Raw genomic sequence first — 57671 nt, forward strand, 5'->3', positions numbered from 1 at the left:
CAAAGAGATAGAAGAAGCGGAAGCGTTAGATTATGTGTTTGGTTATACGATTATTAATGATATAACAGCAAGAGATATACAATCTAAACATAAGCAATACTTTTTAGGGAAAAGCTTGGATCAATCATGTCCGATAGGTCCGTGGATTGTAGGGAAAGAAGAGTTAACAAATCCTAATGATTTGCGTATTACGACTAAGGTCAATGGAGAAGTAAGACAAGATTCTCATACTTCAAAATTTATCTTTCCTATCGAGAAGATTATTCACATCCTTTCAAAAGGGATGACGCTAGAACCAGGAGATATTATTGCCACAGGTACACCTGCTGGCGTTGGTAATGGCTTTAAACCACCACGTTTTCTAAAGCCAGGTGATCATATTGAAATCACAGTTGAAGGTGTAGGGCAGTTATCTAATACAATAATGAGTATTAATTAATCATTATTGTAAAGATTGATAGTAATCTTTAGGCTTTATCTATTTGATTATGGTATGATGTAAACGAATTATTCTCTAAGGATAAGAGAATAAGAAATTTAAGGGGGTTCTAATGTGACACATGCACATTTAACAACATGGATCGTTGCCTTTATTCTATTCTTTGTTGCCTTATCATTGCAGAAAAATGGCAAAGATAAAGTGGTACATATGATTCTAAGATTATTTTACTTATTAATCATTGCCACAGGTGTAGGTATGCTTTTCTCAATTAGTAATATTGATATTTTGTATGTATTGAAAGCGCTTGTTGGCTTATGGATTATCTCTATGTGGGAAATGATCTTAATTCGTAATAAAAAGGGCGAAAAGTCAACCATTTTATGGGTTCAACTAGTTGTCGCTTTTTTACTTGTCCTTTATTTAGGCTTAAGTTTGCCATTAGGATTTACACCATTTATGTAGGTGAAAAGACTCTATTGAAAGCTGCTAAAATTAGCAGCTTTTTTCTTTTTTTCGTGTCATTATATCACCTTTTATGGTATTTTTAATCTGATAGTACTATATTAGTTTTCCTTTTTTAGGTATTTAATACTATATGAAACGAAGTTGCGCTACCTGACACAGTCCCTATTATTAGAGGGTATGGTCAACATTGTACGGATGAGAACCTCCATGATTGATCATGAAGTAAAAGATGAGGGTGGTTATTCAATTAAATGAGAATAAACCGATAAAAGAATTGTGAGTGTTAGAGGAAAGAGCTTTTTATTATCATCAAAGATAAAGTCCTTATAATTTAAATCGAGGTTGGATTATAAAGTATCAAACGTTGACGAATGAAAGGTGGACATACACTCGCAGGAGGATACGAAATGGCAGCTATACTATCAGGAATTGACAAAATGGACAAATGCAGCTTGAAAATCAGGTGCCATCGTTTATTTCAGTAACAAAGGAGGAGCCGATGATGGTCGATTCGTTTATTCAATTACCTGTCAATGATCGTAAACGAACAAAACAATTAATGATAGAGTGCCAAAATTTAAAGCAGTGCTATCATGTTTTGTTCCAAAATAACACAGAATCTATCTTTACTATTGATGCTGAGGATCGTTTTACAAGTGTCAATTCAGCTTTAGAGGAAAATTCGGGCTATACAGCAAAGGAACTAATTGGTCTGCCATTTACTCGTTTATTTGATCATCGCCAACTTCCGATTATCAAAGCTTTTTTTGACCGTGCAAGAATGGGGGAAACACAGCAGTTCCAAACAGATATCATTGGGAAACTTGGTAAGAAAGACTTTTATGATATTAAACTCATCCCAGTTATTCGAGATGAAAAGGTAAGTTGTATATATGGAATTGCTAAAAATGTTACAGAACTAAAGAAGATCGAAAATAAATTAACCGAATTATCGTACTATGATCATTTAACTGGACTCCCAAATAAACATAGATTTACTGAACAATTAATCTCGTCAATGAAAAGGGCGAAAAAAAATCAGCAATCTTTTGCTTTACTATCTATTGATATCGATCGTTTTAAAATGATTAACGAAAGTGTTGGATATTTAATAGGCGATCAGATCATTCAGCAACTGGCTTATCGTGTCAATCAGACCTTACCAACCGATAGCTTTTTAGGGAGCTTTGGTGGGGACCGCTTCTTATGCTTATTACCTGAGAATTTACAGACAGAAGAAATAATGAGGCTCACACAGACTTTACTTGAGACCATCGACCGTCCCATTATTATTCAACAGCAAGAGATTCATGTCACAGCAAGTTTCGGCATTAGTTTATATCCAAATGATGGGATAGATTCCGAGCAACTGATGAAAAATGCTGATATCGCGATGCATCTTTCCAAACAGAAAGGTGGTAATCAATTAACCTTTTTTTCTGAAGAAATGAATGAAGAAGTGTTAAAACGATTCGAGATGGAAGGCTATTTAAGAAAAGCATTAAAAAATAAACAGTTCACACTTCATTACCAGCCCCTCGTTTGTTTAGAAAGTGGAGAGCTCTTTGGTAGTGAAGCTTTGATTAGATGGTACCATCCGAAAATTGGAAATATCTCTCCGGCACAATTTATACCTTTAGCAGAGGAAACAGGACTCATTAACGATATTGGTCGATGGGTATTAAATGAGGCATGTAAGCAGAATAAATTATGGCATGATCAAGGTTTTACACATTTACAAATATCGGTTAATGTAGCTGCACGTCAATTTCAACAAAAGCATTTTTTAAAGGTTGTTAAAGATGCCCTGCAACAATCGGGCCTTCCACCAAAGTATTTAATTTTAGAATTAACAGAAAGTACGATGCTGAAAAATAAAAAACATAGTATTGCAGTTATGAAAGAGTTGCAAAGAATGGGCATTCAAGTATCGATTGATGATTTTGGTACAGGATATTCCTCATTAAGTTATTTGAAGGATTTGCCAATTGATACATTGAAGATTGATCGTTCTTTTATACATAATTTACGTATGAATACATCTGATGCTGCGATTGTGAAAGCAATCATTACGATGGGGAAAGGGTTGCAGTTAAAAGTGTTAGCAGAGGGTGTAGAAACAGAAGAGCAAATGAAAGTGCTGAAGAAACTGGATTGCCACTTTGCTCAAGGGTATTTTTTTCAAAAGCCATTAGTAAACCAAGAATTTGAAAAAGGGTTGCAGCAGCAATGATCATAACATTGGAAATGAGACTGTAGACGAGCTTGTAGTGAGTGTCTACAGTCTTTTTTTCTTTTTTTTGTATGCTCATTTTATCCGGAAGAAGAGATTTTTTCAATGACCATTCTTTTTCCACTATTTAAAGTAAATTCGAAACGGTCTGTCTCTTTTTCATAATAAAAGAAATGATGCTGTACGCTACAAATATGCTCTTGATTATCAAAAATCATAAAATTAACACCGCTTTTTCTTGTTTCATCACCGAAAAATGTCAACTGATTATAGCAGTAAATACAATCAAAAATGGAGAAATCAATGCTGTTTAAACTAGTGATGAATTGTACAAAGGCATCGTCATTTACTTCTTCTAATAATGATTCTAATGAGAAAACGAGATGCTTTTTAATTCTTATCTGATCTTGATCTTTTAAATGGAGCAGATCACTGCCGCAATGGATTTGGCCATTGAGTGATAATACACCTTTTCGCCACCGTTTCAGTCTAAATACCTCAATTTCTTGTTGGCGATACTCTTCTAATGAAGATGCTTCATCCGTTTCCTGGTCAAAAAATACCCACTGATTATTAATAAATTCAACATTCCCCTCCATATAGGCTCTTGATTGTTGTTCTATTAAATTGAGTCGTTGTTGTCTGTTCATCATAAACCTCCAGGTAAAAGTCTTTCACTCTATTTTTTGGCAATTTCCTAATGTTTTATAACCTTTATCTAGGACAATTAACCATTTATTTTAGCTCGCATAGAATAAATCCATGCATGATGTTCCGGGCAATTCCACTCGTTTGACATCATTAATTATCCGCTTAAATATTTGCTGCATCTATGATGCTCGTAGAAAGGGTGAAGAAGCCATGTGTGGAATCACGGGCTGGGTTGACTTCAATACAAATATGCAAAATGAACGTCCGACACTAGAAAAAATGACGAATACTTTATCTAAAAGGGGTCCTGATGATACGAATATTTTTGCTTCTGGGCCAGCCGGGTTTGGTCATAAGCGATTAGTCGTTGTTGATCCAGTTGGCGGAAAGCAACCAATGACTATTGATAAGAATCAAAATCGCTATACAATTTGTTACAATGGCGAACTTTATAATACAGAAGATTTAAGAAAAGATCTCCTTATAAAAGGATATTCGTTTAAGGGTCATTCTGATACAGAGGTGCTACTAACTTCTTACATTGAATGGGGAAAAAATTGCCTTCAATATTTAAATGGGATATTCGCCTTTGCGATTTGGGATGAAAACGGTCAAGAACTTTTTATTGGTAGAGATCGATTAGGGGTTAAGCCGCTTTTTTATAGAGAGACAGTAAAGGGGTTACTGTTCGGTTCAGAAATAAAGGCGATTTTAGCACATCCAGAAGTAAAAACAGAAGTAGATAGAGAGGGATTAGCAGAAGTATTCGGTCTTGGACCTTCAAGATCCCCAGGATCAGGTGTTTTTCGCGGGGTGAAAGAGCTACGACCAGCTCATGCATTAACACTATCACAACAAGGGTTAAAGATTTGGCGATATTGGAATGTGGAAAGCAAAAAACATGAAGACTCTTTAGATGAGACAGCTGAAAAAGTACGTAATCTTGTTACAGATGCAGTAACAAGACAACTCGTATCGGATGTTCCTTTATGTACGCTCTTATCTGGTGGATTGGATTCAAGTGCGATCACAGCCATTGCAGCCACAGCATATCAAAAAGAGGGAAAACCACCATTAAAAACCTATAGTATTGATTACGAAGGCAATGATCAATTCTTTAAGGCAAACGATTTTCAACCAAATGCGGATGGTTTTTATATTAAGAAAATGTCAGACACTTTCCATACCATTCACCAGAATTGCATTATTTCACAGGAGGAGCTTGCCGCTCATTTAGTTGAAGCAGTTCATGTAAGAGATTTACCAGGTATGGCAGATATCGATTCTTCTCTACTTTGGTTCTGTCGTGAAATTAAAAAAGAGCATGTGGTTAGTTTGTCGGGAGAATGTGCGGATGAGATTTTTGGAGGCTATCCATGGTTTCATCGTTCGGATGATCTCAGTCGAACTGGATACCCTTGGATGCGATCAATCGATGAAAGACAGCGCCTCCTGAAAGAAGATTGGAGAAAGAAATTAAACTTAAAAGATTACAGTATGGATAAATTTAATCAAGTGATTGCTGAAACCCCACTTTTAGAAGGAGAAACACCGGAAGAAGCAAGAAGACGGCAATTATTCTATATAAACATGCTTAGCTTTATGACAACGTTATTAGATCGTAAAGATAGAATGAGTATGGGAGCTAGTTTAGAAGTTCGTGTTCCTTTCGCGGATCATCGCCTAGTAGAATATGTATGGAATATTCCATGGGATATGAAAATGCATGGTAATCGAGAAAAAGGAATACTAAGGAAGGCGTTGGAAGGGGTATTACCAAACGAGGTATTATATCGTAAAAAAAGTCCTTATCCGAAAACACATAACCCTGCTTATATTAGCATTGTGACAAAAATGTTGAACGACGTATTAGAAGAATCATCCTCCGTTCTTTTTGAATTATTCGATGAAAAGAATTTACGAGAAATCGTAGCAACTGAAGGCTCTGCTTTTCAAGTTCCATGGTTTGGACAATTAATGACTGGACCGCAGCTTCTCGCTCACTTAGCACAAATCCATTATTGGTTTAAAGATTATAATATTAATATTGTTGATTAAAAAAAGAGGTGTTCCCTTTTTAATTATTATGGGAGCACCTCTTTTTTTCTACGATAAAAATAGAAATCTCACTCCAATTAATTAGTACGATATAAAAGAAATGTTACGATTTTAAATATTTTGTTCACTTCTGTTTGACGAAGTAACAACAAACCGCTAATCTATAATGGTTAACGTTTTTGTAAAATAGAGACAAACTATCATTAAGGAGGAGAAAGATGAAAAAGGTCATCACCCTCATCTTAATTCCGCTATTACTAGTGTCATTAGTGCCAAGTGTATTAGCAGAAGAAAAACGAAGCTTACAGGATGAACTTATTTATTATGTTATGATTGATCGTTTTAGCAATGTAGATAGTAAGAATGATTACCATGTGGATGTGAAGGACCTTGAAGCGTTCCATGGTGGTGATTTTGTTGGTATTATTGAAAGACTTGATCATATTGAAGATTTAGGTATGACGACGATTACCTTGAACCCAATATTTGCAAACGCCGATAAAGGTTATCATGGATATTGGGTGGAAGACTTCTATGAAACAGAAGAACATTTCGGAACGTTGGAAGAATTTAAACGACTAGTGGAAGAAGCACACAAAAGAGATATCAATGTCATGATTGATTTCCCACTAAATTATGTTGCAGCTACACACCCATGGGTAAACGACCCTACTAAATCAGATTGGTTGAAGGAATCTGAGGAGATCTCAACACCAGATATGTTCACTAAAGATTGGTTAGCTGGGTTGCCGCAAATCAATTATGAGAATGAAGAAGTAGCACAATATATCATCGAAGCGGCTAAATGGTGGATAACAGAAACAGGTGTAGATGGTTATCGTTTAGAAGGCATCCAGTTAACAGATAAAGATTTTCTTCAAAGCTTTGTAGACAGTGTAAAAGAAACCGATAATGAGTTTTTTGTTTTAGGTGAAGTATGGTCCACAGACCCACAAGAAATTGCTAAATATGAAATGACCGGTATAGATAGCTTAACAGACTATGCTTCAACATCTAATATAAGGGAAGCATTTGTAAAACCGGATGTGTCAATGACTGATACTATTGGTGACATCGAAAATAACATTGATACATATGAAGAACCAAATATGGTTACAAGACTAATTGATAGTAAAGATATGATTCGTTTTACAAATCAGCCAGTCGCATTAAATGAACATCCAGGACCAAGGTGGAGAACAGCGGTAACGTATTTGTTTACAACCCCTGGGATTCCAATGTTATATTATGGTAGTGAAATTGCGTTAATTGGGAATGAAACCCCCGATAACCGCAGACAAATGGATTTTCGTACGGATCCTGAGTTAATTGAGTACATCGGACAGCTAACAAAAGCAAGAGAAAAATTACCTTCTATTGCAAAAGGAGATTTTACTCTTTTACATGAAAGTGAAGGTTTTACGGTTTTTAAGAGACAATTTAAAGAAGAAACATCAATAGTAGCCATCAATAATACAAGTGGTACGAAAGATTTAGTATTAACAGGAGAAGAGATAGAGAATGATAAAGAGTTGCGAGGATTATTAGCTGGTGGGTTAGTAAGAAGCAATGATCAAAATGAATATCATCTCGTACTAGACCGAGAAGAAGCTGAAATTTATGTTCTTACCGAAAAGCAAGGGTTTAACTTTGTTTATGGAGCAACATTGTTATCAGTGTTACTTGCCTTCTTTGCCTTTTTATTCTTGGCTAGAAGAAGAGGTAGAAATCGGACAGGAGAATAGAGAACAAAAGATGCCGAAACAGTCTCGGCATCTTTTTTTGATAGTAAATGTAATTTGATTGCTTAGGTGCATTTCAAGGTTATATTACGCTACATAATAGTGGGGCAGAGAGAAAAAGATATGTAGCATTCTTTTTTAGTCTTGTCCCCCTCCTACTTTCCCTATCCATTAACAATTTTCCCGCCGTTAATATGCAACATTTGTCCACTCATATAACTAGAATCGTCGCTTGCTAAGAAGACATAAGCCGGAGCGAGTTCAAAGGGCTGTCCCGCTCTTTTCATTGGAACATTTTTTCCAAATGATGCAACTTCTTCAGCAGAGAAAGTGGACGGAATCAATGGTGTCCATATAGGACCAGGGGCAACACCATTCACTCTAATCTCTTTGGACGCTAACTGCAAGGAAAGTGACCTAGTAAAAGAGACAATGGCCCCTTTAGTTGAGGAATAGTCAACTAATAGTTCATTACCTGCATAAGCGGTGACCGAAGCGGTATTAATGATCGAGCTGCCAGCTCCTAGATGTGGTAGTGTGGCTTTTGTTAAATAAAACATAGCATAAATATTTGTTTGGAAAGTTTTTTCAAGTTGTTGACCACTAATGTCCTCGATATTTTTTTGTGGATGCTGTTCACCAGCGTTATTAACAAGAATATCTATTTTCCCAAATTTATTTAACGCTTGCTTTACGACTTCCTGACAAAAAGGTTCTGATGAAAGGTCTCCGCTAATTAAAAGGCATGTCTTCCCAGCTTGTTCGACTAATGTTTTGGTTTCTTTTGCATCTTCATGCTCATTTAAATAAGGAACAATAACGTCTGCACCTTCCTTAGCGAAGTAAATAGCTGTAGATTTACCTATACCGCTATCTCCGCCAGTAATAATAGCTACTTTACCTTCTAGTTTTCCAGCAGGTTTATAATCTTCATTCACATAGATCGGCTTAGGAATCATTTCCTCTTCCGTTCCTGGTTGATGATTTTGATGTTGTGCCATAAAGCTTTTTGGCAATTGTTTATTATCCATCCTAATCCCTCCTTGCTGTTGTTTTCCCTTTTTATTATGTTGAAAACCTTACATTGTTATGAGGACAAACTTAAGTACAAAAAAGAGGCAGTGGAATCACTGCCTCTGTGCTGGTATGTAATTATCGATAATTAGAAAATTGAACATCGATTGTTAAATCAGCTTCTCTTACTAGTGAGATGATTTGTTGAAGATCATCTCTATTTTTCCCTGTGACGCGGATTTGATCATCTTGCATTTGACTCTTAACTTTAACACCACTATTTTTAATTAATGTATTGATTTTCTTCGCGTTATCTTTGTCAATCCCTTGAACTAAGCTTGCTCTTTGTCTAACTGTGCCACTTGAAGCAGGCTCAATTTTGCCATAATCTAAATTCTTAATCGGGATCCCTCGTTTAATCATCTTACTAATAAGCACATCTTTCAGTTGCTCTAGTTTGTATTCGTCATCAGAAATAAGGACGAGCTCTTCTTTTTCTAAAGTAACCTTACTTTTGCTTCCTTTAAAATCATAGCGTGTCTGTATTTCTTTCATTGCAATTTGAATTGCGTTAGTGACTTCAGCAAAATCTACTTTTGATACGATATCAAATGAACTTTCTTTAGCCATAAAATAATTGTCCTCCTCATGAAAAGAGTTTCACTTTATGTTCTTATTATAGTAGAATATAGCAATGCGAACAACTTTAGGAGGATTTAAATGGCTTTAATAGATGAGATCGGCAAAATTACAGAGTTATTAGTTTCCAGAGAAGCGGCTTTTGGTTATTTCTTAACAGATGGAGAAGAGGACGTTCTGCTTCATAAGAATGAGGTCAAAGAAGAAATTACAGAAGGACAAAAAATTTCTGTCTTTATTTATGTAGATTCTGAAGGTAGAAAAACAGCAACAATGACATTACCTGAGATTACCGTTGGAGTATATGGCTGGGCGAAAGTAGTAGATGTTAATCCTGAGCTCGGGGTATTTATAGATATTGGTATTAGTAAAGATATGTTACTGGGAAAAGAGGATTTACCTGTACACGAACGAGTATGGCCTACTGTTGATGATACGGTATATGTTACATTAAGGGTTAATCGAAACGGTAGAATATATGTGAAGCTTGCGACAGATCAAGTGATAGCTAGTATTTCACATAAGGCTGGAAGGGAAGAACTTAATAAAGATATCCACGGATTTATTTATCGTACAGCCAAAGTTGGAAGCTGGATTTACACAGCAGATGGCCTAAAAGGCTTCATCCATGAAACGGAAAGACGTCAAGAGCCAAGACTTGGGGAAAAAGTGAACGGTAGAATCATTGATGTCAAACAAGATGGTTCGATTAATGTCTCCCTCAATCCAAGAAAACAAGAAGCGTTACTTGATGATAGTGAAATCATTCTTAATTACTTGCAATCACGTAATGGAGCTATGCCATACAGTGACAAAAGCGCACCAGAGGATATAAAGGATAGATTTCAACTAAGCAAAGCTTCTTTTAAACGTGCACTTGGTCGATTGATGAAGGATGGTAAGGTGTATCAAAAAGAAGGTTGGACTTATATAAAAGAGAATGAGTCAAAATAAATGAAAGCGGGAAGGTGTGAGAGCCATCCCGCTTTTTTTGTATGATTTCATAATAATCTTATGAAATCGGGCAAAGACTGAAGTTGTATTAGTTGATAGTAAAGGTAGAACTAAGATTTGGTCTTGGTAGAAGTCGTTGCTAAAAAAGAGCGAGAAGGAAATATATGCGATGTAAAAGAGAGAAACAAAGAAATGAGTAAATAGAAAAATCGAGAACTAATAGTTTGGGGGAGAAAGAATGAGTAGGACAAATAGGAGAAACGCGACTAATAGTTGAAAGAAGAAAGAAATAAGTAGGGGAAATAGAGAGATCGCGACTAAAAATTGAAGGAAGAAAGAAATAAGTAGGGGAAATAGAGAAATCGCGACTAAAAATTGAAGGAAGAAAGAGATGAGTAGGGCAAATGGAGAAATCACGACTAAAAGTTGAAGGAAGAAAGAAATAAGTCGGGCAAAAAGGGAAATTGCGACTAATAGTTGAGGGAAGAAAGAAATAAGTCGGGCAAATAAAGAAATTGCGACTAAAAGTTGAAGGAAGAAAGAAATAAGTCGGGCAAATAGAGAAAATGCGACTAATAGTTGAGGGGAGAAAGAAATGAGTCGGGCAAAAAGGGAAATCGCGACTAATAGTTGAGGGGAGAAAGAAATGAGTCGGGCAAATGGAGAAATCGCGACTAAAAGTTGAAGGAAGAAAGAGATGAGTAGGGGAAATGGAGAAATCGCGACTAAAGGTTGAAGGAAGAAAGAGATGAGTAGGGGAAATAGAGAAATCACGACTAAAAGTTGAAGGAAGAAAGAAATAAGTCGGGCAAAAAGGGAAATCGCGACTAAAAGTTGAGGGGAGAAAGAAATGAGTAGGGGAAATGGAGAAATCGCGACTAAAAGTTAAAGGAAGAAAAAAATGAGTCGGGCAAATGAAGAAATCGCGACTAATAGTTCAAGGAAGAAAGAAATGAGTAGGGCAAAAAGAGAAATCGCGACTAAAAGTTGAAGGTAGAAAGAAATGAGTCGGGCAAATGAAGAAATCGCGACTAAAAGTTGAAGGAAGAAAAAAATGAGTCGGGCAAATGAAGAAATCGCGACTATAAGTTGAAGGAAGAAAAAAATGAGTAGGGCAACGTGAGAAATCGCGACTAATAGTTGAAGAAACAAAGAAATGAGTAGCGTAAATAGGAAAACCGCGACTAAAAAATACGCCCATCGCTGTACCCACGAAAATAGTATATCCTAACAACATGGTTAAGGATATGCACAAAAAATAATCTTTGAAAAATGTCCATTGAGCCCAATCTCAAGACAAAGTTTTGTAAACTGTATAAGTCCTAAAATACTTGAGGTATCTTAGGACTTCACTTTTATCATTTGAAAACTTTTTTTCAATCAAAGATGGTCTGTTTTCTTTGAAAAGCTTTTTCGACCTTCTTGCTTATTTTTTGTTTCTTCCATGTTTTTTTCATGGTTAAATGCGTTGTTATCTTTTGCTTTTTTGTCATTATCAGTTGTATGAGACATAAAATAAACTCCCTTCCATTCTTCATCTGTACACATTTAGTGTTTGAAAGAATGGAAGGAAGTATGTATAAGTGCGTTAACCTTTAAGTTTATTTAAAAAGAAAATTGCAATTGTGCCGGCACCAGCATGGGATCCGACTGCTGACCCAATTGGAGAAATATAAAAGTGTTCAACACCAAATTCTTTTTGAATCATCTCTTTCACTTCTAGGGCAGTGGCTTCATCATCACCATGACTAATAGCCACCATTTGTCTATCCAAGGCAACGCCTCTTTCCCTCATGATATCAATGATCCGTTTAAAGAGCTTTTTACGACCGCGATGTTTTTCAATTGGTACAAGTTTTCCATCTTCAACATTCAATAGTGGTTTAATATTGAGTAGCCCACCTAAAAAGGCAGATGCTTTAGAAACTCTACCGCCCTTTGCTAAATACTCTAAGTCATTAACCGTAAATAAATGTTCCATATGTTCGCAATTGAATGTTGCATTGCTAACAATTTCATCTTTGGTAAGTTGCTCTTTTGCATCTTTTGCAGCATTCAGTACAACTAATCCATAACCTAAGGAAGCACATTTACTATCTATGATGGTTAAGTTAAAGTCTGGGTAGGTTTCTTTTACTTGATCTAACACCATAACTGCAGTGGAATATGTTCCAGAAAGTGCGGAAGAAAAGGCTATATAGATACCATCTTCCTTGTTTTTCGCCATATTCGTAAAGATCTCTTCAAATAAAAGGGGAGAAGCTTGGGAGGTCTTAGGTACCTTACCTTCTCTTATGGCTTCATAAATATTCTTGGAATCGATCGTCAACAGGTCATCGTATTCCTTTCCATTTAAATGAACCTTCAATGGAATAAGTGTGACATCGTTTTCTTCAAAAAAACTTAACGGTAAGTCACATGCGCTGTCAGCGAGAATTTTAACTGACATTATTTCACCTGCTTTCAACTTATAGATGATACTAGTTTATAGAAACTTAGGAAAAAAAACAATGGAATGCATTGAAAAACCTAAACTTGGGTAAAGAAAAGATAGAGAGATGATTAAGGAGGTCAATATGAATTGGATTGAAACAAGAAAAATCATCATTATTGTTGTGGGGGCTATATTAAATGCGATAGCGATGAACTTTTTCCTCATACCCGCAAATGTATATGCGAGCGGCTTTACTGGAGTAGCTCAACTTCTTTCGAGTATATTAAATGGTGCAGTTTCTACTGGCATACTTTTATTTATTTTAAATGTACCAATAGCTATCTTTGCATGGAAACGTGTGGGTAAACTTTTTACCTTATATAGCCTTTTAAGTGTTGTGATTACAACTGTTTCTATGGAGGTTATCCCTGTCATCAGTGTATCAAAAGATATTTTGTTAAATGCTGTGTTTGGGGGAGTCATTGCAGCCGTCGGTGTCGGTATCACATTGAAATGGGGCGCTTCAACAGGCGGTATGGATATTATAGCTATGTATCTCTCGAAGGCTAAGGATCGACCAGTTGGTACATACTTTTTTTCATTAAATGCTGTTATTATTATTACAGCTGGCTTCCTTTTTGGATGGGAAAAAGCACTTTATACATTAGTGACATTATATGCATCCACACGGGTTATTGATGCAATTCATACAAGACATGAAAAGCTTACAGCGATGATTATTACTAATAAGCAAGATGAAATGAAGAAGGCCATTCATAATAAATTGGTTAGAGGAATTACAATGATTCCTGCAAGAGGAGCATTTTCCAATGAACATCGGGAAATGCTAATGATTGTAGTATCAAGATATGAATTATTTGACTTACAAAGAACCATTCAAGAAGTAGATCCTAACGCATTCACTAATATTGTAAATACTGCCGATGTCTATGGTGTTTTTAGAAGAGATTAATGAAAGGGGGCAGTTATGCTACATTTACTGCTTAGTGCCATACTTGCGACGAATTTTCTTCCACAGCAGTCTGAAATGGAAACAAACAACCATATGGATATTCAATTTGAAGTTCAAGCGGTTTCGGAAGAAAAATTGGTCCTTACTTTTACTGTTCATAATCAAACAAATGAATTGGTCGAATTGCAATTTAATTCTTCCCAAAAGTATGATTATGAGGTGGTGGATGAACATGGAAAAGTAATATATAGGTATTCGGATGGAAAAGCCTTTTTACAAATGATTCAAACAGAGAACCTTTCTGCGGGAGAAAAAAAGGAATGGAAGTCTACTTGGGATTATCAAACCGCAAATGAAAATACCTTAAACCCAGGCAGTTATAAGGTTGAGGCGAAATTTTTAGGACAGGTAATAAAGCCAGAAGGAATGGAAATAAACCAAACTTCACAAACCACATTTATGTATGGTAAAGATCAACTCTTTAACAATATTACAGTTGAGGGCAAAGATGGTATCTATCATATTAAGGGGCATTATAAGGGGCAGTTGCCGGTTATGTATTCTGTAGAAGATGGCCATTTTTTGCTTATAAAAGAACAGCCTGTTCAAGTGAATAAAGATGGTGATTTTAATATTGCTGTGAAAGTGAAGGAAGAAGATTTACCAAAAAACGGTTCTTTAATCGCTTACCTTTCTGAAAAGGGAAGTAAAGGAACTCCGATTATACTGCAAAGTTTTTAAGATGGAAAAAGAGCTAACTCGAGAAAAGTTAGCTCTTTTTCCTTCGAAATTTTATATTCCACCGAGGGAAGAGTCATTTACATTCTTTAACTTTTCAGCTTCTGCCTCCGAGTATGTTGAATGGTAGGGTATACGTGCATCATGCTGAGTGACACTATCGGCACCTTGCTTAATAAAGCGCTTCGATTTATTACGTTTGCCCATTTAAATCTCCCCTTAATGAAGAATATTGAAGTAGCTAATTGCTACGACATCCTTTATTTTGTACCATTTTTACTTTTTTTAAAAAGGGTAGATTTTGGTTAGTGTGTTTTTAAATTCAAATAATCATTTAAGAAGATACCAATCCCATCTTCTTCATTTGTTAAGGTCACTTCATTAGCCGCTGTTTTAACAGCGTCAATACCATTACCCATAGCCACACCAATACCAGCAAAATCAAGCATTTCTAAATCATTATCTTCATCACCGAAAGCAATCACTCGATCTTTAGGAATATTTAAATAATCACAAGCTTGTTGAATGCCAATTGCCTTGTTTAAACCAGCCTTAACGATTTCGATAATATGGAAAGGTTCGCCCCAGCTACGTTGATGAATAACTTCAGCATGCACATCATTCAAATGGCGCTGAATTTGTGTTATTTGCTCTTGATCTGTATGAATGAGCATACTTGTTGGGGAAGCAGGCAGGAAGTTTCTTAAATCCCCTGTAGTGACTTTAGGGTTACCGAGATTAAACATATTCATCAGTTTTTCATCATGATAATGATAATATACATCATCAAGCACTTCCGCAATAATATTATTGAACTTAAAATCTTGACTAGCATCAATAATGTCTCTTGTCACTTTCATATCAAGAGGCGTATGGCGTATTCCCCATTTTGGATTTGTTGGATGATGAATAAAGGCACCGTTGAAATTAACGATAGGTGTGGTCATTTGCATTTCCTTATAATACATTTCACTTGAACGATAAGGCCTTCCTGTAGCAATCATCACCTCATGTCCGGCTTCACGGGCTTTAAATAGGACTTCTTTTGTTTTTTGTGAGATGGTTTTATTATCTTTTAATAAAGTGCCATCTAAATCAAGAACGATTAAATGTTTTTGTGTCATAATATCTCCTTCAGTTTTTTATAGGAAAAAATCATTCATCTAATAAGCATTAAAGTATGGTAAGGCGCAAATAAATGTTAAACTTGAAAGGCAGTTAATATTTTCAAGTAGTACTTATAATCTAAGTTTACACTATATTACCAATGTATACGGTCATTTGTAAAAGAAATAACCTCTTTTATAAGATGTTTACATTTTCTTATAGTTTTTAACATAGGAGGAGACATAGTGGTTATTATTGATCATCAAGAATTAAAAGGTATTCCCGCTTTGCATATCGTGAAAGATGAGTTTAAATCTGAATCGTTGCCCCTCATTTTCTTCATTCATGGTTTTACTAGTGCGAAAGAGCATAACCTACATTATGCCTACCTTCTTGCTGAAAAAGGATTTCGTGTTATATTACCAGAAGTGAATGAACATGGTGAAAGAGGTCATGGATTGCCAGAGCCTGAATTGCAATTGAAATTTTGGGATATGATTATTCAAACAATTAAAGAATTACCTGAGATAAAAGAAGAGTTAGTAGCTAAAGGGTTAGTTGATGAGAATCGTATTGGTGTGGCAGGTACTTCGATGGGCGGAATTATTACACTCGGTGCCTTAACACAATATAAATGGTTGAAGGTGGCAGTTAGTTTAATGGGCATGCCATATTATGAGAAGTTTGCTGGTATGCAAATTGAAACAATGCGGAAAAAAGTAAAGGATTTCCCATTATCAGACACTCAAGTAGAGGCTGTTCTAGATGAAATTACAAAGTATGATTTAAGTAAACAACAGGAAGTTTTATCAGGGCGTCCGTTGCTATTTTGGCACGGTAAAAAAGATACGACTGTTCCATTTGCGCCAACTTATGACTTTTTTCAAACGATACAAAATTTATACAAGGGACATCCAGACAGGTTGAATTTCATTGTTGATGAAAATGCAGGACATAAGGTAAGCAGAGAAGGATTATTAGCAACAGTTGAATGGTTTCAACGATATTTATAAGAAAAAGTGATAGTTAAAACAGCTATTCCTTTTTCATTGATGACTTTTTTGTTATGATAGCTATAACATATGATATGAGGAGTTGTGTTCGATGGACAAAGATTTAAAAGAAAGCATTATGGGCGCACTAGAACTTGTTGTTGACCCTGAATTAGGAGTAGATATCGTTAATTTAGGACTCGTCTATGATGTTACTATGGATGATGAAGGAAATACGGAAGTTGAAATGACTTTAACTTCCATGGGTTGTCCTTTAGCTGGCACAATTGTTGATCAAGTGAAAACAGCGCTTGCTGATATCCCTGAAGTAAAAAGCACGGAAGTCAATATTGTATGGAGTCCGCCATGGACAAAAGATAAAATGTCTAGATATGCAAAGATTGCATTAGGCGTTCGTGATTAATTAAGGTGTAAGAAAAAACAGCAAAGCATTGCTTGCTGTTTTTTTGTATGAAAAAATATAGAAATAAAATAGCGCTCCTTTGCCTTAGGTACAGGGATAAAGCTTAAAGTAGAGAAGCGAACGATATTTAGTACTCTAATTGGCATATGCCAATAGAAGATTTCATGTTATATTGGAATAAAATCATTTTACATTTTATTTATAGAAAAAGTTATCGACGTGATCGATAAGACGGAGTTGATTTACATGAAACAAACTCATATTAAGGATTCACTCAATCGGCCATTACGAGATTTACGTATATCAGTAATTGACCGTTGCAATTTTAGATGCCAATATTGTATGCCAGCAGAAATTTTCGGACCAGATTTTGTTTTTCTACCTAAGAATGAATTGTTATCTTACGAAGAAATTGAAAGATTAGCACGGATTTTTGTTGGTTTAGGTGTAGAAAAAATTAGGTTAACGGGTGGAGAACCCTTACTACGGAGAGAATTGCCTTTATTAGTGAAGAAACTATCTCAAATTGAAGGCTTAGAGGATATCGGCTTAACAACTAATGGCGTATTATTACCTAAATTTGCTACTCAATTAAAAGCCGCTGGGTTAAAACGGGTGAATATTAGCTTAGATAGTCTGAAAGATGAATTGTTCGGTGAAATTAATGGACGCAATGTTGGGACAGGTCCGGTGATAAAGGGAATACACGCAGCAAAAGAAGCGGGACTCGGTGTCAAAATTAATATGGTTGTGAAAAAAGGCTTAAATGATGAAGAAGTCCTACCAATGGCGAAGTTTTGTAAAGAAAATTCACTACAGTTAAGATATATTGAGTATATGGATGTTGGTGATACAAACGGTTGGAAAATGGATGATGTGGTGACAAAGAAAGAAATTTTCCAGCAATTAAATGAACATTATGATCTTGAGCCTGTTGATCCTGACTACTTTGGCGAAGTTGCTAAAAGGTATCGATACACTGGTACTGATATAGATGTAGGATTTATTACCTCAGTATCTGAATCTTTTTGTTCTAGTTGTACCCGCTCGAGATTATCTGCTAATGGGCAGTTATATACATGTTTATTTAATGGTGAAGGACATGATATTAAATCATTTATTCGTTCAAATGTCTCTGATGATGATATTGTCGGATATGTTACTGACATATGGAACCATCGGAATGATCGTTACTCTGATGTCAGAACAGACGAAACGAGAAAAAATCGCAAAAAACTTGAAATGTCTTATATTGGCGGATAAAGATTATTTAGGGGATGGAAACAGATGCTAGAAAAGAGGAAGCCGATTCAGGTTGCTGAAGCAGTTGAAAAAGTAATGAGATATAAACAAAGCGGCGCCGTTGAATTTGTCTCAATTAAGGAAAGTCATGGTAGATATTTAGGAAAAGATTTAACGGCAACAAGTGATGTACCACATTTTAATCGCTCCCCATATGATGGCTTTGCAGTTAGGTCTATAGATACGAAAGAAGCTTCTTTACAAAATGAGGTCGTTTTTGAAGTAGTTGATCATATTGGAGCAGGCTACGTATCATCAAAGAAAATAGGACCAATGCAAGCAGTACGTATTATGACGGGGGCAAAAATCCCTGATTCATGTGATTGCGTCGTTATGCTTGAGGTAGCGAGATCGTTTGAAGATGGCGACCAATCGTATATGTCTATTAAGCGTAGCTTCAACGCTGGTGACAATGTTTCTTTTCAAGGGGAAGATGCAAAGAAAGGTGAGGTACTCGTTGAAAAGGGGACGAAAATCAATCCTGGTATCCAAGCCATTCTAGCGACATTTGGCTATGCTGAAGTACCTGTAGCTAAAGGTCCGGTTATTGGGTTATTTGCAACTGGAACGGAATTATTAGAAGTGGAAGAAGAACTAGAGGATGGAAAAATAAGAAATAGTAATAGTACGATGCTCATAGCGCAAATCGAGCGCGTTGGTGCTGATGTGAAATATTATGGTAAACTACCAGATGAATTTGATACATGTTACGAAGCAATTTCAACTGCAATTGATGATGTAGACATTCTTATCACAACAGGTGGTGTATCTGTAGGAGACTTTGATTATCTCCCTGCGATATACGAGAAGCTACAGGCGGAAGTTCTGTTTAATAAAGTCGCAATGAGACCTGGTAGTGTTACGACAGTAGCACAGATAAATGGAAAATTATTATTTGGCCTCTCTGGGAATCCTTCTGCTTGTTATGTTGGCTTCGAATTATTTGCAAGACCAATCATTCGTTATATGTTAGGTTGCCGCTCCCCTCATTTAAGAAAAGAAACAGCAATCTTACAGCAGGATTTTCCAAAAGCAAATCCATTTACAAGATTCGTTAGAGCCGATGTGTATGTCACAAATGGATCATTGATGGTGCGACCTAGCGGTGTTGATAAATCAAATATTGTCATGAGTTTAGCAAGAGCAAATGCATTTATGGCATTGCCAGGTGGTACGAGAGGCTATGGTGTTGGAGATATTGTTGAAGTTTTCATGCTTGAAGATTTTGTGGGTAGCAATTGGCCGTGGTAACACCTAAAATTATGCAAGTGGTTGGTTATCAAAATAGTGGTAAGACGACATTCGTCACTCAACTTGTACAAGCACTAGCAGAAAAAGACTTGAATGTTGCAACGATTAAACATCATGGCCACGGTGAACCTGATGTAGTATCAAATAAAGATAGTAGTAGACATATCGTATCAGGAGCAACTGCCACCATTGTCGAAGGTGAAGGCATGCTATTAATGCAAGCAAAAAAGCTTAATTGGACACTTGAAGAGCAGATTCAAGTACTAACTTATATGAATCCAGATGTTATTATTATTGAAGGACATAAAAAAGCAAACTATCCTAAAGTACTATTACTGAGGGATGAAAACGATCAAAACCTTATTGAGCAACTGTCAAACATCAAATATATAGTTACAAAAGATGATAGCAATGAAGTGGTTATAAAGGAAATAGTGAATAAACTTATACGGTAGTTAATAACATGATATTAGTACATAAGATACTCCCCTAAAGGTAGACAGGTTTTAAATAAACCTGCTTTACTGCTAGGGGAGTATTTTATTATGCATTCAATTGTATAGAAAAATGGGGATGAACGAAAGAAGGTTAAGGTTAAAAAGAACAGTAAAAAGATTTTTTTAATAAATTAATCATTTTTGGTTTAATTGGCTTATCTTCGGGTAGGGGTTTAAATAAAAGTCCGAAAAATGTGTTAAATCTAAATTTTTATTTAATTTGTTAAAAAAACTTACAAAAACCTGTTGCATTTCTTTTCAGAAATTTCTATAATAGTAGTTAAATATTTAATAAATATGAATAAAAATTTATAAATATACAAAATTAAAGGGTGACATGATGAAAGCTTCAATTATTGGTACTACAGGATATGGTGGGGCAGAACTATTGAGAATATTAAAAAACCACCCCGAATTTGAAATCTCTTCTATACATTCCACTAGAGATAATTTAGCCATTTCTGATGAATATCCACATTTAATCGGAATCATGAACAATCAATTACAAAAGATAGAGCCAGAGAAAATTAGTGAAAGTGCAGATATTGTGTTTTTAGCAACCCCCTCTGGTGTATCGGGTGAATTAGCGGCACAATTTGTGAATAAAAATATTAAAATAGTAGATTTATCAGGAGATTTAAGATTACCAGCATCAGAATATAAACAATGGTATAAGAAAGACCCTACTTCTGATGAGGTGATTAATCAGGCGGTATATGGATTAACTGAGTGGAATCGAGACCAAGTGAAAACTTCTGACCTGATTTCGAACCCTGGTTGTTATCCGACTGCTACATTATTAGGTTTAGCTCCTGTAGTTATTGAGCAATTAATAGAAAAAGATCAAATTATCGTAGATGCAAAATCAGGCATCTCAGGTGCGGGTCGTTCTCTATCAAGGACGTCGAGTTTCGCCGAGGCGAATGAGAACTTCTCGGCATATAAAGTGAATCAACATCAACATACACCTGAAATTGAACAACAATTAAAGGTTTGGAATAAGGAAATGGAAGCAATCACATTTACTACACAGTTACTACCAATCACCAGAGGTATAATGGCTACAAGTTATGTGAAACTGAAAGAAAGTTACTCGACTAAACAGTTAGTGGAATTATACGAGCATACTTACCAGCAAAGTCCGTTTGTACGTGTTCGTCCAGTCGGTAATTATCCATCAGTAAAAGAGGTAGCCGGTTCTAATTATTGTGATATTGGTTTACATGTTGATGAGCGCACAGGCCGAATGACAATTATCTCTGTAATTGATAATTTAATGAAAGGGGCAGCTGGTCAGGCTGTGCAAAATGCAAATTTAATGTTTGGAATGGAAGAAACGACAGGGCTGGAAATGTCCCCGTTATACCCATAAGGAGGAACGACAAACAATGGAAGCAACTAAAAACAGCCTTATTACATATATACAAGATGGCTCTATTACAACACCAAAAGGTTTTAAGGCTGATGGTATTTATGCAGGGCTTAGTAAAGGGAAAAAGGATCTTGGAATGATTGTTAGTGAACAACCAGCGAGTAGTGCAGGTGTTTATACAACAAGTTCCTTTAAAGCAGCTCCTTTATTAGTAACCCAAGAAAGTATTGCCGCTAAAGGTAAGCTTCAAGCGATTGTCGTAAATAGTGCTTGTGCAAATGCTTGTACAGGAAAGCAAGGGCTTGAAGACGCTTATAAGATGAGAAAGCTGACTGCAGAGCAATTAAATTTGACTGAGCACTTAGTCGGAGTTGCATCTACTGGAGTCATTGGCGAATTTTTAGATATGGAAAAAATCGACCAAGGGATAAAATCCATCCAACCACAAGCAACAAAAGAACATGCTAATAGTTTTGCTACAGCAATTTTAACAACTGATTTAATTGATAAGCAGACTTGCTACTCAGCTGAAATAGCAGGTGGGACGATTCATATGGCAGGTGCAGCAAAAGGGTCAGGAATGATCCACCCTAATATGGCAACAATGCTTGGTTTTGTGACAACGGATGCGCAGGTAAGTCCCAGTGATCTACAGATGGCACTTAAAGAAATCACAAACGAGACATTTAACCAGATTACAGTAGATGGAGATACATCTACAAATGATATGGTCCTTGTTATGGCAAATGGGATGAGCGAAACGGGAATATTGAGTCCAGCTCATAAAGATTGGCCCATTTTCATAGCGTTGTTAAAACAAACATGTGAAGAGTTGGCAAAATCAATTGCTAGAGACGGCGAAGGTGCTACCAAACTTGTTGAAGTAATAGTCAAGGGTGCCATTACAAACGAAGAGGCACAAAAAGCGGCTAAACAAATTGTTGGTTCTAATTTAGTGAAGACAGCTATTCACGGAGCAGACGCTAATTGGGGACGAATAATTGGTGCGCTAGGGCAAAGTCAAGTACAGGTTGATCCGAATAATGTAGATATTTCTATAGGCCCCATTCAAATGTTAAAAGAGAGTACTCCCGTTTCCTTTTCTGAAGAAGAAGCGAAGGCATATTTACTTGGTGAAATGGTGGAAATTCACGTTGATCTACATATTGGCGAATGCTTAGCAAAAGCTTGGGGATGCGATTTGTCGTATGATTACGTGAAAATAAATGCAAGTTATCGTTCCTAAGGAGGAATAGACAATGAAGCGTATTGTAATAAAATGTGGGGGAAGCGTGATGGATCAGCTATCACCTGCGTTCTTTGAAAGTTTACATCATTTACAGAAGAATGGTTACCAACTTATTTTTGTTCACGGTGGTGGTCCTGAAATAAACAAAATGCTGCAAATACACAAGGTAGAATCACAATTTATCAATGGTTTAAGAAAAACAACGCCAGAGACTATGAAGATTGTTGAAATGGTGTTATCAGGTGTAGCCAATAGGAAGTTAGCAACATTGCTTGATAGTAATGGTTTTAAAGCAGTTGGTTTGAATGGAAGTGACCACGGTTTCCTACAAGCTGATTTTATTAATGAAACAGAGCTTGGGTTAGTAGGAGAAATTACCAAAGTGAAAGCGGAGTTATTAGAAGTAATTCTTAATAAAGGCTATATACCTGTTGTAACACCTATTGCTACAACAGAAAGTGGCAAGAAGTTAAACATCAATGCAGATTTTGCTGCTGCATCTGTAGCAAAAGCAATTGAAGCGGAAATGTGTATATTCGTCACCGATGTTGAAGGTGTATTAATTGATAAACAACTCGTAGAGCATTTAGATACAGAAGAAATAAAACAGCATATTGACAGTGGTGAGATATCGGGCGGGATGATACCAAAGGTAAACTCTGCAGTGGCGGTGTTAGAACAAGGCCTTGCTAGTGTAATGATTGCTTCTGGGAAGCACAACTTTTTTAATGGAGAAGCTTGGATAGGGACAAAAATGACAAAAAAACAAGTAGAGGTGGTACAATAATGAATCATTTATTCCCCACATATGCTCGCTGGGAAGTAGAACCAGCAGATGCAAAAGGCACAAAACTAATAGATAAAAACGGGAAAGAATATTTAGATTTCACCTCCGGAATTGGTGTCACTAACTTAGGTCATCGTCCCGATTCAGTCCAAGCAGCGATCACAAAGCAATTAAATAAGTTTTGGCATGTATCCAATCTATTTACACAAGAACAACAAGCAGTGGCAGCAGAAAAGTTAGCTCATGCATCTGGTTTAGCTTATACATTCTTTGCAAATAGCGGAGCAGAGGCAAATGAAGGGGCAATTAAATTAGCCAAAAAAGCTACAGGTAAAGATAAAATCATAACTTTTAATAAATCTTTTCACGGTCGAACAATTGCTACGATGGGTGCAACAGGTCAGGATAAAGTAAAACAAGGGTTTGGGAGTATGCTGCCAACATTTTCGTATGCTACTTTTAATGATATCGAGTCGGTGAAATCATTAATAGATAATGAAACAGCGGCCGTGATGGTGGAAGTGGTTCAAGGTGAGGGTGGTATTCATCTTGCAGATTCAGCCTTTTTAGAAGAATTGCAACAATTATGTCATGAATACCAAGCATTGCTAATTATTGATGAAATTCAAACAGGCATTGGTAGAACAGGTAAACCATTTGCCTTTCAACATTATGACCTACAACCAGACATAATTACCTGTGCAAAAGGGCTTGGAAGTGGGCTACCAATCGGTGCTATCATAGGCAAAGAAAATTTAAAGGAATACTTTGGTCCAGGTAGTCATGGTTCCACATTTGGAGGAAATCCATTAAGTATTGCCTCAGCAATCGCTACAATGGAGATAGTCTTCAATGAGGATTTTTTGTCAGAAGTGAATGAAAAAGCAGAATATTTACTTGAACAGTTGAAGAAATCGCTATACAATATAGAAGAGGTAACTGCTATTCGTTCATTAGGATTAATGATTGGTATAGAGATGAATACAAATACAGCATCTTTATTGCAATTCTTAAGAAATGATGGCTTGCTTACGTTATCGGCGGGTGAAAATGTCTTGAGATTATTACCACCGTTAACAGCAACAGTAGAAGAGATCAATCAAGCAGTCGCTATACTAAAAAAGAATATAGTTCCAGTTCAGACAGCCTGAAATATGGCTGCATTTTTAAAACTAAAAATGCATAAAAATTAATTTTGTTTAATGAATATACAGAAGTTCACGAGGTGTTAAAGATGGAAGGGTATCTACATTTAAAAAGCGGTCATTGTTATAAAGGGGAATGGCTAAATACGCCACCACAAAATGAGGTTGCAGGAGAAATTGTTTTCTTTACAGGAATGACAGGTTATCAAGAAGTGCTAACAGATCCATCCTATAAAGATCAGATTATCGTTTTCACTTATCCTTTAATTGGGAATTATGGCGTGAATGAATCAGACTTTGAGAGTAAGAAGCCACATGTAGCTGGAGTGATTGTTTATGAGGGGACTAATGAACCTTCACATTATCAATCTTCCTATACACTGAAGGAGTATTTGCATAAATGGAATATTCCTGTGCTAGGGCATATGGATACAAGGTCAATTGTGAAAAAAATTCGGGCAGTTGGTTCCATGCCAGCAACTATGTCAACTCATTCTGTAAAAGAAACAACATGGAGTAAACAAGAGGATCATAAGGTTGAATTGGTTTCTAATCCTCAGATGCACACATATGGTGAAGGTGATAAACATGTTGTTCTTTATGATTTTGGCTATAAGAAATCAATACTTAATAGCTTATTACAGCAAAATTGTAAAGTGACCACTGTGCCATTTTCTACAACATTCAATGAAGTTGCTAAGTTAAATCCTGATGGTATCCTACTGTCCAATGGTCCTGGAGATCCGAAAACGCTTCAAAATGTCTTACCTGAACTTAAAAAAGTAATTACCAGCTACCCTACTTTAGGGATTTGTTTAGGACATCAGTTAGCAGCACTTGCACTTGGGGGGAACACAACAAAGTTATCTTTTGGACACAGAGGGGCGAATCACCCTATTAGTGATCTGAAAACAGGACGTGTCATGATGTCTTCACAAAACCATAGCTATGTTGTTGATACAGTAAGTTTAGAAACAACTGGGTTTAAAACAAGGTTCATTAATTTGCATGATCAATCTGTTGAGGGTCTTACTCATGAAATTTATCCGATTGAGACGGTACAATTTCACCCTGAAGCTAATCCTGGACCAACAGATACGCATTATTTATTTTTAGAATTTATTCAAACGATTGAAGAGAAGAAAGGGAGCGTTATCGCATATGTCTAAAGACAACAGTATCCAATCTATCCTGGTCATCGGATCGGGACCAATCGTGATTGGGCAAGCAGCAGAATTTGACTACGCAGGCACGCAAGCATGCGCGGCGCTTAAAGAAGAAGGCTATAAGGTAATATTAGTAAATAATAACCCTGCAACAATTATGTCAGATCACGCATTTGCAGATAAGATTTACTTTGAACCATTAACAGTAAATAGTATTGAAAAAATCATTCAAAAAGAAAAACCAGATGGCTTATTAGGAACTTTAGGTGGTCAAACAGGTCTAAATTTAACCTTTCAACTAAGTGAAGCAGGCGTATTAGATAAATATGAGGTGAAACTTTTAGGTAGCAGTATCGAAGCAATAAAAAAAGGTGAAGACCGGGAAGCATTTCGCCAATTAATGAATGACCTAAATGAACCAGTTCCAGAAAGTGAAATCGTTCATCATGTGGAAGAAGCGGTTGCGTTTGCTGAAAAGATTGGTTTCCCTATCATTATCCGACCTGCTTATACCCTAGGTGGAACAGGTGGCGGTATTGCAACAGATATGAATGAATTAAAGCATTTCGTTAAGAGTGGCCTAAAAGAAAGTACGATTACGCAAGTGCTAGTAGAGAGAAGTATTGCTGGGTTTAAAGAGGTAGAATATGAAGTGATGCGCGACAGCAACAATACTTGTATCACCATTTGTAATATGGAGAACATTGATCCAGTAGGTGTACATACAGGAGATAGTATTGTTGTTGCCCCGAGTCAGACATTAAGCGATGTAGAGTACCAAATGCTTCGTAGTGCTTCTGTCAAAATTATTTCTGAGTTAGGCATCATTGGTGGATGCAATATTCAATTTGCTCTAGACCCAGAAAGTAAAAATTACTACCTGATTGAGGTGAATCCTCGTGTTAGTCGATCTTCTGCTCTTGCTTCTAAAGCAACTGGATATCCGATTGCAAGAATGGCAGCAAAGTTGGCTGTAGGCTATCATCTTTCTGAAATTATTAACCCAGTTACTGGTGATACTTTTGCTAGTTTTGAACCGGCACTAGACTATTGCATTGTCAAATTTCCAAAATGGGCGTTTGATAAGTTCTCTGATGCTGATCGCAAATTAGGCACGCAAATGAAAGCAACAGGAGAAGTAATGGGGATTGATAGAAACTTGGAGAGAGCGCTGATCAAAGCGGTTCATTCCCTTGAAGGAAAAGGACTTGATCTTCACTATCCTCGGATCAAAAAAGATACAAAAGAGACGTTACTGAAGGAGTTAGCTGGCCAAACAGATGAAAGATTCTTCATTATATTAGAGTTAATGAGACGTGGGGTAAGCGCTGAAGAGATAAAAAACATCACTAAAATTGATTATTTTTATCTGTCAGCTTTCCAACGTTTAATCTCATTAGAAAAAGAGATTGCACAAGCTTCACTCGAAAATATTGAGCCAGAAATGATGCAACTGATCAAAGAAAAGGGCTTTGGTGATGCCTACCTTGCTTCAGTGTGGCAGGTCGATGAAAAAGCTGTTCGTCATAAAAGAAAAGAAATGGGGATAATCCCATCTTATAAAATGGTTGATACATGTGCCGCCGAATTCGCTGCGTCTTCCAATTATTTTTACTCTAGCTATTTTGGAGAAAATGAACAAATACCGAGCGATAAAAGAAAAGTTTTAATCATTGGTAGTGGTCCGATACGAATTGGCCAGGGAATTGAATTTGATTATTGTTCTGTACAAAGTGTCTTTGCTTTAAAAGATGAAGGTATTGAAACGATTATGATTAATAATAATCCAGAAACAGTCAGCACAGATTTTACGACAGCAGATCGTCTTTATTTTGAACCATTAATCATTGAAGACGTGATGAATGTAATTGAAGCGGAACAAGTGAATGAAGTCATTGTTCAAGTAGGGGGACAAACAGCGCTTAACTTAGCTAATCAGCTAGAGGATTACGGGGTAAAATTACTCGGTACTGATTCGAAAACTATTGATACCCTTGAAGATAGAGAATTATTTTATCAATTATTAGATGAACTTGAAATCCCACATATTCAAGGATACGTGGCAGAAAATGAAGTTGAACTCGAACAATATGTAAACCAAATCGGCTATCCTGTATTGATTAGACCATCTTATGTAATCGGTGGGATGGGAATGGAAACCATTTATAATGATGAAGCGTTTCAAGTTTATAAAAAGAAGGATATTCCATTCCCTGTACTTGTAGATCAATTTTTACAGGCGAAAGAGGCGGAGCTTGACTTAGCCGCAGACGGAGAGCATGTTCTCATCCCGGCAGTTATGGAGCATATTGAAAGGACCGGGGTTCATTCTGGTGATAGTATGTCAGTCTTACCGCCACAAAGCTTATCGAAAGAAGTACAAAATCTTATGATTAAGTATGGACAATTGATGGTTAAAAAGCTTGGATATAAAGGTTTAATGAACATCCAATATATTATTGATGATAACAAAGTTTACTTACTTGAAGTAAACCCGAGGGCAAGTCGAACGGTGCCAATTGTAAGTAAAGTGACTGCTATTCCATTGGTTCAAGAGGCAACGAAAGTATTATTAGGAAAGCAATTTTTCGAAAAAGACCAACTTCCAAAAGATACGAAGCAAACATTTGTTACTGTCAAATATCCGGTTTTCTCTAACTATGCACTAAAAGGTCTTGATGCTAAAGTAGGACCAGAAATGAAGTCAACTGGGGAAGGAATTGCGTTAGCAGCGACTTTACCACAAGCTTTAAAGAAAGTGTTCCAATTACATGGAGATAAAGAACGGTCCGTTTTGTATAGTGGTGAATTAACAGATGGAATTAGGAAATTGGCAAAAGAGTCAAATACCAAATTGCTAGATGCTCAAGGTGCCGAATTAGATGAAACAACTGTTGCACTTTACAATCCGTTCACTGGTGATGAAAACCAACGTATGCGGGAATGGGCGGTTAAAAACAGACTACACACTTTTAGTGAATTAGAGTCGCTTGAGGCCTATTTACTTGCTTTAACCGAAAAGGATTGGCAAGCAGTAGCAATTGAGGATTGGCAAAAAGACAATGTAAAGGAAGTGACGATATCATGATTACAACATCGACTGTATGTGGTAAAAAGTTAGATATACAAGGACAGGATATGCTAACATTAGCTGATTATTCTTCTGAAGAAATCATTGGTCTTGTCGAAAAGGCATATGAAATGAAGCAAACGGATCATCAAGCCGAAGAGCCATTGAAGGGCAAAATATTGGGAATGATTTTTGAAAAGTCATCTACACGTACAAGGGTTTCCTTTGAAGCGGGTATGTTACAACTTGGCGGTCATGCCCTATATTTAAATAGTAATGATATGCAAATCGGTAGAGGAGAAACGATTGCAGATACAGCAAAAGTATTATCTAATTATGTTGATGGTATTATGATTCGTACATTTTCTCATGATATTATAGAAGAACTTGCAACACATGCTACTATTCCAGTGATTAATGGGTTAACGGACCAATATCATCCTTGTCAAGCACTAGCAGACTTGTTAACGATTAAAGAAGTAAAAGGACAATTAGCAGGTATCAGTTGTGTTTATGTAGGAGATGGCAATAATGTAGCTCACTCATTAATGATTGCAGCAGCAAAAGTTGGCATGCATATGACGATTGCATGTCCGAAAGGCTACGAACCAGATGAAAAAGTGGTTGCTTTAGCACAAGGATTTGCTGAAGTGACAGGTAGTAAAATTCTCGTCGAAAACGATGTGAAAAAGGCGGTTGATGGCGCTGATGTCATCTATACGGACGTCTGGACGAGTATGGGTCAAGAAGAAGAAAATGAAATGCGTTTACAAGTCTTTCATGATTATCAAGTGAACGAGTCACTAGTAGCCTGTGCAAAAGAAGATTATTTATTCCTTCACTGTTTGCCCGCACACCGTGGGGAAGAAGTCTCGGCGTCTGTTATTGACGGTGATCACTCCGCTGTTTTCCAACAAGCAGGCAATCGCCTTCACGCACAAAAAGCCTTATTAACTGAATTACTATAAGTTTCCTGAAGCATGAATTATTCTGTTCCTAGAATGGTTCGTGCTTTTTATCATTAGAAGAGAATTTAGGCAGTTTGAGGTGAGCAAAAAGGTATAGCTCTTCCATTGAGAGGAAAAATGGGCAAAGATAGCTGCGGAGTAAGAGTGATTTAAAAAGTACACCCAACAATAAAAGCGCCAAAGCCAGGCTTGCAATCTGATTTGAGTAAAACACAATACCTACAATTTCCTTTATGATTCCTCCTTCTCGCGGAAATAATAAAAGTGTAAGTTTGAAGGAGGTGCTCATTTTGGGACAAAATCGACAATTTAGAGCAGGGCAGAAAGCGCCGAATAATGGTAAATATATTGAAATTGGAGAAACTGGCAGTAATGTGAATAACCCACAAGTGGTAAGTCTTCGTGCGGGTGATCGATTTCCTGAAAACTCAAACCATAATCGATTATGGACTTATCAAAGAAAACCATAATAATGAAACCGATCAGATGCCATCCCAAAATGTGGATGGCTTTACATATGGTAGGAAATAATTTTATAATAAAACAAAGGTCAAAAAAGGTCAGGAGTGTGACTTGCGATTGGATATTAATCAAATGACAACCTCTTTGCAAGAAGGTTTAATGACTGCCAAAAGGATGGCGACAAATAAAGGTCACCAAGAGGTGGATACGGTGCACTTATTCCTTTCCTTCTTGCAGGAGGATCATCTTTTTACAAATATTTTAAGACGAAGTGATTTTACAATTGGAAATGTGAAACAATCATTGCAACATTTATTAGAAAGAAAACCCAGGGTTAGTGGAAGTGGTGTGGATTTAAATTCTTTTTATCTTACTAATGATTTAAGAAAAACCTTGTCAAAAGCAGAAGAATTAAGATTGCAATGGCAGGACAATTATATATCCATTGAACATGTTTTATGGGCAGTGATTGTGGCAAAGACGAATGTTACAGACCTCTTTTTAATGAAAAAGGAGGATATCAAACAAGCAATTGAAGAGATCAGGGGGAATCAAAAGGTGACATCACAAAACCCAGAAGGTACTTATGAAGTACTTCATAAATATGGTAGAGATTTAGTGGAAGAAGTGAAAACAGGGAAATTAGATCCTGTCATTGGCAGAGATCAAGAAATACGTAATGTAATTCGCATACTTTCAAGGAAAACGAAAAATAATCCTGTCCTCATCGGGGAGCCAGGTGTTGGTAAAACAGCAATTGTTGAGGGATTAGCACAGAGAATTGTTAGAAAAGATGTACCAGAGGGACTGAAAGATAAGACGATTTTCTCATTAGATATGAGTGCGTTAATTGCTGGTGCTAAATTTAGAGGTGAATTTGAGGAACGCTTAAAAGCAGTGTTAGCAGAGATTAAAAAGAGTGATGGTCGTATTCTTCTGTTTATAGATGAGATACATACAATCGTTGGAGCTGGTAAAACAGAAGGTGCGATGGACGCTGGTAATATGTTGAAGCCGATGCTTGCCCGAGGTGAGCTACATTGTATTGGCGCAACAACATTGGATGAACATAGAAAGTATATAGAAAAAGATCCGGCATTAGAGAGAAGGTTTCAACAAGTATTAGTAAAAGAACCTGATGTAGAAGACTCTATCTCTATTTTAAGAGGTTTAAAAGAGAGATTTGAAATTCATCATGGGGTTAATATTCATGACAGGGCTATTGTTGCAGCAGCTACTTTATCTGATCGTTATATTACAGATCGTTTTTTACCAGATAAAGCGATTGATTTAATTGATGAGGCATGTGCAATGATCCGGACAGAGATTGACTCTATGCCTACGGAGCTTGACGAAGTAACAAGAAAGGTAATGCTGCTTGAAATTGAAGAGGCCGCTCTGCTAAAAGAGTCTGATGAAATCAGTCAAGGTAGGTTAGAGAAACTAAGAGAAGAACTTACTAACTTTAAGGAACAAGCGAAAGAAATGAGAGCGAAATGGTTAACAGAAAAGGCTGCGATACAATCGATACAATCAAAACGAGAGCAGTTAGAAATTTTGAAAAGAGAGCTAGAGGAAGCTGAGAATAAGTATGACCTTAATAAGGCAGCAGAGTTAAGACATGGGAAAATCCCTGCATGTGAAAAAGAGTTACAACAATTAGAAGAAGAGGCGAATAATAAAGAAAATGATAACCGTTTATTACGTGAAGAGGTAACCGAAGAAGAAATTTCTGATATTGTATCGAGATGGACTGGTATACCTGTCTCTAAATTAGTTGAAAGTGAACGGGAGAAGTTATTGCGATTAGAGTCGATTCTACAAAAAAGGGTCATCGGTCAAAATGATGCCGTCACACTTGTCTCAGATGCGGTCTTAAGAGCAAGAGCAGGTATAAAAGACCCGAAACGGCCGATTGGTTCTTTTATTTTCTTAGGTCCTACAGGAGTTGGAAAAACAGAGTTGGCAAAGGCTTTAGCGGAATCTTTATTTGATAGTGAGGAACATATCATTAGAATTGATATGTCAGAGTATATGGAAAAACATGCGGTATCAAGACTAGTTGGTGCACCACCAGGGTATGTTGGGTATGAAGAAGGTGGACAATTAACAGAAGCGGTTCGCAGGAATCCGTATGCCGTCCTATTACTAGACGAAATAGAGAAAGCACATCCTGAAGTGTTCAATATTCTTTTACAAATGTTGGATGACGGAAGGGTTACTGATTCTCAAGGTAGAACAGTTGATTTTAAGAATACCGTCATCATAATGACATCAAATATAGGATCTCATATTTTGCTTGAACGCGATGAAGCGAAAGAGAAGGGTAATATAATAGAAGAAACTCGGAATAAAGTATTAGAAATGTTACGATCGCATTTCCGGCCAGAGTTTTTAAATAGAGTAGATGAGGTTATTTTATTTCATCCTTTAGGTAAAGAAGAGATGAAAGGAATTGTTGAAAAACTAATCCATGAACTACAACAAAGGTTAACTCATCAACAAATTAACTTAACGATAGATGATAAGGCAAAGGCTTTTATTGCAGAAACGGCTTTTGATCCCATATACGGTGCAAGACCATTGAAGCGTTACATGCAAAGAGAAATTGAAACAGTATTAGCAAAAGAAATGATTGCGGGAAATATCCAAGCGAAATCACATGTAGCTATCACTAGTGACAGTACAAAACTCATCATAAAACAATCATGAACCAGTAGAAAATAGCATAAACTGGATATATTAACGAAAGTAAAAAAACAAAAGTCATCCATATTGGATGACTTTTGTTGCCATTCTTAATGTAGTCCTTCCTTCTCTTCTGGTGCTGCAGGAATGACAGCAGCAAGAATGTAAAGAAGAATACTTACTACAACCGAAAGGACGGTTGCTGTTTGTAAATCATAACTTACACCATTCATGTTGCTTACTACATAAGTAACCATATTCATAAGTAAGAATGTCCAAATGAACGTCCAAATGTATTGCATTTTTACTCACCTCATACGTATGTCAGTCTATTTAATAGTATCATACAATGGTTGGATTATAAACGTGATTCACTGATTTTTTTTCATAGGATTATGTCTAAAATGTGAATAACAGTTGGAATCAAGCGTTTGAACTAATTCATTAAAAGCTAGGCAAATATCCTATTCAAATTACCTGTACAATCATACATTAGTATGAACAACAGTAAAGGGGTTAATAAAATGGATAGCCGAAACTTTCAACTGCATACAGAATGGAATATGATTCATTACCCAGAAAAGCCAAGTGGTTTCGGTATTCTTATCATTGGGGATGAACGCCATTTTGTTGATGAGAAACAAAGCTTCTGGACACAAAATGAAGGGAAATCATCTCTCATATCAGCATTAAGAAGAGATGGTTATACTATCTTTTATTCGAATCTATATGGGCGAAATTGGGGAAGTCGTAAAGCCATTGAAATGGCAAAAAGATTGTATGCCCATACGATTAGACATGAAATTATTAATGAAAGAATCCATATTATTGCTGAAGGTATGGGCGCACTTGTCGCTGGTGCATTAATGAATGAAATGAATGAGAATATACGGTCGATTACGTTTATCAATCCCATCTTTTCATTAAAAACACATTTGGAACAAGAAAAAGAACATAAATTTTTCTATAAAAAATTAAAGAAAGAAGTTGAGGCTGCACTTGTGAGTAATATTAAAGAGATAGATGAATCCATCGCAATAAATGAAGAACAATTCCTTCAAGTAGACCTCCCAGTAAAAATCATTCATATCCTCTCAAGTAGTCGTGCATATAAACAATCTCATCATTTAAAAGACTTATCAGTGAAATGGTCAGAAAACAATCAACAAGTCTCAATCAATTATTTATTACCAGAGAAAAGGCATAGTTTAAGCTACCATATTATTCGATTTCTCAACGAAAATGAGACGATATTATAAGTCTGAGGAAAAAATCCCTCAGACAATTTTTTTGTTATGTAAAACTTGCTAGTTTGTTATAAGTCATATTTGAGTGAGAGATTTCGATGATATATAAAGATAATTCCGCATAGTATACAATAAAACAGACGACTGGAGGCTGGGGTATGAAGCAAGCAGTTGTAATTGATGGTTATAGTTTTGTAGGTTTTGCTACGTGTAAAGGGCTGTTAGAAGAAGGGACAGAGGTTTTACTGCTCAATTCATTGAAGGCAGATGATGCTTTAGAAAAACAATTATCCGTTGGGAGAAATGCGAACTTAACTGAAGTGGATATAGATAGTTTAAACACTTTGCTCGAAGATGAGGCCACTGTTTTTATTGATGGTTACAGTTTATATATTAAAGATATAAATATGGAGAGGTTTTTAGTTCCTATCTTAGATAAAATTTCTTTTGAAAAGCGAAAATGTGTGATTACTTTGCCCATTCAATGGTTGTATACAGGTCATTCAAAAAAATGGGTGCAAAAGACCTTTTCTCATGCTCATATCTATTACTTACCAACAGTATATGGACCGTTTCAACCGGAAGAAATGCTTTTTCAACAAAAGCTAATGCATAATAACCACAATAAAAGTGTCAGTGAAAAGGAATGGCGAGCTGATGCTGTTTATATAGACGAAGCCATCACCTGTTTATTGCATGATTTTTTATCAAACAATAAGAGTGGAGAAAAAATAATTAGCAGTGGAATTGAAAACCATTGGCAGCAATGTGTAGATTATTTACAAATTAATCTTGGAAGTCATACTGTAAAAGAAGATAACAGTTTAAGAGACGAACCTCAAACAATTCATATTAATAACCATCTATCGGTGGAAAAAGCGCTTAGTCAACAGAAAAGACATGTGGATATTCTCCCATAAATATAAAAGTACTTTCATCGGAAAAACCTTTTCAATCACTAGGATAAAAGGTTAGAATGATGTTAGTTGGTCTTTTCGAAAGAAAAAATCAACTAACATAAAGGGGCGAAAGATATAGAAATGAAGAGAGCTTTAATTAAGTGGGGGAGTTTGGTTCTATGCCTTCTTCTATTATCGTCATGTGGACAGGTATTTTCTGGGGGTCAGCTGCAAAAGGCTGGCTTATTAGTGCCGGATACCATTAATGATCAAGTGTGGGGTACGAAAGGGTATAAAGGCCTACTCAAGATACAGTCTACTTATGATATTGATGTGTATTATAAAGAAGGAATGAACTCACAACTCGTTGTCGAAAGAGCGGTAAAGGAATTTTCAAAAAAAGGGGTCAATTTAATTTTTGGACATGGAAATGAATATGCAGAGTACTTTAATCAAATATCAGCACAATATCCAGACATTCAGTTTATAAGCTTTAACGGGGACGCACAAAATGAAAATACGACAAGTTTAAATTTTGAAGGATATGCAATGGGCTTTTTCGGAGGTATGGTGGCTGGTGAGATGACATCTACTAATATTGTTGGTATTATTGCGGCATTTGAATGGCAGCCAGAAGTAAAAGGTTTTATTGATGGTGTGAACTTTCAAAATGATGAAGCAAATGTTAAAATACATTATGTTGAAAATTGGGATGATGCCCATAAGGCTGCGGGGTTAATGGACAAGTTGGTCATAGAAAAAGCAGATGTCGTTTATCCAGCAGGTGATGGATATAATGTCCCTGTCATTGAAAAAGTAAAAGAGCATGGTTTATATGCCATTGGTTATGTTTCTGACCAATCCCATTTAGGAAAATCAGCAGTATTAACAAGTACAATTCAACATGTTGACCATTTGTATGAAATAGTAGCAGAACAATTTCATAATGGAGAACTGCAGTCTGGGAACCTTTCTTTTGACTTTCAAGATGATGTCATTTCATTAGGTGCGTATAGTCCAGAATTATCTCCAACCTTTATTCAACAATTAAATGCAGCAGTAAAAAAATATAAAGAAACAGGTAATTTACCGAAAGAACCATCATAGGAGGATCACAGAATGTCAAATGATAAAACAATGGAATTTATGCAAATCGCGATGAAATATCTACCTGAAGCAAAAGCGGAACTAGAAAAGTCAGGTGTAAATTTATCAATGGAAATGATTCAACCGTTTATGACGATGTTTACACAAGTGATGAATGAAGCTTATGAATTAGGGAAAGCAGATGCACAAAAAGAGCATGAATAAGAAAAAAGCTAGCGGCGTGGGATCGCCGTTAGCTTTTTTTATTCATAAAGACTTCAACGATTGGAGCAGCATGTTTTAAAAGTGGTTTTAATTCCTCTGCAGAATCCATTAATTGAGACATATTGACCATTAATTCCCCTAAATCTAATTGTTCGATTGTATTCAAAATAGAAGGTGATTTTTCCTCCTCCTGCTGATGTTTTCTTCCGAGAATCCAATCTTCACTTTGACGAGCATCTCTATTACCAAACATAAATTGATTAAAAAACGGTTCTTCACTCATATAAGCAATCCTCCTTTTGATCTTCTATTGTATAGGTTATTCCTTATAATATATGGGTGAATAAAAGAAAAGGTTGGACGAAAATAATAATTATGAAGAAAAATATTGAAACTATACCTGCTTATTTGATAAAATTAGTACCAAGTACTAATAATTGATATTAAATTTTATTTCTCGTAAACAAAAAGGTTGAATTTCTTATAACGACAAAGTGGAAAAGAAAAAGGGAGTGGGAAAGATGAATGCTGGAATTGTTGGCTTAGGTAGATACTTGCCCGAAAAAATAGTAACGAATGCTGATTTAGAAAAAATAATGGATACTTCAGATGAATGGATCCGCACGAGAACAGGTATCGAACAAAGGCGGATTGCCGATGACGATACAGATACTTCTGATATGGCATTCGCTGCTGCAAAAAAAGCATTACAGGATGCAGACTTGTCTCCTGAAGATATCGATTTAATTATTGTCTCAACTGTCACACCAGATCAGCCATTTCCAAGTGTTGCTTGTTTATTGCAGGAAAAGTTAGGGGCAAAGAAAGCAGCAGCTATGGATGTAAGTGCAGCTTGTGCTGGTTTTATGTACGGTGTGATTACAGCGAAACAATTTATTGAAACGAAAACGTATCAGAATGTACTAGTGGTAGGCGTTGAAAAGCTGTCTAAAGTAACCGATTGGTCTGATCGTAATACAGCTGTCCTTTTTGGAGATGGTGCGGGTGCTGCTGTCATTGCCCCTGTATCTGAAGGAAGAGGCATTTTATCATTTGAACTAGGAGCAGATGGGAGTGGAGCGAAGCATCTCTATCAAGATAAGTACATTGTGATGAATGGTAGAGAAGTTTATAAGTTTGCTGTTAGACAAATGGGTGAAAGTTGTATTAATGTATTAGAAAAAGCAGGTTTAACAAAAGAGGATGTAGATTTTCTTATCCCTCATCAAGCAAATATTCGTATCATGGAAGCTTCTAGACAACGTTTAGAGTTACCAATTGAAAAAATGTCAAAAACAATTGATAAATATGGTAATACATCAGCATCTTCTATACCAATTGCTATGATTGAGGAGATAGAAGCTGGGAAAATTAAAGATGATGATATTATCGTAATGGTCGGATTTGGTGGCGGATTAACATGGGGAGCCATCGCTTTAAAATGGGGAAAATAAGTATAAATATAATAGGTTTTATTGATATAAAAGGAGTGACATAATAGTGGAAAAAAAACGTGTCGTTGTAACAGGACTTGGAGCAGTAACACCGGTTGGAAATAATGTAGAACAGTCGTGGAGTAATATTAAAGCTGGAAAATCTGGAGTAGGACCGCTAACAAGATTAAATGCTGATGAATATCCTGCTAAAGTAGCTGCGGAAGTGAAGGATTTTGATATTCATGAGTATTTAGAGAAGAAAGATGCAAGAAAGATGGATCGCTTTACTCATTATGCAGTGGCTTCTTCCATCATGGCAGTGAAAGATGCTAATTTGACGATAAATGATGAAAACGCGCATCGTGTTGGCGTTTGGGTAGGATCAGGAATCGGTGGAATGGAAACATTCGAGAATCAATTTGAAACCTTTTTAAACAGAGGCTACCGCCGAGTGAGTCCATTCTTTGTACCAATGATGATACCGGATATGGCTGCAGGGCAAGTATCAATCACATTAGGTGCAAAGGGAGTGAATTCTTGTACAGTAACCGCTTGTGCAACTGGAACGAATTCAATCGGTGATGCTTTTAAAGTCATTCAGCGTGGTGATGCTGATGTCATGGTAACAGGAGGAGCAGAAGCACCAATTACGAGAATGTCTGTTGCAGGATTCTGTGCTAACACAGCGCTATCTACCAATCCAGATCCAGCTACAGCAAGTCGTCCATTTGATAAAGATAGAGATGGATTTGTTATCGGAGAAGGTGCAGGTATTCTCATTCTTGAAGAATTAGAACATGCACTAGCTCGCGGTGCCAATATTTATGCTGAAATTGTTGGGTATGGTTCTACTGGAGATGCCTATCATATTACCGCACCTGCACCAGAGGGGGAAGGCGGTGCGCGTGCAATGAAAATGGCACTTGACGATGCGGGACTCACTCCTGAACAAATCGATTATATTAATGCTCATGGTACGAGCACAGATTATAACGATAAATATGAAACTGTTGCAGTGAAAAGTGTTTTTGGTGAACATGCTTATCATTTAGCCATTAGTTCAACCAAATCTATGACAGGTCACCTTCTAGGTGCTGCCGGAGGCGTTGAGGCGATTTTCTCTATCTTAGCGTTAAGAGATAGTACGTTGCCACCAACGATTAATTACAATACAAAAGATCCAGATTGTGACTTAGATTATGTACCTAATGTATCAAGAGAAAAAACTATTGGAGCTGTTATGAGTAACTCATTAGGCTTTGGTGGTCATAACGCAACAATCGTCTTCAAAAAATATCAATAATAAAATGAAACACGGATAAGTTCTGCTTTGTTACATGGCGGAATTTGTCCGTGTTTTTTATATTTTTATGGTTTTCTTTTGAACCGATTATTTGTCTCTTCCATAAAATAAACAACAACATTTGATGGGAGAGAAACATATGCCGGTAATTAGAACAGATGAATGGTTAAATCAGCATTTTACTGATCCAGAAAAGTTAATTGAACCATTGTTAGATTCATTCCATGAAAACGAGCCACAAAGGTTATACCAATTCTTATCCTCCTTTGGCATGTATTCACCAAATAGAAGGAATAAAGAACAATTCAAACAGTTAAAAGAAAATAGAACATGGGAAAAGGTTGAATTGTTATTAAATAAGTATAGAAAAAACTGGAAAGGGCCAGATGTCCCAATTTACTTATTTCCAATTGCACAAGGCGGATTATTCTTTAGAACATCTTATGTGAAGTCTGGCTTGTCATTCCCTGACAAGATGTTTTTATTTCTCGCTCCATTAGAAGATGAGAAAGAGTTAGAAGCATTATTTGTTCATGAATACCATCATATCTGCAGAATGAAGAGATTAAAAAAAGAAATGGCTGAGTATACACTATTGGATAGCATAGTATTAGAAGGATTAGCAGAATGGGCAGTGGAGAAGAGTTGTGGAAAATCGTATCGTTCAAAGTGGTGCACAGAACATGATAGAGAAAGAATACGATACTATTGGCATAAATATGTAAAAAACAATATAGACATAAAGAGAGACAATGAATTACATGACCAAATTCTATTCGGTGAGGGGAAATATCCAAAAATGCTTGGCTATTCCATTGGCTATGAAATTGTCTCAATGTATGACAATGAAAAGAAAATCAAGCTTAAAGAAAGCATGGTTATTCCTTCGAAGTTATTTTTGCCTCAGTGGGAAAAAGAATAGAGTAGGTGAGAAAACATGTAAAGGAAATAAGGAAATTGTCAAAGTAAGTAAAATAGTATTTTTTCCTTATATTAACATACAAGTAACAGGATGTAAGAACTATTTCATGACCACTCCATACTATTTATAATATTATCAAAAGATAGATTTTTGAAAAAATTCCTTGTATTCGTAATCTATTTGTAATAATATACAGATAATTAATCCTAGTACTAAATATTTTACAATACTGTAAGATATTACGATTGAGGTGTTGAAATGATAGGAAAAGAAGATAGTCCTAGCTTGGACACAATTTTACAAGTAAAAGAATTAAAAGCAGGTTTTGATATAGACGGAAAGGTCTATCACGCAGTAGATAATGTATCTTTTGACGTAAAGAAAAAACAAATTCTTGGTGTCGTGGGAGAATCAGGCTGTGGAAAGAGTGTCATGTCTATGTCCATTATGCAGTTATTACCGAAGGAAACAGGAAAAGTCACTGGTGGTGAAATTGTTTTTGAAGGTAAGAATATTGAGAATTACTCCATTAATCAAATGAATACCATCCGAGGTAATGATATCTCAATGATTTTCCAAGAACCAATGACGGCACTTAACCCTGTATTCACAATTGGTTTTCAATTACAGGAGATTCTCTTTAATCATCAGAAGATTTCGAAAAAGGATGCGCGAGAAAAAAGCATCCATCTTTTAAGACAAGTAGGCATATCAAGGCCAGAGAATATCGTTGATGAATATCCCCATCAACTTTCAGGGGGAATGAGGCAACGGGTAATGATTGCTATTGCGATTGCCTGCCAACCAAAGTTACTTATAGCTGATGAGCCAACGACTGCATTAGATGTGACAGTACAAGCCCAAATACTAGATTTATTAAGGGAAATTCAATCAATCAATAATATGGCAATAATTCTTATTACCCATGATCTTGGGGTCGTTGCTGAAATGTGTGACGATGTAATTGTTATGTATGCTGGGAAAATTGTTGAAAGAACAAATGTAGATGCACTTTTTCATAACCCTAAACACCCTTATACACAGTTATTATTACAATCGATCCCTAAATTGGATGAAGAAGAGAAAGAATTAGGGTCGATTGACGGCTTAGTACCATCCCTTAAAGATATGCCAGAAGTTGGTTGTAGATTTGCTGATCGTTGTCCAAAAAGAATGCCTGAATGTACTGAAATCACACCTTTATTAGGTTTTGTTGAAAATGGACATGAGGCTGCTTGTCTTTTATATGAGAACAGCTATCAGACTAATGGGAGGAATACATATGTCAAATAACACAGCTGAGAAGCGAGAAGTGTTATTAGAAGTAGAAGATTTAAAAACATATTTCCCGATTAAAGCAGGTTTTTTTCAAAGAACGGTAGGACATGTCAAAGCTGTAGACGGAGTTAGTTTTCAAATACATAATGGCGAAACATTTGGACTTGTTGGAGAATCGGGTTGCGGCAAATCAACGACAGGTCGAACGCTTTTAAAACTTATGAATCCAACAGATGGAAAAATTATTTTTGATGGACAAGATATTTCAAGTTTGAAAGGAAAAACTTTAAGAGCAATTCGCAAAGATTTTCAAATGGTTTTCCAAGATCCATACGCCTCACTTAATCCAATGCAAATGGTTGGGGACATCGTCTCAGAACCGCTCGTTAATTTTAGAGGGAAATCAGTGAAAGAATTAAAAGAAGAAGTCATGGATCTCCTTAATAAGGTCGGACTTCCGTCAGATGCTTATTATAAATATGCTCATGAATTCTCTGGTGGTCAAAGGCAAAGGATTGGTATTGCGCGAGCATTAGCACTACGTCCAAAGCTAATTATTGCGGATGAACCTGTATCAGCACTTGATGTATCTGTACAGTCCCAAGTATTGAATCTCTTAAAGGAACTGCAAAATGAATTTCAATTAACATTTTTATTTATTGCACATGATTTGAGTGTTGTTAAGCATATGAGTGATCGAATTGCTGTGATGTATTTAGGTGGAATTGTTGAAGTAACTGATAAGAATAGTATTTTTGCAGAACCACTTCACCCATACACACAAGCTTTGATTTCGGCCATACCTGAGCCGGATCCGAGAAAGAAGAAACAGAGAATTATCTTAGAAGGTGATGTACCAAGTCCGGCCAATCCTCCAACGGGTTGCCCGTTTCATCCACGCTGTTCACATGCCATGAAAGAGTGCATGGAAGTGAAACCGACTTTAAAGGAGGTGAAGGCTGGTCATAACGTAGCTTGTCATTTATATAACTAAAAAATCATTTAGGGGGAGAACAATGAAAAAGAAATCTTTTTGGTTAATTTCGTTATTACTCGTATTCTCTATGTTTCTAGCAGCTTGTAATAGCGGGAACGAAACGAGTGGGAATGAAAAAGATGGAGATAAAGACGAAGCCAACACTGGTGAACCGGTTGAGGGTGGAAATGTGACAGTAGCAGTGACATCTGCTCCAGAGGGTGTATTAGAGCCAGCATATTATGGCAGTGCGATTGATGCCGAAATCTTGAATTTCATGACTGATGGTATTTATTCAGTAAATGACGAATTAGAATATGAACCAGACCTTGCCACTTGGGAAATTAGTGATGATAAGCTCACTTATACGTTCAAATTTAAAGAGGGCGTAAAATGGCATAATGGTGAGGAACTAACAGCAGAAGACTACCAATTTGCATTGGAAACAATGGCTGATCCTGAGTATACTGGCCCACGTTTTAATTATGTAGAAGGTATTAAAGGAGCTAAAGAAAAAAAGGATGGAAAAGCGGAGACAATTGAAGGAATTGAGTTAGTTGACAAATATACGATTGCAATTACATTTGAATCTGTAAAAATCAATAATCTTGAAAATCTTTGGTCTTATCCAATGCCTAAAAAGCATTATGAGGGAGTGGCTATAGCAGAGCTTGGTGAATCAGAACAAGTTAGACAAACACCAGTAGGTCTAGGAGCATTTAAAGTTAAGTCTGTTAAAGCTGGTGAATATGTAGAGTTAGAGAAGTTTGTAGATTACTATAAAGGTGAACCAAAACTTGATGGAGTAGTAGTCAAAGTGATTGATCCGGCAGTAGCAAATGGTGCCCTGCAGAATGGTGAAGTTGACATTATGGGCGTTGCTCCTGCACAAGTAGAAGAACTTGAAACGATGGAACATATCACAGTTGAAGAAACAAAAGGTGTAGGGTATTCTTATATCGGTTTAAGGTTTGGTCACCGTGATCAAGAAACACGTACAAATGTTGATGATTTTGACAAATTTAAAAGCAAAGAGTTACGCCATGCCTTAATTCATGCTCTTGATCGTCAAGCGATGATTGATGCGTTCTTATCAGGTAAAGGTACAGTATCTAACACAGTTATTCCTTCAACTTTCTGGATTGCAGCAGAGGAGTCAGAATTAAATCAATATGAGTATGATCCAGAAAAAGCGAAAGAGCTACTAGCTGAGGCCGGCTATAAAGACGTTGATGGGGACGGTTTTGTAGAAGATCCTGAAGGAGAACCATTCTCCATTTCATTTGGTCACTATGCTGGGAATGCAACATTTGAAGGTCGTTCTCAAGCAATCATCCAATCATGGAATGATATTGGCGTAAAAACGGAATTAGCGACTGGATCATTAGTCGAATTTAACTTATACAATGATATGAAAGATAAAGATGATGAAGCGTTAGAAGCATTTTTTGGTTCATGGAGTACTGGCTCTGATCCGGATCCATCTGGCCTATGGGCGAATAATGCAGAGTGGAACTATGGACGTTGGGTAAATGAAGATAATCAAAGGTTGCTAGATGAAGGTTTAAGCGAGAAAGCGTTCGACAAAGAATATCGTAAAGAGGTTTATGTTGAATGGCAAAAACTTATCAATGAAGAGCTTCCTGGTATTCCATTATGGGAAAATCTAGATTTATATGGTATTAATAAGCGCCTTCAAGGAGTTCATATTAATGCTGTAGGTTACAACGAAACAAATACACATGAGTGGTATGTAACTGAATAATTAGACAAGCGAACTTTTAAATGATAAGGGGAAATGGAACATGCTGCAATATTCACTTCGAAGAATATTAGGTATGATACCGTTACTATTCCTTACCTCTGTTGTGGTTTTCTCCCTGGCGAAGTTTATGCCAGGGGACCCTTTTGGGGGGGAAATTGATCCATCAAATACGAATCCCGAATATATTGAAGATATGAGAGAAAAGTTGGGCTATAATGACCCTATACATATTCAATACTGGAGATGGATTACTAATTTCGTTCAAGGAGATTTTGGTAACTCAACAGCGCATAAAATGCCTGTATACGATTTAATCATTGACCGAATGCCAAATACGATTTTTCTCGCAATTATTGCACTGATAATTACATATATCTTTGCCTTTGCTATGGGGATGTATGCTGGTAGAAAGCCATACACCTTAGGAGACAATCTTATAGCAGGATACAACTATGTAGGTTTAGCGATTCCATCTTTCGTTGCTGGAATTATAGCGATTTATTTTTTCTCTTTTCAATTAGGTTGGTTTCCTTTTGCCGGTTCAGTAGAGGTAGGGTTACAGCCAGGCACATGGGAATACTATGTGAGTCGAATGCATCATGTGCTATTACCTGCATTGATTCTAGGTTTAATGGGAACAGCATCTTATACGCAATTTTTGAGAAATGATGTTATTGAGAACAGTAGAAAAGATTATGTCCGAACAGCAAGAGCAAAGGGAACGAGTGAATCATCCATTTATAATAAACATATTTTAAGAAACTCAATGATTCCATTAATTACATTTTTAGGGTTTGATATAGCTACATTAATAGGTGGAGCGGTTATTACTGAAACAATTTTTACTTATCCAGGAATCGGTCTATTGTTCCTTGAGTCTGTTAATAGAAGAGATTATGCGGTGTTGATGACAATTACCATGCTGCTTTCATTTTTAACATTAATAGGTAACTTAATTGCGGATTTACTCTACGGTATAGTTGATCCTAGGATTAGGTTAGGATAGGGGGCAATTATGGTGAAAGCTTCTTTAAATACAAATCAAGTAATAGTAAAATCAAACCAAAAACAACTATCTCCATGGAAAATTGCCCGCAATAAATTTCTCAAAAACAAGATAGCAATGACGAGTTTAATTATATTTACTGCGTTTGTCTTGCTCGCTATTTTTGGACCAATATTCACCACACAAGATATCTCTAGAATTAATTTTATGTCAATGAACCTGGAACCTTCAGCAGAGCACTGGTTTGGCACAGATACAAATGGTAGGGATGTATTCACCAGAATGGTTTATGGAGCTAGGACATCGTTGTTAATTGGCTTGTCTTGTATGGTACTAATTATATCTATTGGTACAATTGTCGGAGCTATTGCTGGATATAATGGTGGAAAGATTGATCAAATATTCATGCGTATTACAGATTTTGTTTTGAATTTTCCATTTTTAATATTTGTTATTGTATTAAATACGATATTAGTAGGGAAAGTATCAGGAGTATGGACATTGATCTTGGTCATCAGTTTCCTTAGCTGGGGAGGAGTTGCCAGAATTGTCCGAAGCCGTTTTCTTTCGGAAAAAGAGAATGAGTATGTTTTAGCAGCAAAATCAATTGGTACGAGGCCGATAAAGATTATTATTAAACATATATTACCGAATATAGCCTCAACAATTATTGTCCAGGCTACATTAATGTTAGCAGTAACAATTGTTGCTGAAGCAGGTTTAAGCTTTTTAGGTTCTGGTGTTCCAGCAAATATACCTAGTTGGGGTAATATGTTATTTGAAGCCCGTGATTCTGACGTATTAAGAAATAAAACGTGGATGTGGGTACCGCCCGCTGCAGCTATTACAATCACCATACTAGCAATAAATTTCATCGGAGAAGGCTTAAAAGACGCTCTTAACCCTAAATCTAGAAGGTAAAGGCCTAGCAGGTAAGTCTGAAAAAGAATGCAATTGACCTTTTAAGGTAATTGCATTCTTTTTTTTGGGGAGAAAACGGTTATATGCTTTGTAATGAGTGGGGATTTAATTATTTACTATTTATTCTAAATTATATTAATATTTATTTTAGTGAATAATAAATGAATATTATAACATTTACTTCCATATTAAATACGCTGTATATAGCAAGTATATTTCAATATAAAGTACAAATTGCTTTCTAATCAAAGGTAAAAAAAGAATAATAATGGATTAGATTGTAAAAGAAAGGAATAAAAACAGAGTTGTTTGCCCATACTTATTGACAAATAATCATGCGAGTGGGGGTTAGGAAATGTTATATCTTCATGATGTTTGGGTGAACTGGTTTGAAGGGGAAGAGAATGGTTACAATGTTTGTCAATTTCATGAATGGCGAAAAGATGATGCAGTTGAATTATTGGATCAAGTACCATTACTAAGGATCACACCAGCACTATTTCATTATATTGAAAATGATTTATCTGAATTACCACAACAGCTATTGAATGACGTGTATCAAAAAGCGTATTTAAGAAAAAATCATGAAAGAGTGCAATTGGATTATTGTTTTGTCATTACTGATGGGACAAGCATTATGGCCGTTGATACAATAGGGTATCATATTCCAATTCGAAAGAGTAGATTGATACCAAGACAAGAACAACTTACATATGAAATGATTTCTAATCACGATGAAATGGAATATACTTTTGAACAAAAGCCGAGTCTAAAAAGTTTCCACATTCTCTCTCCAGATCCAGAATTAATGAAAGGCCTGACAAGGAAGGAAAGGCAGCTCAAACAATTAATGTTTATGGCACTAGATCAACTTCATAGTTCAGAAAATGAAGCGGAAATTCGCTATTGGTTTACAGAATGGATGCCTGAAGAGTATAAAAGTATTCAATCAATGGGTTTCCATGATGCATGGATGAATTTATATGAAGACAGTAAGATAGGTTGGTCTAAGAAACATGAAAGATTTTGTGAGAATATCATTAAAGGTCAACCTTTTTTTGAGAAGTTATGGGAAATGGAGAATGGTTCAAAGGTAAATTAAATCAAAAAGGGACGCTCAATTTAATTTGAACGTCCCTTTTTTTATTTCCTTTTTCTTCCTAATCCCATAGCGTTTTCCATCTTTTTAACCATTTTACCTGCAACTTTATTGGCAGTTTCTGCTCCTGCATCTAATATCTCATCTAATTCTGCTGATTCCATGAGATGATGATATTTATCTTGAATAGGTTTTAAGTGGCTAATAATTACAGTTGCTAAATCCCCTTTGAAATCACCGTACCCTTTTCCTTCATATTTATTCACAATATTTTCAATTGATTCGCCTGAGAATATCGAGTAAATCGTTAATAAATTTGAAACGCCAGGTTTATTCTCTTTGTCAAAAGCAACGATGCCATCAGAATCTGTTACTGCGCTTTTAATTTTCTTTTCAATTTGTTTCGGTTCATCCAAAATAGAGATAAATCCTTTTTTATTAGGGTCAGATTTACTCATTTTTTTCGTTGGATCTTGAAGTGACATGATTCGTGCGCCCACTTTTGGAATGCTTACTTCTGGAATCGTAAAGATGTCATTGTATTTTTTGTTGAATCTTTCTGCTAAGTCTCTTGTTAATTCTAAATGCTGTTTCTGATCTTCTCCAACCGGGACAATATCTGTACCATATAATAGGATATCTCCAGCCATTAGTGGTGGGTAGGTTAATAAGCCTGCTGAGACAGCTTCTTTACCAGCAGATTTATCTTTAAACTGCGTCATTCTTTCTAACTCACCGATATAAGAAATACATTGTAACATCCATGCGGCTTGTGCATGTGCAGGTACTTCGGATTGAACGAATAGAGTTGCCTTATTTGGATCTAAGCCTACCGCAACATAAAGTGCTGCTAGGCTACGGATATTGTTTCTTAGTTGTAAGCGATCCTGTGGAACAGTGATAGCATGTTGATCGACGATACAAAAGTAGCAATCATATTCATTTTGCAGCTCAACAAACTGTCTTAATGCCCCGATATAGTTACCAATTGTTATTGTTCCACTGGGTTGAATACCAGAAAAGAGTGTTTTTTTCATCATAATCCTCCTATTTGCTATGAGAAATGAACATATAAAAAGACCACTCATCCCTAAAAAACCTAGGGACGAATGGTCCGCGGTGCCACCCTAATTATTCACATATGTGAATCTCTTAAAGACAGATAACGTTAGTCTAACGTGAATCGATATATTCATGCTCAAAAAGTCCATTCGATTTAATAGGTTGCTTATTCTCACCTACCATAAGCTCTCTTAAAACCATCTTAAATGTACTACTCTTTTCTCACAGCAATTTGTATTATTTATTTGTAATCATAATATAATATATGTAGAAGTAAATCAAGTGAGCGTTATAACAGCAAAAAAAATTTTTATTTGTTATATACCAATAAAAACTTATGAAAACCCTTACATGACAATAATAATACATGTTTCGACATTTTTTTGAAAAAATATAGATAATTTAGATTATTTAAAACGGGCTTGAAATAAACTTTTAAAGAAACTATAATAAAACCTACCAAACGACATCTTTACAAACATATTACATTTTGTTCGGTTACAGGTAGATGGAATGATGAAAAGGTGAGTTTATCGTAGTCTAATAGATACAAATTTTAATATTCAAGCTGAATTATCTGAATAGAGGGAATTTGTTCTATCAAAATAAACTTACTTTCCTTAGTATGCATAAAGGAATCAACTCTTTTTTTATAATAAAAATTGTTTGATTTTTTCATCAATCTACTCTATGTGAACAACTGTTATTTCTGTGAAGAATCGTTTGAATTAAAAATAGGGGGTTTCACCGTGAAAAAAAGATGGTCAATCTTTTTAAGTATGCTACTTTTAGCTAGCATGGTTCTAGCAGCTTGCGCTGGCGGAGGCGATGACAATGCAGATGGTGGCGATGGAGGTAGTGATGTACCTCAAGAATTAAAAGTAAATATTAATACTGAACCACCTTCATTAAATCCAGGTTTGGCTGAAGATTCTACTTCTGGTACTGTTCTTCGTAACGTATTAGAAGGATTAACTCGAATTGGTCAAGACGATAAACCAGCAGCCGCTATGGCAGAAGATTGGGAAATCTCAGAAGACCAAAAAACATACACATTTAATATCCGTGAAGATGCACAATGGTCAAATGGAGATCCTGTAACTGCAGAAGATTTCGAATATGCATGGAAATGGGCATTAGACCCAGCTAATCAATCAACATATGCGTATCAACTATATTATGTTGAAGGTGCAGAAGCTGCTAACACAGGAGAAGGTAGCTTAGATGATGTTGGCGTTAAAGCTGTAGATGAAAAAACTTTAGAAGTTACACTAGCAAACCCAACACCTTACTTTCTTGAACTAACAGCTTTCTATACTTATTTACCAGTAAATAGTAAAATCGCAAAAGAAAATCCAGACTGGGCAACAGATGCTGGTGAAAATTATACGACAAACGGACCTTTCCACTTAGCTGAATGGTCTCATAGTGACCAAATCACTCTTGAAAAGAGCGACACTTATTGGGATAAAGACACTGTAAAATTAGATAAAATTGAAATGTATATGATTAATGATCCAAATACTGAATTATCTATGTTTGATAATGGTGAATTGGATTGGGCAGGTTCTCCGACAGGAGCTCTTCCAACAGATGCAATGCAAGCACTTAAAGATGATGGTAGATTAGAAACACAAGCAATTGCCGGTGTTTATAACTACAAATTCAATACTACTATTGAACCATTAGATAATGAAAATATTAGAAAAGCTTTAACTCACGCAATTAATCGTGATTCAATTATTAATAACATTACACAAGGGGAACAACTTCCAGCTATGGCAATCGTTCCACCTACGATGTTCCCAGAAAATGAAGAAGGGTACTTCCCTGATAATGATGTTGAAACTGCTAAAGAATTCTTAAATAAAGGTCTTGAAGAATTAGGATTAAGCGATGCATCAGAATTACCAGAAATCAAGCTTTCTTATAACACATCTGAAGCACATCAAAAGATTGCTCAAGCCATTCAAGATATGTGGAGTGAAAATCTTGGAATTAATGTAACTCTAGATAATGCTGAGTGGAATGTTTTCCTTGATAGTGTAAATAGTGGAGACTTCCAAATTGCTCGTATGGGTTGGTTAGGTGACTTCAATGACGCTATGAACTTCTTGGAAATGTACAAAGATGCTGACGGTGGAAATAACAACACTGGTTGGGAAGATCCTGAATTCCAAAAATTACTTGAACAATCACAAACTGAAACAGATGCTGAAAAGCGTCAACAATTATTAAAGGATGCAGAGGCAATCTTTATGGAAGCAATGCCGGTTGCACCAATTTATTTCTATACAAATAACTGGGTTAAAGATGATAACCTAAATGATGTTTTTGTATCTGGATTAGGCGATGTTCAATTTAAGTGGGCTCACTTTGAATAATTTGATCTTTTAAATGTAAGGTATATGGGATGAAACTTCCTATATACCTTCGTTCTTGTAATAGGTATTATCCTTCTAATGGTAAAAATGTATTATATTATCTATTATGAGCTTTGCAGTTGTAGACATACTGACCTCAGTAAAATCAATTGGAGGTGTTGGACAATGACGAAATATATAGGAAAACGTCTGTTATATATGATAATTTCATTATGGCTAATTGTAACGGCAACATTTTTCCTTATGCGCATTGCACCTGGAAACCCGTTTGCTTCAGAAAAGAAACTACCACCAGAAATTGAAGCGAATTTACAAGCACATTATGGCTTAGATCAGCCATGGTATCAACAATATTTTGATTATCTAATCAATGTAGTAACGTGGGATTTTGGCCCATCTTTTAAATACAAAAGTCAAACAGTTAATGATTTGATCACAGAAGGATTCCCTGTATCTTTTGTATTAGGCTTTCAAGCAATACTAATTGCCGTTGCCTTAGGTGTTTTATTTGGTGTAATCGCTGCTTTAAGGCAAAATAAATGGCAAGATTATTCAACAATGGCTGTTGCTGTTTTAGGAATATCCGTGCCATCATTCATTATGGCAACATTTTTACAATATTTCTTAGCAATAAAATTGCAAATATTCCCGGTAGCTCGTTGGGAATCATTTATGCATACCATTTTGCCAGCTCTTGCACTTGCAGCAGGACCGATGGCTTATATCGCAAGACTCACACGATCTAGTATGATTGAGGTATTAGCAAATGATTATATTAAAACTGCTAAAGCAAAAGGCTTGAGCGGTGGAGTAATTACAGTTAAGCACGCAATGAGAAATGCTCTTCTTCCGGTAGTTACTTATTTAGGACCATTAACTGCTGGTGTTTTAACAGGTAGCTTTGTTATCGAGAAGATTTTCGGTATTCCAGGGTTAGGTTTCCACTTCGTAACAAGTATTACAAATCGTGATTATACAGTAATAATGGGTGTGACAGTGTTTTATAGTATTCTTTTACTATTAGCTATTCTCCTAGTGGATATTGCGTATGGAATCATCGACCCAAGGATTAAACTAGCTGGGAAGAAAGGAGAATAATAAATCATGCAAAGTGCGAATGATAAATTCAAAGTTGTCGGCACACAATTAGATGATGCCGAAAAGATTTCGAAGCCAAGTCTTTCATTTTGGAAAGATGTCTTCATTAGATTCCGAAAAAATAAGCTTGCTATGTTTGGTATAGTCCTACTTATTATTCTCATCTTCATGGCAATCTTTGGACCATATATGACAGAATATGACTATAAGTCAAATGATTTAACAAATAAAAATCAGCCACCTTCTGCTGAGCATTGGTTCGGTACCGATGATCTTGGACGAGATATGTTTGCTCGTACGTGGGAAGGTGCTAGAATTTCGATCTTTATCGGTGTTGCAGCTGCGTTAATCGATTTATTTATTGGTGTTGCCTGGGGCGGAATCGCCGGATACAAAGGTGGTAGAACCGATGAAATAATGATGCGTGGTGCCGATGTTTTATCAGGCATTCCTTACTTGTTATTAGTTATCTTGTTAATGGTTGTGCTTGGCCAAAGTTTAAGTACGATGATTATTGCTATGACAATAACCGGATGGATTAATATGTCCCGGATTGTTCGAGGGCAAGTACTTAGCTTGAAGAATCAAGAATTTGTTCTTGCTTCTAAAACTTTAGGTGCAAATACAACAAGAATTATGGGTAAACATTTAATTCCAAACTCAATGGGTCCAATTTTAGTTACAATGACATTAACAATTCCTTCTGCGATCTTTACAGAAGCTTATCTTGGATTCCTAGGATTAGGTTTAACACCGCCTCTAGCGAGTTGGGGTACAATGGCCAATGATGGTTTACCAGCGTTAAGATATTACCCATGGCGATTATTCTTCCCTGCGATCTTTATTTGTTTAACCATTTTTGCATTCAATGTAGTCGGTGATGGTCTACGTGACGCACTCGACCCAAGAAGCCGTAAATAAGGAGTGAGAACATGGAAAAAATTCTCGAAGTAAAAGATCTAAAAGTCTCATTCCAAACTTATGGAGGGACGGTACAAGCTGTTCGTGGTGTTAGCTTTGACCTTCATAAAGGTGAGACATTAGCTATTGTTGGTGAATCAGGTTCAGGTAAAAGTGTTACTTCACAAACACTAATGAAACTAATTCCAATGCCTCCAGGACAAATTACTGGTGGAGAAATTCTTTTCTATGGTGATGATATTGTACCTAAATCAGAAAAAGAAATGGAAAACATACGCGGTAAAGATATAAGTATGATTTTCCAGGATCCAATGACTTCATTAAACCCAACAATGAAAGTTGGTAATCAAATCATGGAAGGTTTGATTAAGCACCAAGGATTATCTAAAGCAGATGCTAAAAAACGTGCAATAAAGTTATTAGAACTAGTTGGTATTCCGATGCCTGATAAACGAGTAAATCAATATCCGCATGAATTCTCAGGTGGTATGAGACAGCGTGCAATGATAGCTATAGCCTTGGCTACAAACCCTAAATTACTGATTGCTGATGAACCTACAACCGCTCTTGATGTAACTATTCAAGCTCAAATTTTAGAGTTAATGAAAGAGTTACAAGCGAAAATGGACACATCTATTATCTTTATCACTCATGATCTAGGCGTTGTTGCCAATGTGGCAGATCGTGTAGCTGTTATGTATGCTGGTCAAATCGTTGAAATAGGCACAGTAGATGAAATCTTTTATGATCCGAAGCACCCTTATACTTGGGGACTACTTGCTTCTATGCCAAGTGTTGATAATGATACAAAAGATGAATTAGCTGCCATTCCTGGTACGCCACCAGACTTAACAAATCCGCCAATTGGTGATGCATTTGCTGCAAGGAACAAATATGCATTAGCCATTGATTACGAGGAAGAACCACCAATGTTTCAAATTTCTGAAACACATTTTGCGAAAACTTGGTTGTTACACCCTGATGCACCTCATGTTGAACCACCTGCAGCGGTGAAGTTGCGTCAACGTCAAATGTCCTCCAATTTTGATAAACCAGTAATTGTGAAGGAGGGTATTTAAGTTATGGCAGAGAAATTAGTTGAAATAAAAAATCTAAAACAACATTTTAATGTTGGTAAATCGAATATGGTTAAAGCGGTTGATGGCATTACTTTTGATATTTACAAAGGTGAAACCCTTGGTCTAGTTGGTGAGTCAGGTTGTGGGAAATCAACGACCGGTAGAACAATTATACGCTTGTATAATGCCACTGATGGACAAGTTTTATTTAATGGTGAAAATGTTCATGGTAAAAAGTCAACCAATCAACTAAAAGCATTTAACCGTAAAATGCAGATGATTTTCCAAGACCCTTATGCATCCTTAAATCCTCGTATGACGGTTGCGGATATCATTGCTGAAGGTATTGATATTCATGGGCTTGCAAAGTCGAAAAAAGAGCGTATGGAACGCGTCTATGAGTTACTTGAAACAGTAGGCTTAAATAAAGAGCATGCTAACCGTTATCCACATGAGTTCTCTGGTGGACAAAGACAGCGTATCGGTATTGCTAGAGCGCTAGCTGTTGAACCTGAATTCATTATTGCTGATGAACCGATTTCTGCTCTTGACGTATCTATTCAGGCACAAGTTGTTAACTTAATGAAAAAACTTCAGCGTGAAAAAGGGTTAACTTACTTATTCATTGCTCATGATTTGTCAATGGTTAAGTATATTAGTGATAGAATTGGTGTGATGTACTTTGGTAAGCTAGTTGAACTTGCCACAGCGGAAGAGTTGTATAGCAATCCTATGCACCCTTATACACAATCATTATTATCTGCTATTCCATTACCTGATCCAGAGTCAGAAAGAACACGTCAGCGAAAAGCATATGACCCAGCTGTTCATCAATATAGTGCTGATGAGAAGGTTGAAATGCGTGAAGTTCGTCCTGGTCACTTTGTTTTCTGTTCTGAAAAAGAATTTGCACAATACCAAAAAGATCATAAAAGTTAACTTAAAAGCGATCTCTTATTGAGGTCGTTTTTTCGTTGATTAAATCTGCTTAAGACCTGCCTCCAACCTAAAGAATTATTTTCGGAACAAATATTCAGTTAGGAAAAATATGAATATTAGGAATATGTTTAGTGCTTTCAATCACTAAAATGTATGAATATAGTATACAATAGTTTGTATGAAATTACTATCGCAAAAATTAAAAAATTTCTCATTATTACTATTTTCTTTTGCATTGGGTTTAACTTCTAGTAGAATAGGAGATAAGAAAAAGAAAATATATGGATGAGGAGGGAAAAATAGTGAGGGCGATTAAAGTTGCTTTTTTCTTACTTTTATTAAGTGTAGTGCCACAATTAGACCATGCGAATGCTGAACAACAAAGTTATCAGCTTCATGCACAGAAAGAATATGCTGGTTTTTTTATGGAATTACCTGAACAAATGAAACGGTTTACATACGATTCAGGCTACGACTTTACCTACCCAGATGCTATTAGAGGTATTTATGTTACTGGTCCATCGGCAGGAGGAGCAAATTTTGAACGGTTATCAAATTTTGTTGATAAGACAGAATTAAATGCGATGGTTATTGATATTAAAGATGATTGGGGAAATCTTACATACCAGCCGGAAGATGATAGTAAATATAAGGATATTGTCGAACCTTATATAAAAGATACGAAAGAGATGTTAACGACATTAGAAGAAAAAGAGATTTACCCTATTGCGAGGGTCGTTGTTTTTAAGGATTCAACACTAGCCAAGTTAAAGCCTGAATGGTCGTATAAAGAAGGAAATAAAGTATGGACAAACGGAAGAGGAGAAGCCTTTGTTAATCCGTTTATGGAAGAAGTGTGGCAATATAATGTAGATATTGCTATAGAAGCAGCTAAAATGGGATTCCAGGAAATTCAATTTGATTATGTTCGTTTCCCTGAAGGATTTGAGCATATGGCTGATTCATTGAAGTATGGTAAAGGAAAGTATACGAACGGTAAAGATGATGTGCAGCTGAGAGTAGATGCTGTTACAGACTTCGTTAAGTTTGCGAAAGAACAGTTAGAGCCTTATGGTGTCAAAGTATCTGTTGATATTTTTGGTTATACGGCTACTTTACCAGAGGCACCTGGGATTGGACAGAACTTCTCAAAAATCTCAGAACATGTGGATGTCATATCTTCAATGATCTATCCGAGCCACTGGGGGCCATACTTTGGGATTCAAAAACCAGATTTAGAACCTTACAAGCTTATTAAAGAGTACGCAAAGATAGAGAATGCCAAACGGGAGGAACTAGCTTCTCCGCCTATTTCTAGACCTTGGCTACAGGATTTTACTGCATCTTATTTAGGTACCGGTAATTACAAGCCTTATGGTAAGCAAGAAATAGAGGATCAAATTAGGGCTTTGAATGAGGAAGGAATTGACGAATTCTTATTGTGGAATGCCGGCAATCATTATACAGAAAATGTTGATTATACCCCATTAAATTAAAAAATAAGCAGCTGATAGTATGTTTATCAGCTGCTTATTATTTGACACTTATTGTGTATGCGTTATCATAGTATATAGGATGAGGATTATTTCTTCTTTCCGCCCACGTTTTTCCATCCGGTTTGCATAAATGCAGATTGGTCTACGAATTCGGATTTTTTCTTGCCGCCAAATAATTTTATTCCCAAGCTGTTTATTAGTACACCTAAAAGGGAAGTTAAACTGAGTATGAGCAATGAAACGATAATCAAGTCTGAAAAGTAACCAATCATTGATAAACCTCCAATTTTCTTTTCGGAAAATTCAAGTTATTCTGATGATGTTCTATTTCTAATAATAAAGCATTTATTAAAGAATGAAAAGAATGAAAATCACAAATACTTTGATAGAGCGTTACAACTTAGTTTATTTATACGTGAATGATGACTTATTTATACGATTTTCTTATACAAGAAGAGAAAGCTGGAAGTTTATCACGACTGGAAATATTTAAATAATAAAGGGGTTTGGTCCATGCATTGGTATGAAAAATTGAATCAGTATTTTCCTGTAGAAGAGATGAAGTCAAAAGAGCATATGGAAACACTTTTGAAAGAGCGACCTGATATTTATCATAAAGATGAGGGTCCAATGCATGTGTTAATGTATGTTGAACTTGAAACTTTTGTCTTTATCGACTACCTGTTTGTGTCCAAAGATTCAAGAGGACAAGGTTTAGGACATAAATTAATTGATCAATTAAAGGAAAAAGGCAAACCGATTATCTTAGAAGTTGAACCTGTTGATTATGAAGATACTGATACGGAGAAACGCTTGAAATTTTATAAAAGAGAAGGCTTTGAGCACGCTCAATCTATAGGTTACCGTCGTCGATCTCTTGCAACAAATGAAGTGAATGCAATGGAAATTTTATTCTGGGCACCTAATAATGAAACGGAAGAAATGATTTTCGATGCAATGATTAAAACATATGAATTGATTCATACTTACAAGGACACTCAATTCTATGGAGCATCATATCAACCAGTAGATGAAGTCCTTACTTTTTCTGAGAATGACAATAATAATGATCTTTTGAAAGATATTTAATCCATAGAAATCCCGAACAACCTCAATGTTCGGGATTTCTTTTTAGGTAAAGAATGGCTCAACATCATTTTCTTATAAAGTTTTTTTTCATTTAAAGTCGATTATTGAGAAAGTAAATGTTTATTCTTAAAAAAAAGGGGTAAATGTCTATCATAGTTATATAGGTTAAATAGTAACAGATTTCATTATTCTATAATTGAACAGTTTGTGAACAAATAAAAAAATCAATATTTCATGAAACCTTTTTTAAATGAAAACGTCTTATATTATAGATTCACTAAGGCAGAAGTTAATTGTTTAATTGGCATTTAAGTGTATGAAGAATAGAAAAATATATATCATCTGTTCCACAGATGGTGTATAATGAAGTGGAACAGCTTATTTAAATTAATTATAAATTACAACAATAGTTACAGCCTAGTGGATTATTCTCAATGAGAAAGTAAGCCTGTTCATTGAAAACGGAAACAAGTGTAACAATCAGTAAGAATAGCATAATTAAACAATTACGGCGAATAAAATATACTTTAAATTTCTAAGGAGTGTGAAATTGTAAAATGGTCACATTATACACTTCACCAAGTTGTACATCATGTAGAAAAGCAAAAGCATGGTTA

Annotated in this window: 54 protein-coding genes and 1 other annotated feature (2 of these 55 cut by a window edge); of the genes, 43 read left to right on the plus strand and 11 right to left on the minus strand. The window is 36.1% G+C overall.

Going from position 1 to position 57671, the window contains the following annotated elements:
- The 3 genes from MKX67_RS08065 to MKX67_RS08075 all read left to right on the plus strand — a co-directional run.
- Window positions 1-439, plus strand: partial view of a fumarylacetoacetate hydrolase family protein gene (locus MKX67_RS08065; protein ID WP_233435271.1) — the final stretch only. 458 nt of this gene lie to the left of the window's left edge; 439 of the gene's 897 nt are visible here — the last part of the coding sequence; its start codon lies off the left edge, out of view; its stop codon occupies window positions 437-439.
- Window positions 440-553: 114 nt separating this feature from the next.
- Complete coding sequence (locus MKX67_RS08070; RefSeq protein WP_095369846.1) at window positions 554-904, plus strand: YisL family protein; 351 nt, start codon at window positions 554-556, stop codon at window positions 902-904.
- Window positions 905-1409: 505 nt separating this feature from the next.
- Window positions 1410-3140, plus strand: a complete 1731-nt coding sequence (locus MKX67_RS08075) for an EAL domain-containing protein (RefSeq protein ID WP_180316985.1) — start codon at window positions 1410-1412, stop codon at window positions 3138-3140.
- Between the two features lie 80 nt (window positions 3141-3220).
- Here the strand turns inward: MKX67_RS08075 and MKX67_RS08080 are convergent, their stop codons facing one another.
- On the minus strand, window positions 3221-3790 hold the full coding sequence (locus tag MKX67_RS08080; RefSeq protein ID WP_095369844.1) for a DUF2777 domain-containing protein: 570 nt from the start codon (window positions 3788-3790) through the stop codon (window positions 3221-3223).
- Window positions 3791-4001: 211 nt separating this feature from the next.
- On the opposite strand from MKX67_RS08080, the gene asnB reads away from it, so the two are divergent.
- On the plus strand, window positions 4002-5849 hold the full coding sequence (gene asnB / locus MKX67_RS08085; protein ID WP_342489110.1) for an asparagine synthase (glutamine-hydrolyzing): 1848 nt from the start codon (window positions 4002-4004) through the stop codon (window positions 5847-5849).
- 218 nt (window positions 5850-6067) lie between these two features.
- On the plus strand, window positions 6068-7594 hold the full coding sequence (locus MKX67_RS08090) for an alpha-amylase family glycosyl hydrolase (RefSeq protein WP_342489111.1): 1527 nt from the start codon (window positions 6068-6070) through the stop codon (window positions 7592-7594).
- Between the two features lie 161 nt (window positions 7595-7755).
- Here MKX67_RS08090 and MKX67_RS08095 read toward each other — a convergent pair whose 3' ends face one another.
- Both MKX67_RS08095 and MKX67_RS08100 read right to left on the minus strand, forming a co-directional pair.
- The gene (locus tag MKX67_RS08095; protein ID WP_281202608.1) at window positions 7756-8622 is read right to left on the minus strand and encodes an SDR family oxidoreductase; all 867 of its coding nucleotides are present in this window, start codon (window positions 8620-8622) and stop codon (window positions 7756-7758) included.
- A gap of 121 nt (window positions 8623-8743) precedes the next feature.
- On the minus strand, window positions 8744-9235 hold the full coding sequence (locus tag MKX67_RS08100) for a YajQ family cyclic di-GMP-binding protein (protein ID WP_095369840.1): 492 nt from the start codon (window positions 9233-9235) through the stop codon (window positions 8744-8746).
- A gap of 90 nt (window positions 9236-9325) precedes the next feature.
- Here MKX67_RS08100 and MKX67_RS08105 point away from each other — a divergent pair, with 90 nt between their 5' ends.
- The gene (locus tag MKX67_RS08105) at window positions 9326-10198 is read left to right on the plus strand and encodes a S1-like domain-containing RNA-binding protein (protein ID WP_095369839.1); all 873 of its coding nucleotides are present in this window, start codon (window positions 9326-9328) and stop codon (window positions 10196-10198) included.
- Window positions 10199-11578: 1380 nt separating this feature from the next.
- Here the strand turns inward: MKX67_RS08105 and MKX67_RS08110 are convergent.
- A complete protein-coding gene (locus MKX67_RS08110; RefSeq protein WP_095369838.1) occupies window positions 11579-11710 on the minus strand; it encodes a DUF3941 domain-containing protein in 132 nt (43 codons plus the stop codon).
- A 76-nt stretch (window positions 11711-11786) separates the two neighbouring features.
- Window positions 11787-12647: a DegV family protein gene (locus tag MKX67_RS08115; RefSeq protein WP_307317926.1), complete on the minus strand. Its 861-nt coding sequence runs from the start codon at window positions 12645-12647 to the stop codon at window positions 11787-11789.
- A gap of 127 nt (window positions 12648-12774) precedes the next feature.
- Here MKX67_RS08115 and MKX67_RS08120 point away from each other — a divergent pair, with 127 nt between their 5' ends.
- Together MKX67_RS08120 and MKX67_RS08125 are read left to right on the plus strand one after the other, a co-directional pair.
- Window positions 12775-13605 carry a YitT family protein gene (locus MKX67_RS08120; protein ID WP_342489112.1) on the plus strand — a complete coding sequence of 277 codons (831 nt, stop codon included), beginning with the start codon at window positions 12775-12777 and terminating at the stop codon, window positions 13603-13605.
- Between the two features lie 15 nt (window positions 13606-13620).
- Entirely contained in the window at window positions 13621-14346 is a 726-nt protein-coding gene (locus MKX67_RS08125; protein ID WP_342489113.1) for a BsuPI-related putative proteinase inhibitor, read from the plus strand.
- 51 nt (window positions 14347-14397) lie between these two features.
- Here the strand turns inward: MKX67_RS08125 and MKX67_RS08130 are convergent, their stop codons facing one another.
- Window positions 14398-14550, minus strand: coding sequence for a hypothetical protein (locus tag MKX67_RS08130; RefSeq protein WP_191814850.1), 153 nt, complete (start codon window positions 14548-14550; stop codon window positions 14398-14400).
- Between the two features lie 98 nt (window positions 14551-14648).
- Window positions 14649-15467, minus strand: coding sequence for a Cof-type HAD-IIB family hydrolase (locus tag MKX67_RS08135; RefSeq protein ID WP_342489114.1), 819 nt, complete (start codon window positions 15465-15467; stop codon window positions 14649-14651).
- A 228-nt stretch (window positions 15468-15695) separates the two neighbouring features.
- Here MKX67_RS08135 and yjfP point away from each other — a divergent pair, with 228 nt between their 5' ends.
- From yjfP to clpB, 14 genes are all read left to right on the plus strand, one after another.
- Window positions 15696-16463: an esterase gene (yjfP, locus tag MKX67_RS08140; protein WP_342489115.1), complete on the plus strand. Its 768-nt coding sequence runs from the start codon at window positions 15696-15698 to the stop codon at window positions 16461-16463.
- A gap of 91 nt (window positions 16464-16554) precedes the next feature.
- Window positions 16555-16866, plus strand: a complete 312-nt coding sequence (locus MKX67_RS08145; protein WP_095369832.1) for a metal-sulfur cluster assembly factor — start codon at window positions 16555-16557, stop codon at window positions 16864-16866.
- A 246-nt stretch (window positions 16867-17112) separates the two neighbouring features.
- Window positions 17113-18129, plus strand: coding sequence for a GTP 3',8-cyclase MoaA (gene moaA / locus MKX67_RS08150; protein WP_342489116.1), 1017 nt, complete (start codon window positions 17113-17115; stop codon window positions 18127-18129).
- A gap of 24 nt (window positions 18130-18153) precedes the next feature.
- Complete coding sequence (glp, locus tag MKX67_RS08155; RefSeq protein ID WP_341050444.1) at window positions 18154-19419, plus strand: gephyrin-like molybdotransferase Glp; 1266 nt, start codon at window positions 18154-18156, stop codon at window positions 19417-19419.
- Entirely contained in the window at window positions 19413-19874 is a 462-nt protein-coding gene (gene mobB / locus MKX67_RS08160; protein ID WP_095369829.1) for a molybdopterin-guanine dinucleotide biosynthesis protein B, read from the plus strand. Before glp ends, mobB begins: the two co-directional genes overlap by 7 nt.
- A 382-nt stretch (window positions 19875-20256) precedes the next feature.
- On the plus strand, window positions 20257-21288 hold the full coding sequence (gene argC / locus MKX67_RS08165; RefSeq protein ID WP_095369828.1) for an N-acetyl-gamma-glutamyl-phosphate reductase: 1032 nt from the start codon (window positions 20257-20259) through the stop codon (window positions 21286-21288).
- A gap of 16 nt (window positions 21289-21304) precedes the next feature.
- Entirely contained in the window at window positions 21305-22534 is a 1230-nt protein-coding gene (gene argJ, locus MKX67_RS08170) for a bifunctional ornithine acetyltransferase/N-acetylglutamate synthase (RefSeq protein WP_340978441.1), read from the plus strand.
- Between the two features lie 13 nt (window positions 22535-22547).
- Window positions 22548-23324 carry an acetylglutamate kinase gene (argB, locus tag MKX67_RS08175; protein WP_095369826.1) on the plus strand — a complete coding sequence of 259 codons (777 nt, stop codon included), beginning with the start codon at window positions 22548-22550 and terminating at the stop codon, window positions 23322-23324.
- Window positions 23324-24475, plus strand: a complete 1152-nt coding sequence (locus MKX67_RS08180; protein WP_322909165.1) for an acetylornithine transaminase — start codon at window positions 23324-23326, stop codon at window positions 24473-24475. Before argB ends, MKX67_RS08180 begins: the two co-directional genes overlap by 1 nt.
- A gap of 83 nt (window positions 24476-24558) precedes the next feature.
- A complete protein-coding gene (locus tag MKX67_RS08185) occupies window positions 24559-25638 on the plus strand; it encodes a carbamoyl phosphate synthase small subunit (protein ID WP_342489117.1) in 1080 nt (359 codons plus the stop codon).
- Window positions 25631-28723 (plus strand): carbamoyl phosphate synthase large subunit, encoded by a 3093-nt coding sequence (locus tag MKX67_RS08190; RefSeq protein WP_342489118.1) that lies wholly within the window; start codon window positions 25631-25633, stop codon window positions 28721-28723. The genes MKX67_RS08185 and MKX67_RS08190 overlap by 8 nt, the downstream gene beginning before the upstream one ends.
- Window positions 28720-29673 (plus strand): ornithine carbamoyltransferase, encoded by a 954-nt coding sequence (gene argF, locus MKX67_RS08195; protein ID WP_095369822.1) that lies wholly within the window; start codon window positions 28720-28722, stop codon window positions 29671-29673. Before MKX67_RS08190 ends, argF begins: the two co-directional genes overlap by 4 nt.
- Before the next feature lie 290 nt (window positions 29674-29963).
- A complete protein-coding gene (locus MKX67_RS08200) occupies window positions 29964-30143 on the plus strand; it encodes a YjzC family protein (protein WP_095369821.1) in 180 nt (59 codons plus the stop codon).
- A 109-nt stretch (window positions 30144-30252) separates the two neighbouring features.
- A complete protein-coding gene (clpB, locus tag MKX67_RS08205) occupies window positions 30253-32847 on the plus strand; it encodes an ATP-dependent chaperone ClpB (protein ID WP_342489119.1) in 2595 nt (864 codons plus the stop codon).
- 86 nt (window positions 32848-32933) lie between these two features.
- On the opposite strand, the gene MKX67_RS08210 is transcribed toward clpB, so the two are convergent.
- The gene (locus MKX67_RS08210) at window positions 32934-33125 is read right to left on the minus strand and encodes a YjzD family protein (RefSeq protein ID WP_191814879.1); all 192 of its coding nucleotides are present in this window, start codon (window positions 33123-33125) and stop codon (window positions 32934-32936) included.
- A 222-nt stretch (window positions 33126-33347) separates the two neighbouring features.
- Here MKX67_RS08210 and MKX67_RS08215 point away from each other — a divergent pair, with 222 nt between their 5' ends.
- The 4 genes from MKX67_RS08215 (at window position 33348) to MKX67_RS08230 (ending at window position 36280) form a co-directional block, all read left to right on the plus strand.
- Window positions 33348-34082 (plus strand): hydrolase, encoded by a 735-nt coding sequence (locus MKX67_RS08215; protein WP_307317891.1) that lies wholly within the window; start codon window positions 33348-33350, stop codon window positions 34080-34082.
- Window positions 34083-34228: 146 nt separating this feature from the next.
- Window positions 34229-34990: a hypothetical protein gene (locus MKX67_RS08220; RefSeq protein ID WP_095369817.1), complete on the plus strand. Its 762-nt coding sequence runs from the start codon at window positions 34229-34231 to the stop codon at window positions 34988-34990.
- A 120-nt stretch (window positions 34991-35110) separates the two neighbouring features.
- A complete protein-coding gene (locus tag MKX67_RS08225) occupies window positions 35111-36076 on the plus strand; it encodes a BMP family ABC transporter substrate-binding protein (RefSeq protein WP_095369816.1) in 966 nt (321 codons plus the stop codon).
- A 12-nt stretch (window positions 36077-36088) separates the two neighbouring features.
- Window positions 36089-36280, plus strand: a complete 192-nt coding sequence (locus tag MKX67_RS08230) for a ComZ family protein (RefSeq protein WP_191814887.1) — start codon at window positions 36089-36091, stop codon at window positions 36278-36280.
- A gap of 28 nt (window positions 36281-36308) precedes the next feature.
- On the opposite strand, the gene MKX67_RS08235 is transcribed toward MKX67_RS08230, so the two are convergent.
- A complete protein-coding gene (locus MKX67_RS08235; protein WP_095369814.1) occupies window positions 36309-36563 on the minus strand; it encodes a hypothetical protein in 255 nt (84 codons plus the stop codon).
- Window positions 36564-36801: 238 nt separating this feature from the next.
- Here MKX67_RS08235 and MKX67_RS08240 point away from each other — a divergent pair, with 238 nt between their 5' ends.
- The 9 genes from MKX67_RS08240 to MKX67_RS08280 all read left to right on the plus strand — a co-directional run bounded on the left by MKX67_RS08240 (window position 36802) and on the right by MKX67_RS08280 (window position 46989).
- A complete protein-coding gene (locus MKX67_RS08240; RefSeq protein ID WP_095369813.1) occupies window positions 36802-37734 on the plus strand; it encodes a beta-ketoacyl-ACP synthase III in 933 nt (310 codons plus the stop codon).
- Between the two features lie 46 nt (window positions 37735-37780).
- Window positions 37781-39019 (plus strand): beta-ketoacyl-ACP synthase II, encoded by a 1239-nt coding sequence (gene fabF / locus MKX67_RS08245; RefSeq protein ID WP_095369812.1) that lies wholly within the window; start codon window positions 37781-37783, stop codon window positions 39017-39019.
- 139 nt (window positions 39020-39158) lie between these two features.
- Entirely contained in the window at window positions 39159-39941 is a 783-nt protein-coding gene (locus MKX67_RS08250) for a DUF2268 domain-containing putative Zn-dependent protease (protein ID WP_191814889.1), read from the plus strand.
- 258 nt (window positions 39942-40199) lie between these two features.
- The gene (locus MKX67_RS08255) at window positions 40200-41234 is read left to right on the plus strand and encodes an ABC transporter ATP-binding protein (RefSeq protein ID WP_341091975.1); all 1035 of its coding nucleotides are present in this window, start codon (window positions 40200-40202) and stop codon (window positions 41232-41234) included.
- Window positions 41224-42213 (plus strand): dipeptide ABC transporter ATP-binding protein, encoded by a 990-nt coding sequence (locus MKX67_RS08260; RefSeq protein WP_095369809.1) that lies wholly within the window; start codon window positions 41224-41226, stop codon window positions 42211-42213. Before MKX67_RS08255 ends, MKX67_RS08260 begins: the two co-directional genes overlap by 11 nt.
- A 22-nt stretch (window positions 42214-42235) precedes the next feature.
- Window positions 42236-43960, plus strand: coding sequence for an oligopeptide ABC transporter substrate-binding protein (gene opp4A, locus MKX67_RS08265; RefSeq protein ID WP_095369808.1), 1725 nt, complete (start codon window positions 42236-42238; stop codon window positions 43958-43960).
- A gap of 40 nt (window positions 43961-44000) precedes the next feature.
- On the plus strand, window positions 44001-44966 hold the full coding sequence (gene opp4B, locus MKX67_RS08270) for an oligopeptide ABC transporter permease (protein WP_095369807.1): 966 nt from the start codon (window positions 44001-44003) through the stop codon (window positions 44964-44966).
- Window positions 44967-44978: 12 nt separating this feature from the next.
- Window positions 44979-45887, plus strand: coding sequence for an oligopeptide ABC transporter permease (gene opp4C, locus MKX67_RS08275; RefSeq protein ID WP_233435270.1), 909 nt, complete (start codon window positions 44979-44981; stop codon window positions 45885-45887).
- A gap of 355 nt (window positions 45888-46242) precedes the next feature.
- On the plus strand, window positions 46243-46989 hold the full coding sequence (locus MKX67_RS08280) for a YjbA family protein (protein WP_095369805.1): 747 nt from the start codon (window positions 46243-46245) through the stop codon (window positions 46987-46989).
- Window positions 46990-47030: 41 nt separating this feature from the next.
- Here the strand turns inward: MKX67_RS08280 and trpS are convergent, their stop codons facing one another.
- Complete coding sequence (gene trpS, locus MKX67_RS08285) at window positions 47031-48023, minus strand: tryptophan--tRNA ligase (protein WP_342489120.1); 993 nt, start codon at window positions 48021-48023, stop codon at window positions 47031-47033.
- A gap of 61 nt (window positions 48024-48084) precedes the next feature.
- Window positions 48085-48283 (minus strand) — a binding site (T-box leader).
- Window positions 48284-48797: 514 nt separating this feature from the next.
- Here trpS and MKX67_RS08290 point away from each other — a divergent pair.
- The 6 genes from MKX67_RS08290 to MKX67_RS08315 all read left to right on the plus strand — a co-directional run bounded on the left by MKX67_RS08290 (window position 48798) and on the right by MKX67_RS08315 (window position 55965).
- Window positions 48798-50432 (plus strand): peptide ABC transporter substrate-binding protein, encoded by a 1635-nt coding sequence (locus MKX67_RS08290; RefSeq protein ID WP_095369803.1) that lies wholly within the window; start codon window positions 48798-48800, stop codon window positions 50430-50432.
- 165 nt (window positions 50433-50597) lie between these two features.
- Window positions 50598-51530 carry an ABC transporter permease gene (locus MKX67_RS08295; RefSeq protein ID WP_095369802.1) on the plus strand — a complete coding sequence of 311 codons (933 nt, stop codon included), beginning with the start codon at window positions 50598-50600 and terminating at the stop codon, window positions 51528-51530.
- 6 nt (window positions 51531-51536) lie between these two features.
- Window positions 51537-52451, plus strand: coding sequence for an ABC transporter permease (locus MKX67_RS08300; protein ID WP_095369801.1), 915 nt, complete (start codon window positions 51537-51539; stop codon window positions 52449-52451).
- Window positions 52452-52462: 11 nt separating this feature from the next.
- Entirely contained in the window at window positions 52463-53530 is a 1068-nt protein-coding gene (locus tag MKX67_RS08305) for an ABC transporter ATP-binding protein (RefSeq protein WP_095369800.1), read from the plus strand.
- Window positions 53531-53533: 3 nt separating this feature from the next.
- Window positions 53534-54469, plus strand: coding sequence for an ATP-binding cassette domain-containing protein (locus MKX67_RS08310; protein WP_095369799.1), 936 nt, complete (start codon window positions 53534-53536; stop codon window positions 54467-54469).
- A 302-nt stretch (window positions 54470-54771) separates the two neighbouring features.
- A complete protein-coding gene (locus MKX67_RS08315; RefSeq protein ID WP_342489121.1) occupies window positions 54772-55965 on the plus strand; it encodes a putative glycoside hydrolase in 1194 nt (397 codons plus the stop codon).
- Window positions 55966-56051: 86 nt separating this feature from the next.
- Here the strand turns inward: MKX67_RS08315 and MKX67_RS08320 are convergent, their stop codons facing one another.
- Window positions 56052-56237 carry a hypothetical protein gene (locus MKX67_RS08320; protein WP_095369797.1) on the minus strand — a complete coding sequence of 62 codons (186 nt, stop codon included), beginning with the start codon at window positions 56235-56237 and terminating at the stop codon, window positions 56052-56054.
- Window positions 56238-56478: 241 nt separating this feature from the next.
- Here MKX67_RS08320 and MKX67_RS08325 point away from each other — a divergent pair, with 241 nt between their 5' ends.
- Complete coding sequence (locus tag MKX67_RS08325) at window positions 56479-57054, plus strand: GNAT family N-acetyltransferase (protein ID WP_095369796.1); 576 nt, start codon at window positions 56479-56481, stop codon at window positions 57052-57054.
- A gap of 557 nt (window positions 57055-57611) precedes the next feature.
- Window positions 57612-57671: the start of a transcriptional regulator SpxA gene (gene spxA, locus MKX67_RS08330; RefSeq protein WP_095369795.1), read on the plus strand. 336 nt of this gene lie beyond the right edge of the window; the window shows 60 of its 396 coding nt (coding positions 1-60); its start codon is at window positions 57612-57614; its stop codon lies beyond the right edge, outside the window.

It is taken from the genome of Cytobacillus sp. FSL W7-1323 (assembly GCF_038595015.1).
In the GTDB taxonomy this organism is placed as follows: Bacteria; Bacillota; Bacilli; order Bacillales; family Cytobacillaceae; genus Cytobacillus; species Cytobacillus kochii.

Bases quoted from the DNA above. Each gene is read 5' to 3' on its own strand.
- MKX67_RS08075 (WP_180316985.1), top strand. From the start codon at position 1,410: ATGGTCGATTCGTTTATTCAATTACCTGTCAATGATCGTAAACGAACA.
- MKX67_RS08080 (WP_095369844.1), bottom strand. From the start codon at position 3,790: ATGAACAGACAACAACGACTCAATTTAATAGAACAACAATCAAGAGCC.
- asnB (WP_342489110.1), top strand. From the start codon at position 4,002: ATGTGTGGAATCACGGGCTGGGTTGACTTCAATACAAATATGCAAAAT.
- MKX67_RS08090 (WP_342489111.1), top strand. From the start codon at position 6,068: ATGAAAAAGGTCATCACCCTCATCTTAATTCCGCTATTACTAGTGTCA.
- MKX67_RS08095 (WP_281202608.1), bottom strand. From the start codon at position 8,622: ATGGATAATAAACAATTGCCAAAAAGCTTTATGGCACAACATCAAAAT.
- MKX67_RS08100 (WP_095369840.1), bottom strand. From the start codon at position 9,235: ATGGCTAAAGAAAGTTCATTTGATATCGTATCAAAAGTAGATTTTGCT.
- MKX67_RS08105 (WP_095369839.1), top strand. From the start codon at position 9,326: ATGGCTTTAATAGATGAGATCGGCAAAATTACAGAGTTATTAGTTTCC.
- MKX67_RS08110 (WP_095369838.1), bottom strand. From the start codon at position 11,710: ATGTCTCATACAACTGATAATGACAAAAAAGCAAAAGATAACAACGCA.
- MKX67_RS08115 (WP_307317926.1), bottom strand. From the start codon at position 12,647: ATGTCAGTTAAAATTCTCGCTGACAGCGCATGTGACTTACCGTTAAGT.
- MKX67_RS08120 (WP_342489112.1), top strand. From the start codon at position 12,775: ATGAATTGGATTGAAACAAGAAAAATCATCATTATTGTTGTGGGGGCT.
- MKX67_RS08125 (WP_342489113.1), top strand. From the start codon at position 13,621: ATGCTACATTTACTGCTTAGTGCCATACTTGCGACGAATTTTCTTCCA.
- MKX67_RS08130 (WP_191814850.1), bottom strand. From the start codon at position 14,550: ATGGGCAAACGTAATAAATCGAAGCGCTTTATTAAGCAAGGTGCCGAT.
- MKX67_RS08135 (WP_342489114.1), bottom strand. From the start codon at position 15,467: ATGACACAAAAACATTTAATCGTTCTTGATTTAGATGGCACTTTATTA.
- MKX67_RS08145 (WP_095369832.1), top strand. From the start codon at position 16,555: ATGGACAAAGATTTAAAAGAAAGCATTATGGGCGCACTAGAACTTGTT.
- moaA (WP_342489116.1), top strand. From the start codon at position 17,113: ATGAAACAAACTCATATTAAGGATTCACTCAATCGGCCATTACGAGAT.
- glp (WP_341050444.1), top strand. From the start codon at position 18,154: ATGCTAGAAAAGAGGAAGCCGATTCAGGTTGCTGAAGCAGTTGAAAAA.
- argC (WP_095369828.1), top strand. From the start codon at position 20,257: ATGAAAGCTTCAATTATTGGTACTACAGGATATGGTGGGGCAGAACTA.
- argJ (WP_340978441.1), top strand. From the start codon at position 21,305: ATGGAAGCAACTAAAAACAGCCTTATTACATATATACAAGATGGCTCT.
- argB (WP_095369826.1), top strand. From the start codon at position 22,548: ATGAAGCGTATTGTAATAAAATGTGGGGGAAGCGTGATGGATCAGCTA.
- MKX67_RS08180 (WP_322909165.1), top strand. From the start codon at position 23,324: ATGAATCATTTATTCCCCACATATGCTCGCTGGGAAGTAGAACCAGCA.
- MKX67_RS08185 (WP_342489117.1), top strand. From the start codon at position 24,559: ATGGAAGGGTATCTACATTTAAAAAGCGGTCATTGTTATAAAGGGGAA.
- MKX67_RS08190 (WP_342489118.1), top strand. From the start codon at position 25,631: ATGTCTAAAGACAACAGTATCCAATCTATCCTGGTCATCGGATCGGGA.
- argF (WP_095369822.1), top strand. From the start codon at position 28,720: ATGATTACAACATCGACTGTATGTGGTAAAAAGTTAGATATACAAGGA.
- MKX67_RS08210 (WP_191814879.1), bottom strand. From the start codon at position 33,125: ATGCAATACATTTGGACGTTCATTTGGACATTCTTACTTATGAATATG.
- MKX67_RS08215 (WP_307317891.1), top strand. From the start codon at position 33,348: ATGGATAGCCGAAACTTTCAACTGCATACAGAATGGAATATGATTCAT.
- MKX67_RS08220 (WP_095369817.1), top strand. From the start codon at position 34,229: ATGAAGCAAGCAGTTGTAATTGATGGTTATAGTTTTGTAGGTTTTGCT.
- MKX67_RS08225 (WP_095369816.1), top strand. From the start codon at position 35,111: ATGAAGAGAGCTTTAATTAAGTGGGGGAGTTTGGTTCTATGCCTTCTT.
- MKX67_RS08230 (WP_191814887.1), top strand. From the start codon at position 36,089: ATGTCAAATGATAAAACAATGGAATTTATGCAAATCGCGATGAAATAT.
- MKX67_RS08235 (WP_095369814.1), bottom strand. From the start codon at position 36,563: ATGAGTGAAGAACCGTTTTTTAATCAATTTATGTTTGGTAATAGAGAT.
- MKX67_RS08240 (WP_095369813.1), top strand. From the start codon at position 36,802: ATGAATGCTGGAATTGTTGGCTTAGGTAGATACTTGCCCGAAAAAATA.
- MKX67_RS08250 (WP_191814889.1), top strand. From the start codon at position 39,159: ATGCCGGTAATTAGAACAGATGAATGGTTAAATCAGCATTTTACTGAT.
- MKX67_RS08255 (WP_341091975.1), top strand. From the start codon at position 40,200: ATGATAGGAAAAGAAGATAGTCCTAGCTTGGACACAATTTTACAAGTA.
- MKX67_RS08260 (WP_095369809.1), top strand. From the start codon at position 41,224: ATGTCAAATAACACAGCTGAGAAGCGAGAAGTGTTATTAGAAGTAGAA.
- opp4A (WP_095369808.1), top strand. From the start codon at position 42,236: ATGAAAAAGAAATCTTTTTGGTTAATTTCGTTATTACTCGTATTCTCT.
- opp4B (WP_095369807.1), top strand. From the start codon at position 44,001: ATGCTGCAATATTCACTTCGAAGAATATTAGGTATGATACCGTTACTA.
- MKX67_RS08280 (WP_095369805.1), top strand. From the start codon at position 46,243: ATGTTATATCTTCATGATGTTTGGGTGAACTGGTTTGAAGGGGAAGAG.
- trpS (WP_342489120.1), bottom strand. From the start codon at position 48,023: ATGAAAAAAACACTCTTTTCTGGTATTCAACCCAGTGGAACAATAACA.
- MKX67_RS08295 (WP_095369802.1), top strand. From the start codon at position 50,598: ATGACGAAATATATAGGAAAACGTCTGTTATATATGATAATTTCATTA.
- MKX67_RS08300 (WP_095369801.1), top strand. From the start codon at position 51,537: ATGCAAAGTGCGAATGATAAATTCAAAGTTGTCGGCACACAATTAGAT.
- MKX67_RS08305 (WP_095369800.1), top strand. From the start codon at position 52,463: ATGGAAAAAATTCTCGAAGTAAAAGATCTAAAAGTCTCATTCCAAACT.
- MKX67_RS08310 (WP_095369799.1), top strand. From the start codon at position 53,534: ATGGCAGAGAAATTAGTTGAAATAAAAAATCTAAAACAACATTTTAAT.
- MKX67_RS08320 (WP_095369797.1), bottom strand. From the start codon at position 56,237: ATGATTGGTTACTTTTCAGACTTGATTATCGTTTCATTGCTCATACTC.
- MKX67_RS08325 (WP_095369796.1), top strand. From the start codon at position 56,479: ATGCATTGGTATGAAAAATTGAATCAGTATTTTCCTGTAGAAGAGATG.